Here is a 52,137-nt window from a genome sequence, read left to right as displayed (position 1 = left end):
GAAGATTCGCCGCGGCGAGATCACCGAGACCGATTTCGAAAAGCTCGTCGCCTGCTCGCAGACCATGCAGAAAATCCCGCTGTTCATCGACCAGACCGGCGGCATTTCGATCGCGCAGCTCGCAGCGCGCGCCCGCCGGCTGAAGCGCCAGCGCGGCCTCGACGTCATCGTCATCGACTATATCCAGCTCCTGCAGGGCTCTTCCGCCAAGGCCTCGCAGAACCGCGTGCAGGAAATCACCGAGATCACTACGGGCCTTAAAGCGCTGGGAAAAGAACTCGGCGTTCCCATAATCGCGCTGTCGCAGCTGTCGCGTCAGGTCGAAAGCCGCGACGACAAGCGCCCGCAGCTCTCCGACCTGCGCGAATCCGGCTCCATCGAGCAGGACGCCGACGTGGTGCTCTTCGTCTATCGCGAGGAATATTACCTCAAGAACAAGGAACCGAAGCCCGGCACGCTCGAATACACCCAGTGGGAAACCGACATGAACGAGGTGCGCGGCAAGGCCGAAGTCATCATCGCCAAGCAGCGTCACGGCCCGACCGGCACCGTATCCCTCGCCTTCACCGGCGAGTTCACCCGCTTCTCCAACCTGGCGGCAGAGCATCATCTGCCGGAACGGTATGAGTAGCGAGCTCATTAGACGGCTTCGAGCCGGCTGAACCGAACCGGGTGAGTTTCCGAGCCTTGAGTTGTCCTGCCGTATCCTTGTCGATGACAGTCAGCAACTGCGCGCGCTCCGGGAATGCAGGTGCATGCGGTTGACGTCGGCACCGTTGATTTGAAGGCGATTCGCAAGAGGCTGTTGCTTACACAGGACCAGATGGCGACCGTGCTCGGGACCAGTCCGTCCGGCTACAAAAAATGGGAGCAGGGGAAGAGGCAGCCCAGTGGCGCTGCACGCTCCTCCGCATCATGGAGCGCGAGCCGGAAGCTGTGCTGCGGGCCCTATCTGCGGAGAATGGCGAGAGCGGCGAAACGCGCCCTTCACCCCTTCACCTGCGGCGCCTCACTGAGTGAAACAGCATGGGCTCGGTCCTGACTGCGCGGGCAGGCTGTGGGCGGAGGAACATCTCGAATCGAGCCCGGCTTCGGCAACCCGGCGTTGAGGTGTCGCGCGGCGCCTTTTTCGGGGGGCGATATCAGTCACCGACCTCGATAGAATTGAGATCGCACCACATCCTCAACGCTCTTTCCTGCGCATTCGCTTCGAAATCGTACCATTGATCGAGCGCATCTCTTCGCTGCAACAGATCCTTGAATCTGGCGTAGGCGCCTCTCTTCCTGAAGATTTGCTCGACGTAACCGACGTCGTCTGGCAGGAATTCGCGGGCGAAGTTCAACGCTAGTGGCTTGCCCAGCTCGAGTTCCCTCTTGTCAGGTATTTGGATATATTTGTCACTGTCGTCGATGTCATCCGGCAACTCATCCAAATCATCCGCGAGTTCGGAATGCCAACAGAGCGTGCCTGACTGCTTGCACAGAAATGCCTGATGTTCTCCCGTGCTCGCAGCGCTGACGAATTCGAAAGCTAACTCTATGTCTTTGAAGCTGACAGGCATTGTCGCTCGTCGTCCCCTAAAGATTCGCGTGGAGCCAACGCACCAGAGGTCGGCCCCATGGGCTGTTCACAATCGTTCCCCGCCGCGTGCGCTCGGCGGTGGCGTAGCGGCGGTCATCGATGGTCCCCGGCAGGGTCGGCTTGCTCACCCAACCTGATTCGAAGAAACCACCGATGACCGACGACATGATGAACCGGCGCACGCTCGGGGTGAAGACCCCTGGCGCTGATCTTTTGTGCGAGATGATCGGCTTTGCCGCCGTACGGCTGAAGGCGATGGAGGTCGGCGCCGCAGCCGGCGGTCCGGTCTCTTAACGATGAGTCTTGCCGCCCTTCCGAGCGTCCGTTCCGCATCATTGTGATAGTTCGAGGCCTACTGCACGGAGCGGTGCTGCGAAGAAGATCGCCAAAGCGCCGCCGCCGAAGGACGACAAACACACGCCGAACGGCAAACGGAAGGCGTGAGCAATGCCAGACGAGAGACTTACCGAGAGGTAGGCCATGGAATTCAGGCTGTTAAGACCGAAATACCAGTCTATGGCGCCGGTTGGTGTTTCGGGTTTGTGCTTGCTCTGCGGCGTTGCCCAGGTCGCGTTTGATACGGCTCGACGAATTGAAGATTCGGTTGCGGAGATCAAGGGCATTGCGACAACCGCTGCGGCTGAAACCACCAAAACGAGCTCGGACACCGGCGAGGTAAAGCCGGTACCCCGCAGACGCCGGGCTATTCGCCTTCGCCTCAAGAGGAAACGCTGATCTCAAAACTGAATGAGGTTGCGGCTGAGTGGCAAATCCCACACCCCGTTTTCCCATGGAGCGTTGACCAGTTTCTCCCCTGATTTTGACATGGGAGAGCGCGATTGTCGGAATTCCGGTCTTCGATATAGTAAGCGGGAAATTCGCGGAAATTGGACCCTGGTTCGATCTCAACAGCGTCCGAGCGCATAGTTCGGATTTTGCCGCGAGGAGGTGCATGACCAACGTCGTCTTTCACGAGATTGCATGGCTGCTGCTCGGCGCCGCCGCTGTCGGACTGCTTGGCGCCGCCCTGCGCCAGCCCGTGATCGTGAGCTTCATCGCGGTTGGGATCGGAGCCGCTGCCTTCTGGGAAAGCAGTGTGGAGACGGCAAGCCAGGTCCGCTTTCTCGCCGAGCTCGGCGTCGCACTCCTCCTGTTTCTGGTCGGGCTCAAGCTCGACTGGCGCCTGGTCAGGACGCTCGGTCCGGTTGCGCTCGCCACGGGGCTCGGCCAGGTTTTCTTCACCGCCGGCATCGGATTCGTTATCGGCCTCGCGCTTGGGCTCGACTGGCTGACCAGCCTCTATGTCGCCGTCGCCCTGACCTTCTCCTCCACGATCATCGTCGTGAAGCTCTTAGGCGACAAGCGCGAGCTGGAGACGCTGCACGGCCGCATCGCAATCGGCTTTCTGATCGTCCAGGACATCGTCGTCGTGATCGCCATGGTCGTGCTGTCGACGATCGGGATCGGGGCCGAGGAAGGACAGGGCGGGCCGTCTGACCTCCTCACCATCCTCGCCTCGCTGCTCGGCGTCGTGGTGGCCCTCGTCCTGTTCGTCCGTTATCTCGCCGATCCGCTCATGGCACGACTCGCCCGCACCCCGGAACTGCTGGTCATCGCCGCCATCGGCTGGGCTGCGACCGCCGCCGCGATTGGCGACATGATCGGGCTCGGCAAGGAGCTCGGTGGCCTCGCCGCCGGCGTCTCGATCGGCTCCACTCCCTACCGCGACATGGTCTCGGCGCGCCTGGCCGCGCTGAGGGATTTCCTGCTGCTGTTCTTTTTCCTGTCGATCGGCGCCACGCTCGACCTGTCCACACTGGGCCAGGATTTTGTGCGTGCCATCGTCTTTTCCTTGTTTGTGCTGATCGGCAATCCGTTCATCGTCCTCCTCATCATGGCCTGGATGGGCTATCGCGCACGCACCGGATTCCTCGCCGGTCTCACGGTCGCGCAGATTTCCGAGTTCTCGCTCATCTTCATGGCCATGGGGCTCAGCCTCGGTCATGTCGGTCAGTCTGCCGTCGGGCTGGTCACCCTGGTCGGACTCGTGACGATCGCCTTGTCGGTCTACATGATCACATACTCCCAGCAGCTCTACGCCTGGTTCAGGCCGCTGCTGCGGCCGTTCGATTTTGGGTCGTGGCGGGAGGCGGCCGCCGACAACTACGAAGACAAGCCGACCGTCGACGTCATCATCTTCGGCCTCGGCCGCTTCGGCAGCCAGCTCCTGCGGCGCCTTGAGGACGCCGGCTACAACGTGCTCGGCGTCGACCTCGACCCGCAGACGATCAGACGCTTCTCACGCGAAGGGTACCAGGTCCGCTACGGCGACGTGAGCGAGCAGGAATTCTGGGCCGAGCTACCGCTGACTCAGGCGCGTTGGGTCGTGCTCTCGCTGCCGTACGGGACGATCCTCCTGACGGAGACCAACCCGCGCAGCGGACTGCTCGCCGCGATCCGGACTCACCGCTTTGGCGGGCGCATCGCTATCACCGCGCGCACCGACGAGGAAGCCCGCCGCCTTCAGGATGGCGGCGGCGTCGACCTCGTCCTGTATCCCTTCGACGACGCCGCAACGTCCGCAGCCAAGCAGATCACCGACTTGGACGGGGAAAGCGCCACCAAGGCCGCCAAAACGGCGCTCGCTCCTGCGGCGCTCGAAGGTCCGCCGCGGGTGATCATTGTCGGATGTGGCCGCGTCGGAGATCTGGTGCGCGAGATGCTTGCCCGGCATCATGTGTCCTATGTCGCCCTCGATAGCGATGCGGCGCTCGTCGCCCGCGAGCGGCAACTTGGCAAGCCGATCTTCTACGGCGATGCAACCAATCCCGAACTGCTCCGCCGCTGTGGCATTGCTTCCGCTCGCGCATTGGTCGTGACGATGGACAGCCCGGTTGCGGTCGAGTCGGTCGTGACAGCGGCGCGTGCCGAACGGCCCGACCTCATCATCGTGGCGCGCGCGCGTGACGCTGAGCATGCAGCCAAACTCTACGGCCTGAACGTCACGGACGCCGTGCCCGAGACGATCGAGGCGAGCTTGCAGCTGTCGGAAGCCCTGCTCGTCAATCTCGGCGTTCCCATGGGTTTGGTGATCGCCTCCATTCACGAGAAGCGCGACGAGTTTCGCCGCGCCCTGCAAGGGCCTGAGAAGGAGGGCCGGGTGCGCCGAGCGATCCGCACGTCAACTCGACCAAAGAGCAGCACCGGGGCCTAGCGAAAAAAACGGTGTCAGGGAATGCAAGCTGCCTGTCTGCGGGCGGGTGATGCAGACGCCGCCATCAGCGATCATGGGGCGAGCATCTTGGTGCCGTCGGCGCTGCTCTTCTCGGCGTTCACGCATGCGGGCCTGGTTGATCGCGGTTGTCCAGGATTGCCCAAGCCGACAGGGCAGCGGAGAGCACGCCTAAACCCAAGTGAGTCCAGAGCGCATTCGTATTGCCGCCAAAGTCGAGGACCCAGGGCGAGGCAAACAACCATAGGCCGAGCGCCAAGCTGGCCCATTCCTGCCATTCGGCGAACGCCAAGCGCAGGGCCACCGCCAAAGTGCCGAGCGCGATGCCGACGATCCAGGAATTCCATGCGGGCATCGTTTCATCCGCAAAGCCGAATAGCCAGGGAGAGACAAACAGGCATGCCGCCAAGATCAGGCTTACCAGGTCGTGGGTCTTTTTGCCTTCGATCACAGTTGCCACGACAATCCTCCACATGAAGATTGACCAATGCGCCACTTGCAGCGCGTGCACATGCGGCAAGAATTGACATAGGGCTGTGCAACGGCGAGGTCTACATTGGCGATGACCGCCCCGATAGCGAGCGATTGCTCCCCACTAAGGATGGCCGCGTCCGGCCAGCGTCGGGCCGTCAGCTTGCCACCGAACACACAGCCGGTGTCGATGCAGAAGGTGTTTTTCACCCACTCGGCTGACAAGACCGGCGTGTGTCCGTAGATCACCGCGGTCTTGCCGCGATGGGCCGCCGACTCGATGGCGGGCGTGGCTTTGGCCTGATCCTCTACCGGTTCGAAAAGGCCGCGATTTCCGCTGACAAGCAGATCACTTTAGCGAAGCACACCATATCGCGGTCACCGCCGCCAAAACACGGGCGTGAAGATGACCAGCACAGCGATGATCTCCAGGCGTCCGAGGAGCATCAGAAACGAGAGTATCCACTTCGCGGCCTCAGGCACGGCCGTAAAGTTGCCGGCTGGGCCAATGAAGTCGCCCAGACCCGGACCGACATTGGTGATTGCCGTAAGCGCTCCAGAAAGTGACGACAATAGGTCCATTCCGGTAGCGGCGAGGAGGATCGTCCCGATCACCCAGATCACGATGAAGGATGAGATGAACAGGACCACCGCGCTTTGCATAGCAGCGTCGACAGGCCGATCGCCATACCGAACGGTCAGGACGGTGTGTGGGTAGACAAGGCTACGCATACGGTTGGCGAACAGTTCGAACATAATCAGGAAACGGAAGGCCTTGATGCCGCCGGTGGTCGAGCCTGAGCACCCCCCAAGGAAGGTTGCGGCGAACGCGCAGGCGATGGCGAACGGCCCCCAGAGCGTATAGTCACTGGACGCATAACCGGTCGTGGTAATTATCGACACGAAATTGAAGGCTGAATGCGTGAAAGCCTCGGAGAGCGGCACGCCTGCGGAGACCCGAAGATAAGCGGTCACTGCAATGACGAAAACAACACAGTAGCCCGCAAAAACCCGGATTTGCGGGTCGCCCAGAGCGTCGAGCCGCCCGCGTATGGCAAACAGGATCAGAATTGAGAACGGCAAGGCGCCTATGAACATGAAGACTGTGCCGACCCAAAGAATGGCTGGCTTGTCTGCATAGAAGCCCATCGAGGCGTCATGTGTGGAAAAACCAGCGGTGGCGATGGTCGTCAGCGCATGATTGAGCGCATCGAAGCCGCTCATTCCCGCCAACCCGTAGGCGATGCCGCAGGCCAGCGTCAGGGCTGTGTAAATGGAAAGCAAGCTCAGCACGAAGGTCGAGAATCGTTCGAAGGGCCGTTCCGAAATATCGGAAGATTCGATGCTGAAGTATGACACACCGCCGATGTTGAGGAAGGGCAGGATGAAGAGCCCCAGGGCGATGACGCCGAGGCCGCCGATCCACTGCAGGATCGAGCGCCAGAGCAGCAGTCCCGGCCCCAAACCGTCGAGGCCGGTCAAGACAGTAGCTCCGGTGGCCGTTACGCCCGAGACGGATTCGAAAAACGCGTCAGCCACAGTCATCTGGAGTGACGAAGCTATGAATGGGACGGCACCCGCTATGCACATCGTGAACCACAGCAGGTTGACCACGAGCAGCGCCAGACGTGGCGAGATCACCGGCGGCGGGCCATGCGTGGCCAGTGCGATACCCATGCAAAGACCTCCCATGAAGAAGGCCGAAAATGCAAAGACCCGCCAGTCTGGATGTCCCACATAAAGATCAAACAGCGCCGGAACGAGCATGGCGATCGAAAGGTAAATACCAAAAACCGCTGCGACATGGATTGCGGCGCGAATGGCAGATCCTTGCACGGCTTTTAGCCCCCACGACCCATTTGGGCATTTGCCCAAAAGCCTGCCATGACAGCGGACTTGGTGCCCTCTTATGGGAAAGATGTTGGCTTTTCCAGAAAGGTCGATGCCTGACCTTACGATCTCCACAGCCGCTGGCGAGAGATGAGGTTTGAAACCCATGCACGGCATGTACTGGATACTGGCGCTGACGGCTCGTCGGTCATCCGACCAACAGTGTCTGGAAACCGTCGGTCGACCACACGACGTATGGAATCGTGTGACAAGTTGCTCCCCTTGGAGGCCGTCCGCAGGCAGAACGGTTCGCTTCGCGGCTTCGCGTTCATGGAAAAGGATTCAAATCCCATATCCGTAGGCGCAGGTGACACTTCGGTAGCTGGTGTCGGTCGCCTATGCATTGACGAGGGCCAACCCAAGCAACGAAACCTAGGCTGCCGTCAGTGGGCTGCCGAAAATCAGTATCAGCAGGTTACCAGTTACGACGCCAATCATGTGCACGATAAGACCTTCCAGCCAAGCGACTGACAATCTGCCGCAAGCAAATGTACCGTTGTAGTAGCTCCACAACAGCGCGACGACGTATGAGATGATGTTAAGCTGAAAATTAAAATTGGGGTCATCGGTCAGCAACAGAAACACCGCTCCGCCGAGGATCGCTCCACGCCTTATAATTGCGGCGTAACTCCACAATATCTGTTGCCGTCTATCCATCCGGGAGCGCAGTCCCTTCAGTCTTGCCATCATTAAAGCCTGAAGATTTGCGATCGGTATCGGACTGGTTGCAGAGCGACAAGGCGCGCCGAAGATCGCGGCGCGGCCGTTCAGAGAGATCGGAGGAAACGAGAAGGCGTTCCATGAAAATCCCTTGGTGTGGCGTCGATCGATCCTAACGTATAGCGCGGCGGCTTGGGAGAAACCAATCCGCAACCGGTTCATCTGGTTGCGCAGGACAAACGGTGGCTGCTCCGATCCGGAGGTATTCCTTGCGCGAGCGTAACGAACAAGCGGTGGTAGGCTCTCTGGTTGATGGCGATGAATGACCGGCCATAGACAGGTGCGCATCCGAACAAGCCGGCTGCCGCTCATAGGATCTGACAACGGCATAGCTTCATTGTACCTGAGCTAGGCGGGCCTGGAAAAGCCCGCAGCAGTGCATCACTTTGAGGACGTGAATCGTGCGCTTCAATTCGCAATGCAAGTGCTATAGTTAAATACCTAAGCGAGCAGTTTTCCGCTTGCGCGGCCAACGAAGGGCGAATGTGTATTTATTCCCAGTGTATGCAGAACCGCATCTGGTGAGATGAGACAGCACGGTCGAAGACAGGATAGCATAAGGCCCCGCGTTTTGCTCAGCGTCGGTGCTGGCCTGCGGCTGCTCGCTTCGTTCCTCGTCCTGATGTGGACCATTCCTGCGGCAACGGCCGTCCAGGCCGGACAGGATTTTGCCAAAGGGCAGATGACGCTTGCCGCGCCCAACCCCGTCGCACACCCGACCATCCTTGTCCGCGACATAGTGCGCCATGTCGCTGCCGAGACTTCCCGCTTCAAGACGGGCGCATACGCACCTGTCGTTGAGGGCGACGGCAAGTCATTTGCCATTCTTCCAAATTCGCTTCTGTCGCTCGAAGCCGCGTCAGGAGCACCCGTCGGTTTATGTCCTGAAGCCTGGCCGAAACTGCCGCTTACCCGCGCCTTCGATGCGCGTGCCCCGCCACTTCTCACGGCATGACCTTGGCCGCGCGACGCGGCTCTCGACTCCCAAAAACTTCACATCGCGTTCCGTTCGGGCTCTTGTCGAGTTCGCCGATCGGAACGCCAAGCACCTATCGGAGGCGGTTTTCCCGCCCGATATGGGCTGAGGGACAAGAATATGCTGCATTTTTCGCGCTGGAAGACGATTCTCATCTGGCTGACAGTCCTGGCTGGCGTCCTGTACGCAGCCCCGAACCTGGTTCCCGCCTCCACTCTGGCGTCGCTGCCGAATTGGCTGCCAAAGCAGCAGTTGACGCTGGGACTGGACCTGCAGGGCGGCTCGCACATCCTGCTTCAGATCGACCGGCAGGACCTCGCCAATGAGCGCCTGGAATCGGCGCGTGACGAGATCCGCACATCGCTGCGCGATGCCCAGATTGGTTATACTGGGCTTACCGGCGCCAGCAATTATGTCCAGGTTCGCATCCGCGACCAAGGTCAGATCGAAGCAGCGAAGAGCGCGCTCGAAAGCCTGACGCAGCCGATCTCGACAGGCCTCTTTACCGCTGGCTCCGTGATCGAGATGGAGATGGCCGAGCCGGAACCGGGCCTGCTGCGCATCACCCCGACCGAAGCGGGCCTCGACTATCGCGTCGCCGCAGCACTGACTCAATCGATCGAGGTGGTGGGTCGACGTGTCAACGAGCTCGGCACGACCGAGCCGGTCATCCAGCGCCAGGGATCGGACCGCATCCTGGTCCAGGTGCCAGGCCTTCAGGATCCGCAGCGACTGAAGGATATACTCGGCCAGACCGCCAAACTGACCTTCCAGATGGTCGACCAGTCGATGCCGGTCGAGGAGGCGATCTCCGGCCGCCCGCCGGCGGGCTCGACGGTGATGTATTCAACGGACGATCCTCCGGTTCCCTATTTGATCGAGAACCGCATCATCGTCTCCGGCGAGAATCTCGTCGACGCGCAGGCGACCTTCGACCAGCGCACGAACGAGCCTGTTGTCTCGTTCCGCTTCGACAACCGTGGGGCCACCCGCTTCGGTCAGGCCACGCAGACCAATGTCGGACGGCTGTTCGCCATCATCCTTGATGACGAGGTGATCTCCGCACCCCAGATCCGCGAGCCGATACTGGGCGGAACCGGGCAGATTTCCGGCAGTTTCACGGTGCAGAGCGCGAACGACCTCGCGGTCCTGCTGCGCGCTGGCGCTCTGCCTGCCGACCTCACCATCGTCGAGGAGCGCACCGTCGGTCCGAGCCTCGGTAGCGACTCGATCCAGGCGGGCCAGTTCGCGTCGATCATCGCCGGGTTCCTCGTCGTCGGCTTCATGCTGTTCGCCTATGGACGACTGGGGCTGATCGCGAATATCGCGCTCCTGGCCAACGTTGCACTGATCATCGCCGTCCTGTCCATTCTCGGCGCGACGCTGACGCTGCCTGGCATCGCCGGAATCGTGCTGACCATGGGTATGGCGGTCGATTCCAACGTGATCATCTTTGAGCGGGTTCGCGAAGAAAGCCGCCAAGGACGGTCTATCGTACAGTCGATGGATTCCGGGTTCAAACAGGCGCTGGCGACCGTCGTCGATGCAAATGTGACGACGCTGATTGCCGCTATCATCCTGTTCTTCCTCGGCTCGGGCCCGATCAAGGGTTTTGCTGTGACACTCGCCATCGGCATCGTCACCACTGTGTTCACAGCCTTCACGCTGACACGCTGGCTGGTCGCATTCTGGCTTCGCCGACAGCGCCCGAAAGCCATACCCAGCGGTGTCGTGCGCCTGGTGCCTGACGACACGCGCGTGCCATTCATGGCATTCCGAAAGTACGCCTTCACACTGTCCCTGCTGCTGTCGATCGCTTCGGCAGCGCTGTTCTTCACGGTCGACATGAACTACGGCATCGACTTCCGCGGCGGTTCGAGCATTGAAGTGCGGGCAAAGGGCGGGCAGGCCGACATCGGGGACATCCGCGACCGGCTAACCGCTCTCGAACTGGGCGAGGTACAGGTGCAGGAGTTCGGGTCGGCGCGGGAGGTGCTGATCCGCATCGGCTCTCAGGAGGGTGGCGACATTGCCGAGCAGTCCGCCGTCGAAAAGGTTAGGAGCGCGCTCGAGTCCGACTACGAGTTCCGCCGCATCGAGGTTGTCGGTCCCACGGTATCCTCGGAACTCGCGTTCAACGGCACAATGGGCGTGCTCGCCTCGTTGCTGGCTATGCTCGTCTACATCTGGATCAGGTTCGAGTGGCAGTTCGCACTCGGCGCCATCATCTCGACATTCCACGACGTGATCCTGATGATCGGCTTCTATGTCGTCGCGGGCATCGAATTCAACCTGACCTCGATAGCCGCGATCCTGACGATCGTCGGCTACTCCATCAACGATACGGTTGTCGTCTATGACCGCGTGCGTGAGAATTTGCGTCGATACAAAAGGATGGCGATCCCTGAGCTGCTCGACCTGTCGATGAACCAGACGCTGGCGCGTACGGTTCTGACCGGTGTGACAACACTGTTTGCACTTGCGGCGCTTTCCATCTGGGGCGGCGAGGTCATTCAGTCCTTCACGGTCGCGATGATCTTTGGCATCCTCGCCGGGACCTATTCATCCATCTTTGTCGCCGGGCCGCTCCTGATCCTGTTCAAACTCCGGCCGGGCGGTCTCAGCCGGGAGGAAACTGAAATGGCGGAAGGGACGCCGCCGCGGCAGGCCGAGACTTGACGCAACGATGGGCGCTGAATCGTTCTTGCAATTGGCCGGTTTACGCGCCGGGGCCGGCTTGAGATCATCGACGGGTATTCTGCCCGTCGATGCGGGTCGCCTGCCAGAACCTTGGCTTGGACAGCCGTCGGGGATATCTGCCCCAGCTGATCAGCCCCTGTCGCTTATCAGCATCATCAATCGGCAAATCGCCAACCGGCCGCAGGCCGGTTCTCCGTCGCCTTCTCGCTGGAGTGGTCCACGACCTGGCTACGGCGTTCGACTTGCCGACAATGACGACAGGCTGAGGTGGCCTGCATCATGAAACGGAGCGGCGGCCGTGGTCGGGGAGGGGAGTGCGAGGGGAGGCCTGCCAAGAAAATCAGTCCGGCTATTTGCGAAGGATGCTGCGCAATCGACGCTGCGCCGCCGTCTCTTTGATCACGCCAGCAATCTTGCGGACAAATGCGGGACTGAATGCGCCGATCGGCTTCGTCGTCACCAGATCATAGGCTTCATCGACCTGCACCCGGTTAAATTCGTCCAGGATCAGCCATGACGGATAGTCGAGGCCGCCGCGGCGGCATTCGATTTCGCTGATGGCGAGATGCGGGCGCGACCGGTCGGGTTTTTGCGAAGTCAGCGGAAAGAGAAACAAGGCTGCGGGCGTTGCTGGCGTCCGGACAACGATGCAAACCGGCCTCGCCTTGCGTCCGGATTCCTCGCCGGCGTCTGCTTCCCGCGCCCATAGGTAGCAATATCGGAGCAGATCGCCGGCTTTAAGCATCGGGCGTGTCGCCGGAAATTATTGCATCCAGTCCAGTCATGAGTTCCTTGCGGACTTCATCTGGTGCGTCCTCGAGCGTATAGGCGACCGAATGCGGCTGGCCGACGAGTTGGTGGTACTGAGCAGCCGACAGGATGACGAGCTTTTCCTTGCCGCGCTTGGTCAGGGCCACCGGCTCGATCAATGCCGTTTCGAGGATTTCGCCAGACACGCGATTCATGTCCGAGAATGTGAATTGCTTCATCGCCTACTTCCTTTTGAAGTACCTATAATAGGTAATTCACGTAAGAAGAGCAAGAAATGGTGGCGCGCGACCGCCCAGCCCCTAACCGAAACGTGGACTTCTGCGTATTGCGTCGGCTGAATCCCTGCGGTCGCAGTGGGTTCATTGGGTTTCTCTTGCTGGAAATCTGAACGAGCTGGAAGAAACTGGTTGCTGATTTCGCCGTCCTTTCCCGTCCTCAATCTCAGCAGGATCGACTATATCTGAAGCGCGCGAACCGGACGTAAATCGCTTCCACATCGTGGTGAGGGGCTGGGCACAACCGCCACCATTCTTATCAGGATCGATCCGCTCGAAAGAGCGGAGTTGTCCGTTCATTGCTGAGTGCGGTTCGGTTGGTCTGGAATGTGTATGCGAACGCACTGTTGGCCGTGGTGACGGAAGAGGCTACATCCCGTCGCATTGTCATGGAGTATCGCCCGCTCGATTATCAGGAGTCGATCGGCAAACTGGCCTGTTTCTCGAGCGTTTTTGATCGCTGCACAGGTCCGGCTCGAGGAAAGCGAAATGGCGATGGTGATGGAAGCGGCGGCGCCATAGTAAACAGCTCCTTTGCCGCATCACAACCCAATGGGCGCGAGACATCGCGCTGCGGCCATCACGTCAGCTTCATCTTGAAACCAACAGAGCCGGTTTGAGACGCGTGCGGAAGTGAGCGCGAGGCGACGGGAGTAGAAAGGATTCCCGAAAGCTGGGAGATTTAGGCATTGGTGGAGTATGGCTCGCCTAGTAGACGATGCGAGTGGCAACAACCCGGGCAAAGGCGTCCTTTGCAGTCCGACTTTGGAATGTGCCAATCGGGGTCAAATCTCCTCGTTTGACGTTTATTCGTGACCGTGCGCCGCGGAATATTGGGCGTGGACGAAGTGTAGTGGGCCCGAAACATCCGGCGAGACCTGCTTCTCGCTTCATGCGAGTGCTGGAGAGTACCGCTTGCAATTTAGCCCTCGAAATTGATGACCCATTCGCGTTCTCTTTCGCTTATCGGGCCGCATTACACTCAAACCGCGATGAGTTTATCTGCCAAATACAATCCAGCGGATCGGAAGTAGATTTCAGTAATTTGAAATCTATTTTGGAGGCTCTTTTGCCTGCAAAATCACAATAAGGGGTCATTTCCTGATGTTACAAAATATTACCAGAGAGACGCAATCCCGGTAAATCCTGCCTAAGGCGCGCCATATTTCCCACTGTAATCAATATCGGAGTTCAGGGGGATGTTAGCTGTTGGGATGCTTTGTCTGCTAAAGGGGCAGTTGATGAATTGTGCGTCAAATTTGCTGTTTTCGAGCTTTCAGGCCGGTCCGGCGGGTGTTTGATCGCGATGCCTAGCGCCGAAGGCGGCAAGTCGATGTTGCATGCGCGGGATCGCCAGCTCGACGCGCTGCGGGCGCTTGCGGTGTCGATGGTGCTGTATGCGCATTTTTTCGACTCGGACGGCTCGAACTGGGGCCACCTCGGCGTACGCCTGTTTTTCATCCTCAGCGGCTTCCTGATCACGCGTCTGCTGCTGGAGGCTCGATCGGCCGGGGAGTTCAAGCCCGCTACCGCGCTCAAGGCATTCTATTCGCGCCGTGCCCTGCGGATTTTTCCGCCTTATTTTGCAGTGTTGGCTTTCGTCTGGCTGGCCGGCCTTGAGCAGTCCCGCGTCGTACTGACCTGGCACGCCCTTTATCTGTCCAACTACTGGTATGCGCTGCGCGACGCCTGGGACCCGTGGGTTCTGTGCCATACCTGGAGCCTCAGCATCGAGGAGCAGTTCTACATCATCTGGCCGCTCGTCATCCTGTATGCGCCGCGCCAGTCGATCGAACGCATTTGCGTAGGCGTCATCGCCTTTTCCCTGGCCTACCGCTTCTACTGGCCGATCACGGGCACGCCCTCTGTCGCGCGCGACCTGCTCCCGCCTGCCTCCATGGACGCACTTGCAGCCGGCGCTCTGCTCGCCGCCTATCGAGCGAGAAGCGCGATCTGGCCACTTTGGATGAGGCTGGGCTGGATGCCGCTCGCCAGCGCGTTCCTGGCTGCTCACTGGCTTGCTCCCTCATCGGTTACGCCGCAGCAGGCGTGGGCGCTTTGGATCGCGTCGGAAGTTCTTCCGCTGCTGCCGCTGGTAATGCTGGTCGGCTGCTGTTCGTCCGGAATTGGCGGTTCCGTTGGCAGGCTGGCCGAATCCCCGCTGCTGACCGGGTTTGGACGCGTCAGCTACGGCGTCTACTTGTTCCATCCGATTGCCCTGTCGCTGGTGGTAAAGGCCCAGCCCTGGATTCCGGTCAATGTCTCCAGCCAGGGCGCGGGCAGGCTTCTGGTTGCCGGAACTGCCACGCTGATCGTTGCCTTGATTTCGTGGCTGTTCTTCGAGAGGCCCATCAACGGCCTGAAACGCTATTTCCCCTACGTCCTCTCACCCCAGAACAAAGCCGCCCCCATAGTTCCTGCCAGAGCGCCTCGCTCCGCTGGATGGCTTGCACAAGGCGCGAGCGCTGGAAAATCAACGTCCCTCCTCGAGCCGGCTGACAGCCGTCGAGAAGTTCGGGTTTCAAACATCCACTGAACTGGTCCGAGCCCGACAATGTCCCCTCATTTGGTCTCCGTATTGCTCCCGGTCTACAACGCCGAACGCTACCTCATCGCAGCCATCGAGAGCATTCTGCGCCAGGACTGCCCGCACCTGGAACTCATCGCCATCGATGACGGATCGACGGACAATTCGCTCGCAATCCTGGAGCGGTACCGCAAGACCGACGATCGTATCACCCTCGTCTCGCGTGAGAACCGCGGGCTCATCGCGACCCTGAATGAGGGGCTCGCAATGGCGCGCGGCGATCTCATTGCCAGGATGGACGCGGACGACATTGCCTATCCAACACGCCTTTCCCGGCAAGTGGCGTTATTCGACCAGCAGCCGCAGCTTGCCATTTGCAGCACGGGCGTCGACAGGCTTCTGGGCCGTCGCATTCTGAGCGGCGCCCCCGATCCGATCTATTGGCAATGCAGCCTGCGCATATTGTCGAATTTCTTCACGATCTTCATCCATCCCACAGTCGTCTATAACCGGCGGGTCATCCCACAGGACGTACTCTTCTACGATGCAAGCTACGTCCATGCGGAGGACTTTGATCTTTTCAGGCGAATTACCGAGCGGTTCGAGGCGGCAATGATCGCCGACAGCCTGCTTGCTTACCGCGTCCACGACGAGAGCGTCACCAACAAGCACAAGCGCCCGATGCGCCGGACGCACCTGAAAATTGTCGTCGAGAACCTGACCAGAGAAGCGCTGGTCGCCGACGCCGGCGTGCTGCTCGACATCGGCAAAGCCGTAACCATGGACACGGTTCGGAGCGCAGCCAGGACCATTCTCGCGCTTGGAGAGAGCATTTCCGCCCAACCGCCCGAAACGAGGCCAAGTTATGAGGAAGGCGCTCTCAATCTCTTCTATTTCCTTTACCAGATGATAGGAGACGAGCAGCAGCCGCAGCTCACGCATGAATTCCTGAACCGAACGGCCAAGTGGGGAAAGATCCGCCGGCGTGAACGCTACGGGCTGCGCGTCGGCGCTTTGGCGCCGCAGCTGAGCCGCCTTTCAATCGCGGCAAACAAGCGTTTCGACGCAATAGCGCGACATTGGCAATCGATCCCGGCGTCAGCCATTCTGCAACACCAACGGTCGACCTAGCATGTCCCGATCCAGCAACCCGACAGGCGGCTCGGTCCTGCAAATGACTGCCATTGCTGATCCCGCGGTCGCCGGGCAGGCGGCCCCACCTCGGGCAAGCTTCATCGTTTGCACACGCAACCGGGCGGCCGCGTTGGAGGCATGCATCAAATCCATCCAGATTGCCTGCCAATCCTATGCAGCCTGTCCAGCGGAACTCGTGGTGGTCGACAATGGCTCCACTGACGACAGCCTGCAGCGCCTTGCGCGCATCGCCGAAAGGTCGAACCTTGCGATAACGATCGTTTGTGAGCCAAGGCCTGGACTCTCGGCCGCACGCAATGCCGGACTTGAGCGAGCGCGGGGCCAGGTCTTGATATTCATCGACGACGATTGCGAAGTCCATCGCAACTATCTTCGCGACCTGGACCGGCACTACGCAACTGGCGAGCCCTGCATCAGGGGCGGCCGCGTCGAGCTTGGAAATTCGGAAGATCTGCCGTTCACGATAAAGCGTTCGCCAACACGCGCGCGACTTGAGCGGGCCATGCCTCCGGGTGGCTTTGTGCTTGGCTGCAACATGACGATGACACGCGAAGTAGCCATCAAGGTGGGCCGTTTCGACGAACGGTTCGGCGTTGGAGGACCTCTGCGCTCGGCGGAGGACACTGACTATCTGGTGCGCGCATTCCTGCTGGGGATTCCCGTCGAATACGTGCCCGACATGACGGTGTTCCACCATCACGGGCGTGGTCTTCGCCGGGAAGTCGATGGGCTCCACCGGAACTACAGCTTCGGCAATGGCGGGCTCTACCTGAAGCACATTCGACACGCGCCCTGGCTGCTGCGCCATTTCTATTGGGCGGTGAAATCGGCATGCCGGGAGCTTGTCGGCGGGCCGCCATTCGATCCCGAACTGCGTCTGTCTCACTGGCCGATCGTATTCATGAACCTGCTGGGAGCGGCTCAGTATACGCGCCTGTCGCTGACGAAGCCCGCGCCGCATGGCGAAGTGCGGCAGCCCCAACAAGCAACGACCTAGAAGGCGAGATACGTCATGCTACGGCCCAAATTGCCAGGACTGCCGACGCTCCGTAAAGCGCTGGGACCGCAACTGCGCCTGCTTCCGGTCGTGGTCATTCTCGGCCTTACCAGTGCCGCACTCGAAGGCGTCGGCATCGGCCTGATCATCCCCATGCTGAGCATCATCGCCGGCCAAGGGGATACCCCCGACATGGGCGGCATCTCCGCGGCATTCCAGCAGGTCGGTTCGGGTCTGGGCGAAGGGCAGAGGCTGCTGTTCATTTCCGCCATCATCCTCGCCCTGATCACATTGAAGAATGTCCTGGCGTTCTCAAACACAGTCCTCACCACCTTCATTTATGGCAAGGCGAGCCATTCCATACGAAGCGCGCTGTCGGAACAACTCCTGAAGGTTGGATTTCCGTTTTTCCTTCAGCAGAGCCCCGGACGGCTGCTGAACATCATCTCCAACGAGTCCTGGCGTGCGTCGGACGCAATCCAGACGGCCCTGGCCGCCATGGTCAATATGTCGGCCGCCGTCATTTTGCTGGCTTTCCTTGTCTTCCTGTCCTGGGAGATGACGTTGCTGGTGGCCCTCGGCTTGGCCTTGGTACAGTTGGCGCATGCAGCGCTCTCCGCGAGCTTGAAGGCGCCCAGCCGCAGCGTCACCTCGCGCAACAGCGAGCTTGCCTCGCGCATGCTTCACCTTGTGCACGCGGGACGGCTTATCCGCATTTTCGGGCAGGAAGCAAAGGAACAGGCTGTATTTGATGCCGCATCGGATGCCGTTCGAAGGGCGGGGCTCGTCCTGCAGGTGCGCCAGGGGGCATTGCCGCCGCTCACCGAGGTGCTCCATGCAGTTCTCTTCCTGGGCGCGGTTGTGGGGGCATGGCATGCCGGCGTCAGCTTTCCGGTCATCGTCGCCTTCGTGGTTCTGCTCTACAGATTGCAACCGCATATGCGTGCCCTGCAGATGTCCTGGAGCCAGCTTCAAGGATGGAGCGGGTCGCTCGAGGAGGTGCGATGGCTGCTGGATCCGTCCGACAAGCCGCAACCGCCCCAAGGCGCCGCAGCCTTTCACGGCCTTTCGCGGCAAATGAAATTTGACGACGTGACATTCAGGTATCCCGGTTCGGATTCCGGCGCGGCGGTATTGCGCTCGGCGAGCTTTGAAATCCGCGGCGGCCGCTCCACCGCAATCATCGGCCGATCGGGCGCAGGCAAGACCACAATCGTCAACCTTCTATGCCGGTTTGTGGAACCGGACGCAGGTGTGATCCTCGTCGATGACATGCCGCTGAACGAGATTGACCCAACCCAGTGGCGAAGCCGCATCGCGCTGGCCAGCCAGGATCTGGAGCTCGTCGATGGCACCATCTTGGACAACATCGCATACGGTTCTGACCTGGCGACGGTCATTGACGCGCAGCGCGCCGCAAAAATGGCCGAGGCCGACGAATTCATCATGAATCTGCCTCAGGGATACCAAACAATCGTCGGCTACCGAGGCGTCAACCTCTCGGCCGGACAACGGCAGCGGATCGCCCTCGCCAGGGCTCTGGCGCGCGATCCCGATATCCTCATCCTGGACGAGGCTACCAATGCCGTGGATGGACTCTCCGAAGCCGCGATCGTCGAAACACTCAAGTTGAGGGCGAACCGTCGCACGACGATCGTCATCAGCCATCATCGCAGCACGATTTCGTTCTGCGATGATGTCGTTGTCCTTGGCGGCGGCCGAATAAAGAGCGCGGCATCATTGGCCAAGCTGGCATCTTTGAGCATGGACGAGCTCTATGAGCACGAGACATCCGACAAAGGCTGATCCATCGGGAAAGAGGCAGAGTTTCCCTCGACGCCGCATCCGTGAAGAACCCACAAATCGTTAAAAACTGGCGCAAAAAGCGTTGACAGGGCAGGGAGCGGCTCACCGACCGGAAAGGGCTCGGTGAGCTTGCGCAGCGCGCATTTGGTCCAGCTGACCAGCCTTTGGACGTTCCTGTTCGACTTGGTTGCGTCGTCGGGTCTGCGCGCCCCCATAGTGCAAGAAATTTCACGTATCGAATTTTCATGCATTTCGCTTGACATGCTCCTCGCTCGCTGGCACATCAGCAGTATCGCGAGAAATTTCGCCAGGTGAAATTTCTTGCAGACCCCCCATGATGCTGCCGGCATTGCGGGAGACAACGCGGAGGAGACCATGAAGAAGAATTTTGGACTGGCCCGGCCTTTGGCCGCGGCGACGATGACCCTTGCCCTCGTCTCGGCGGGGGACGCATCCGCCCAGAGCAAATTCCAGTGCGAACCGGGCGAAACCTACATCATGAACGTCATGGTTTCGGCCCATCCCTACTGGGTGCCGGTGTACCAGGGCTTCAAGCAGGCGGCCGAGGCGATGGGCTGTGAGACGGCATTTTCGGGTACGCCCGACTACGACATCACGAAGCAGATCGCCTCGTTCGAACAGGATCTGGTCAAGAACCCGGCCGGCATCCTGCTTCATCCGATGCAATCGGATCCGTTCATCGAGCCGATCAACCGCGCTATCGAGAGCGGCGTCGACGTGGTGACGTTTGCGGCCGACTCGCCCAACTCCAAGCGCACCGCCTACATCACCTCGGACAATCTTGCCGAGGCCAAGTTCGCGGCCGAGGAGATCGTCAAGCAGGTCGGTGACAGCGCCGAATATGCCGTCCTGGAAAACCCCGGCCAGAGCAACCACGACCTCCGCGTCACGGCGCTCATCGCGTATATGGAGAAGAACTATCCGAACATGAAGCTGGTCGGCCGCCAGGCCACCAACCAGGACAGCAATGCCGCCAATCGGGCGACTGCCTCGATCCTGCAGGCCAACCCGAATTTGAAGGCGATGTGGATACCGGAGGCTGGTTCAGCCGAGGGCGCGGTCTCAGCGGTGCTCGAGGCGAAGGCCAAGGTTCTGATCATCCACGCCGACGTGACGCCGGCGACCCTGGAGCACATCAAGGCAGGCAATGTCCATATGTCGCTCAACCCCAACCAGGGGGTCCAGGGCTTCATGGGTTTCATTGCCGCTTTCCTGGCTGCACATCCGGATATGTTCGACCCGTTCAACGACTACAAAGTCTCGGGCTACAACCCGATGCAGGTGCCGTTCATCGACAACGGGTTCGCGGTCATCACCAAGGACAACGCCGATTCCTTCGACCTGAACAAATACATGGAAGGACGCGATCCGAGCTGAGCGCGGCGGACCGCTACGACGATGCCCGCGCCACGCCACCCGGCGCGGGCATCGTAAGCCACACATTCTTCATGGAACAGAATCGATGACGGCCGGCGCAGACGACCTGATCCTCGAGATCACCAAGCTATCCAAATCTTTCGGGCCGGTTCGTGCGCTGCGCGAAGTCGATTTCCAACTGCGCAGGGGCGAGATACACGCGCTCGCCGGCGAGAACGGCGCAGGGAAGTCGACGCTGATGAATATAATCGACGGCATCCTGCGCCCCGACAGCGGCGAGATCAGACTCGACGGCAATCCCGTCACCATCACCTCCCCAGCCAGGGCGCAGGCGCTCGGCATCGGCTTCGTGCACCAAGAGATCGCGCTTTGCCCGGACATAACGGTCGCGGAGAACATCTTCATGGCTGCGACCAATTCCAGCCGCGCGCTGCTGATGGACTTTCGCGGGCTGGAGCGACGCTCAGGCGAGATCCTGCGCCGCCTCGGCGACATCGATCCTGTCGTGCCGGTGCGCTCGCTCTCTATCTCGCAGCAGCAGTTGGTCGAGATCGCCAAAGCCCTCACGCTCGACTGCCGCGTGCTGATCCTCGACGAACCGACCGCCGCGCTGACAGAGCGCGAGGCGCAGATCCTCTTCGAGATCATGCATAAGCTGGCCGGTCAGGGCATCTCGATCATCTACATCTCCCACCGCATGGTGGAGATCTTCGACAATTGCGATCGTGTCACCGTTCTGCGCGATGGCCAGTTCATCACGACCATGAACGTCTCGGACACGACGCCTGGCGAGGTCGTCAGCGCGATGGTCGGGCGCGTGATAGACAGTCTCTACCCGCCTAAGCTGAGCGTCGGCGAACGTTCCGACGAGATCATCCTCGACGTGCACGACCTGACGGAGCGCAATCGTTTCCGCGAGGTTTCGTTTGAGCTCCGCAAGGGCGAAATCCTCGGCCTCGCCGGACTGATCGGGGCGGGCCGCAGCGAGATCGTCAAGGGCATCTGCAAGCTGGAGGGCGAGGTGACCGGCGAGGTGTCGCTGCACGGGCGCGCGCTGCGGCTAGCGCATTATGCCGACAGCATCGCGGAGGGCCTTGTCTACCTGTCTGAGGATCGCAAGGGCGACGGCCTGTTCCTCGACATGTCGATCGCCGCGAATGTGTCAGCGCTCTGCGTCGAGCAGATTGCCGCCGCCGGCGGGGGCCTCATCGACGACGGCCGGGAAAACGAGCAGGCAGAGCGGCTTGGCGCCCGCCTGAACCTGCGCTACGGCCATGTCGGGCAGCCGGTGTCGGCATTGTCTGGCGGCAACCAGCAGAAAGTCGCCATTGCAAAGATGCTCTCGGTCAGCCCGAAGGTGATCTTCCTCGACGAGCCGACGCGCGGCGTTGATGTCGGCGCCAAGGCCGAGATCCACCGCATCCTGCGCGATCTCGCCCGCAGCGGGGTCGGCATCGTCGTGATCTCCTCGGAACTCCCCGAACTGATCGGCGTGTGCGACCGTGTCCTTGTGGTGCGCGAAGGGCGCATCGCCGGCGAGGTGACGGACGACGAGATGACGGAGGACAGGATCATGTATCTCGCGTCGCTCGGCGAACAGCGGCCGGTGGCGTCATGAGGGCGGAGGGAACAATGTCCACCGTGACCACGCCTTCGGGGAAGCACCATGACGCCTCGGGCGGCGTCGTGGACATGCTGCGACGACTGCTGCGGATGCGCGAGACGGGTCTGGTTCTCATCATCCTGGCGCTGTTCATAGCGATGTCCTTTGCTTCGCCCTATTTCCTGACCTGGAACAACATGCGCGCCATGGCGATGGCCTTCGCGGTCGAGGGGGTGGTGGTCGTCGGCATGACTATTCTGCTGATCTCGGGCGGCATCGACCTCTCCGTCGGTTCGGTCACGGCGCTGGCGATGGTGATCGCTGGGCTGCTTTTTCTCAACGGAGTCGATCCCTGGGTGGCGTCGGCAATGGCTATCGCCGCTTGCACCGCCATCGGGGCGGCGATGGGCTTCTTCGTCACCCGCGTTGGCCTGCACCACTTCATCGTGTCGCTGGCGGTGATGGTGATAGCGCGCGGCCTGTGCCTGCTCGGTACCGGGGGCCGACCGATCGGCCTCTACACGCTGCCGCCGGAGTTCAAGTTCATAGGACAGGGCTCTATCGGCGTCATCCCTGTGGTCATCATCATCTTCGTCGTCGTGGTCGTCGTCTTCGACTTCCTGTTGCGGCGCACGACGATGTTTCGGAAAGTGTTCTACACCGGCAGCAACGAGAAGGCGGCGGCCTATTCGGGCATCCGTACGAAGAAGGTCGTGTTCCTGACGACCACGCTCTGCTCGGCGCTGTGCGGCGTGGCCGGCATCATCTACATGGCCCGCTTCGGCTCGGCCCAGCCAACCTTCGGCCTCGGCATGGAGCTCAACGTCATCGCGGCGGCCGTGATCGGCGGCGCCAGCCTGTCGGGCGGATCCGGCACGATCTTCGGCGCCATTTTGGGCACGATCCTGCTTTCCGTCGTGTCGAGCTCTCTCGCACTTCTCGACGTCTCGGTATACTGGCAGGACATCATCCGTGGATCGATCCTGCTCACCGCGGTGACGATCGACCACTATCTTAACAAGCGGCGCGACTGACGGGAAAGGCGCGAACGGACATTTTGATGGCTGAAAATAGAGAAGACTTCGAGGCGATTCGCCAAATCTACACGGTGTTGGTGTTGCACTTCGTCGACGGCATGAAGCAATCCGAAATCGCACTCGCCATGAACCTGTCGCCGTCCAAGGTGAACCGCCTCATCGTGCAGGGCCGCAAGCTCGGCATGGTCAAGGTTGCCATTGAGAGCCCGTTCCAGCCGCTGGTGGACCTGGAGACGCGTCTGATCGAGACCGGCGGGCTTTCGGCCAGCGTCGTCGCGCCGACAGTCCCGGGCAGCCCCGACACGACGCTGCAGCAGGTCGGCCGCGCGGCCGCCAACATGCTGCTGGAGACGCTGCGCGACGGTGACATCATCGCAATCACCGGCGGCAAGGCCGTGAGCGCGGTCGTCGAGAACATGATGCCCGAGCGCGCTTTCGACGTGACCGTGGTTCCGTTGACCGGCGGCGTACAGGGCAAGTTCTACACCGACGTCAATCATTTGGCCTCGCGGCTCGCCGAGCGGCTGGGCGGCCGGACCTTGCTGATGCATGCGCCGCTCTTCGCCGAGAGCCGCGAACAGCGCGACATGCTGATGGAGATGGCCTCGATCAGGGACGTCTTCGGCCTCGCACGCAAGGCCGCGATCGCGCTGGTCGGCATCGGCTCAATCGTGACGCCAGGCTCCAGCTACTACGATCTCAATCCGCTCACCAAGACCAGCCGCGAGCTTCTGATCGAGAGCGGCGTACGCGGCGAGTTCCTGGCGCATCTGATACGTGAGGACGGGACGGTGGCCGACCATCCGCTGAATTCGCGCCTGGTCGCGCTCGACCCGGCTGAACTGGCGCGATGCCCTCGCAGGATTGGCGTCGCGGCCGGTCCGGAAAAGGTGCTGCCGATCCGCGCCGCCCTCAACGGCCGCTTCCTCGATGCTCTCGTCATCGACGAGGAGACGGCTGGCGACGTGCTGGAAGCCATGGAGCCTTTGCACAATGTCGCATGAAATGCTGGTCCGGGAGATCGGTTCGTCCGGCGTCAAGGGGTCCGCCATCGGGCTCGGCACCTGGGCCATCGGTGGCTGGATGTGGGGCGGTACCGACGAGCAGCGGTCGATCGCGGCGATTCACGCCTCGCTCGACGAAGGCATCAGCCTCGTCGACACCGCCCCGGCCTACGGCATGGGGCTGGCCGAGGAAATCGTCGGCAAGGCGATCCGAGGTCGGCGCGACAAGGTGGTGCTGGCGACCAAGTGCGGCCTCGTCTGGCACACAAGCCAGGGCAACCATTTTTTCGACTACGACGGACAGCCGGTCCATCGTCATCTCGGGCGGGACTCGATCATCCACGAGCTCGACCAGAGCCTGAAGCGGCTCGGCACAGACTACATCGACCACTACATCACGCATTGGCAGGACCCGACCACGCCGATCGCGGAGACGATGGCGACGCTGGAAGACCTGAAGCGGCAGGGCAAGATCCGCTCGATGGGGGCGAGCAACCTGACGCTCGACGAGTTCGAAGCCTATGTGGCTGCCGGTTCGCTCGACGCCGTCCAGGAAGAATACTCGATGATCAGGCGCGGCATCGAAACCACGCTCTTGCCCGCCTGCGCCGCGCACGGCGTGTCGACGCTGAGCTATTCGTCCCTGGCGCTGGGGCTGCTCTCCGGCGGCATCGGTCCGGAGCGCGTGTTCGAGGGCGACGACCAGCGCAAGGGCAATCCGCGTTTCTCGATTGCCAACCGGGAGAAGGTGGCGCAGCTGATGCGCGGGATCGGCCCGATCGCGGAGGCGCACCGGGCGACTCCGGGCCAGATCGTCATCGCCTGGACCCTCCAGCAGCCCGGTATCACATTCTCTCTGTGCGGTGCGCGCAATCCGGACCAGGCTCGGGAAAACGCCAAGGCGGGGCGCATCCGCTTGTCAGCCGCCGACATCCACAAAATCAGCGAGGCAGCCACGCGCCATCTGACAGATCTCGACGCCTGACCGCCACCCGAAACGACCAAGGACCCGCGCCGCACCCGTGACGGCGAACGACATGCCATGCCCGAACAGAGAGACGCTAACCTCGATTTGATCCGCCACGACGCCTCGTTCGACGTCATCGTCGTTGGCGGCGGCATCAACGGCATCGGGGTCTATCGCGAACTGGCGCTGCAGGGCCTGCGGGTACTTCTCGTCGAGCGCAACGACTTCTGCTCAGGCTGCAGCGCCGCCCCCTCACGCATGATCCACGGCGGCCTACGCTACCTGGAGAACGGCGAGTTCGATCTCGTCTGGGAATCGCTGCGCGAGCGCGACGCGCTGCTGCTCAACGCACCTCACATGGTGCGCGCGCTGCCGACGACCATCCCGATCAACTCGGTCTTGTCTGGCCTGCTGAACGGGGCCGCGGGGTTTCTCGGAATAACCAACCGCCCGGCAAGCAGGGGCGCGTTGCCGATCAAGATCGGGCTCATGCTTTACGACTGGACAACACGCCATCGTCGCCTCCTGCCGAAACATCGCTTCCGCAGCGCGCGCGAGACACTCAGGCGCTGGCCATCGCTCTCGCCGCGACTGCGTTTCTCGGCCACCTATCACGATGCCTGGATCAGTTATCCCGAGCGTCTGGGCGTCGAGTTGATCCTCGACACGAAGCGGCTGGCGCCACAGGCCGTGGCGCTGAACCATGCCGAGATCGCGCGATCCGGCGCCGGGTTCGCCGTCACCGACGGCCCGACCGGAGAAGTCCTGCCTGTAACGGCGAAGGCCGTGGTCAACGCCACCGGCGCGTGGCTCGACGCAGCGCTGGCCAGCCTCTCCGAAGGCGGGGCAAGTGCTGAGCCCCTGATTTCCGGCACCAAGGGGTCGCACCTGATCCTCGACTGCCCTGCGCTGCTCGACGCAATGCAGGGCCACATGATCTTCTTCGAGAATGCCGATGGGAGGATCTGCATTGTCTTCCCCTATCTCGGCAAGGTTTTGGCCGGGTCGACCGACATCCGCGTCGCCCGGGCCGATAGGGTGCGCTGCGAGCCAGAGGAAAGGGACTACATCCTCGATGCCGTGCGTGGTGTGTTTCCCGCGATTGCGCTGTCAGTGGAGCACGTCGTCTACAGCTACAGTGGAATCCGTCCGCTGCCGAAAAGTGACCACGAATTTACCGGCCGCATCTCGCGCGGCCATTTCATCCGTCGCATCGAGGGCACGGTGCCGCAGTTCTGCATGGTGGGCGGCAAGTGGACGACCTTTCGCGCCTTTGCCGAGCAGGCCGCCGACATCGTGCTGGCCGAACTGGCGCGCGGTCGGCTGCGTGGCACGCTGGATCTCGCCATCGGAGGGGGCACTGGCTTTCCTAACGCCGCCGGTGGTTTCGCGGCGGCGCTTGTCGCGCGGCACCACATCAGTGCGGCGCGTGCGGCCTATCTGGCCGACCTCTACGGCACCCGAGCCGAGGACGTCTTGGCCTACTGCCTCGGTCGCGACGACGACGAACCCCTCGACGGGGTCTGCCTCACCACCGCGGCCGAAATCCTGTTCCTCGTGCATAACGAGTTCGTCGTGGGGTTGGAGGACGTGCTGGTGCGGCGAACGCCACTGTCGATCCGCGGCGAGGTGTCAGGTACCATCGTCGACCGCGTGGCCGCCATCATGGCCGGCGCGCTCGGCTGGAGCGAAGAGCAGAAGGACCGGGAGGTCGGCGCATTCACGAACGACCTGGCGGAATACCATGGCGTATCCCGCCACAGGCTCGAACAACGATCCAAGGACAGGAGTTCCCAATGCGCCTGAGCACCAAGGCACGGATGAACCGGCTCTTCACCCGCGGCGGCTGCCTCGACGTGGCGCTCGACCATGGCGTCTGTAACGAGCCTGGTTTTCTGGTCGGGCTGGAGGATATGGCAGGGGTCGTCGACACGCTGGTCCGTGCCCGGCCCGACGCGATCCAGATGGCCTACGGACAGGCCGACCTGCTGCAGGGCAGGCCCGAGAAGGATAAGCCGGCGCTGGTGATGCGCATCGACATGGGCAATCCCTACAATGCGCAGCGCCACAAGGTGATGTGGTCACTGCTGCAGAACCATGACGATCCGATCGTCGGCGCGTTGGAGATGGATGCGGCCTGCGTGGTGGTGAACCTGTTCATGTTGCCGGACGAGCCGGACCTGTTCCGCCAGTGCGTGGAGAACATCAGCAAGGTAAGGGCGGCCTGCCATCGCTATGGCATGCCGCTCATGATCGAACCGCTGGTCATGCTGCCCAACGAGGTGCGCGGCGGCTACCAGGTCGATGGCAATGCCGAGAAAATCGTCACGCTGGTTCGCCTCGCTTCCGAGATGGGCGCCGACATCATCAAGGCCGACCCGACCGACGATCCGGAGGAGTTCCATCGCGTCGTCGAGGCGGCGCGGGTGCCGGTTCTGGTGCGCGGCGGCGGCAAGGAGGATCTCAAGGCGGTGCTGGCGAAATCGGCCGCGTTGATGAAGCAGGGTGCCAGGGGCATGGTCTATGGCCGCAACATCTACCAGCATTCCAACCCGAAGGCCGTGGTCAACGCGCTGATGGCCATGATCCATCAAGGGGCCGGTGGCGAAGAAACCTGGGATATATACAACCGTGGCTGATGGCGGACCGTACCTGCTCGGACTCGATGCCGGCAACACCGTTATCAAGGCGGTTCTGTTCGACCTGGAGGGGCGGCAGCTTGCAGCGCATGCGGTGGACGGTGCCACACATAAGCCGGCCGCCGGCATGGTGGAGCGGTCGGTGCCGGAGCTTTGGGAGAACGCCAAGGCGGCCATCGCAGGCTGCATCGGCGCGGCCGACATCGACTCCGGCGCCATCGCCGCAATAGGCACGGCAGGACATGGCAATGGCCTATACCTTCTTGACCGGGACGGCGCGGCTCTGATCGGAATACAATCGCTCGACACGCGCGCTGCCGCGCTTGCTGTGGAGCTCGACACCGCGGTCGGCTCTGACATGCACGCGATCGCCTTGCAAAGGCCATGGCCGTCTCAGACGCCCACCCTGCTCGCCTGGCTCAAGCGGCACCGGCCGGAACTTTACGAGCGGGCCGGGACGCTGCTGTTCGCCAAGGACATCCTGACGTACAGCTTGACCGGAATGCCAGCCAGCGAGATTTCCGACATGTCGGGCGCAGGCCTGCTGCGGCTGCCGGACGCCGTCTACGACACCGGCCTCCTCGCGCTCTACGGGCTGGAGGACGCCACGACGCGGTTGCCGCCATTGCTCCAGCCATCCAGCATAGTCGGCGTCGTGACGGCCGACGCAGCCGCCGCGACCGGGCTGGCGAAGGGCACGCCCGTGGTCGCCGGCTATTTCGATGTCGTCGCATCAGCCCTCGGCTCGGGGGCGGTTGGCGCCGGCGCGGCATCGGTGGTCGTGGGCAGCTGGTCCATCAATCAGGTCTTCTCAGACGCACCGGTACGCGACGATCGCGTCTTCATGGTCGCCGCCTACGGGCCCGGCCTTTTCGTCAACATGGAGAACAGCGCGACATCGGCCGCCAACCTCGAATGGTACGTGCGTGCGCTGGTAGAACGCGGGAGCCACCACAACGATCCGTTCGGCTTCGTCAATGAAATGGTCGCCGACGTTGCCCCGGCGCATGACGATCCCTTGTTCCATCCCTTCCTCTACGGCGGACGGCTGGGCTCGCATCAACGCGGCGGCTTCTTCGGGGTTGCCGGCTGGCACGGCGAGGGCCACCTGCTGCGCGCGATCTTCGAAGGCGTGATGTTCGAGCATCGCCGCCACGTCGGAGTCCTGGCCGAGGCAGGCGTGACCTTCTCGACCGCGGCGCTCTCGGGAGGTGGCTCGCGCTCTGTCCACTGGGCGCAGATGTTTGCCGACGGCCTGGGGGTTCCGGTAACCGTGGCTGAGGCACGTGAGACGGGCGCTCTCGGCGCGGCGATGGCAGCGGCGATCGGGGTGGGGCTCTATCCGGCAGAGGCCGAGGCGGTCGCCGCCATGGCGAGGCCAGCACGGGCATACAGCTCCGATCCGGCGATGCGCGCGCACTATGACCGGCGTTACGCGATCTGGAGGCGGCTGACCGAGGCTGTCGACCCGCTGTGGAGGGAACTGGCATCGCCGGGGCCGGTTGCGTCATGATCGACGGACGCTACGACTACATCATCGTCGGCGCCGGCACGGCCGGCTGCGTGCTGGCCAACCGCCTGACGCAGAATCCCGCCACGCGCGTCCTGCTGCTCGAGGCCGGCGGCTCGGACAACTATCACTGGGTGCATATCCCGGTCGGCTATCTCTACTGCATCGGCAATCCGCGTACCGACTGGATGATGAAGACGGCGCCGGAGCCGGGTCTGAATGGACGCTCGCTGGTTTATCCGCGCGGCAAGGTGCTGGGCGGCTGCTCCTCGGTCAACGGCATGATTTACATGCGCGGCCAGGCCGCCGACTACGACGGCTGGCGTCAGATGGGCAATGTCGGCTGGGGCTGGGACGACGTGTTGCCCTATTTCCTGAGGTCGGAAGACCATCATGGCGGCAAGACCGATCTCCACGGCAGCGGCGGCGAGTGGAAAGTGGCAAAGCAGCGCCTGACTTGGGACATCCTGCGCGCGGTGCAGGAAGGCGCCAAGGAGTTCGGCATCAATCCGCGCGCCGACTTCAACGACGGAAACAACGAGGGCTCCGGCTTCTTCGAGGTCAACCAGCAGCGCGGCTTCCGCTGGAACGCCGCCAAGGGCTTCCTGCGACCGGCACTGAAGCGGCCCAACCTGCGCCTGATAACCAATGCGATGACGCAGAGCCTCGTATTCGAAGGCCGCCGCGTGACGGGAGTGCGCTTCCTCCGAGACGGGAGGCAATACGAGGCGCCCACCGATCGCGAAGTCCTGCTCGCTGCCGGCTCGATTAACTCGCCGCGGCTGCTTGAACTCTCCGGCGTCGGTCGACCCGACGTGCTGCACGACCTCGGCATCGACGTCGTCCATGCGAGCCAGGGCGTCGGCGAGAACCTGCAGGACCATCTGCAGATCCGCACCGTCTACAAGGTTTCAGGCGCCACAACGCTCAACAGCATGGTCAACAGCCGCCTCGGCAAGGCGCGCATCGCGCTGCAGTATGCGCTGATGCAATCGGGGCCCATGTCGATGGCGCCGAGCCAGTTCGGCATGTTCACGAAGTCGGACTCCTCACGCGCGACGCCCGACCTCGAATACCACGTGCAGCCGCTGTCGACGGACAGGCTGGGCGACCCGCTGCACCCGTTCCCGGCCATCACGGTCTCGGTCTGCAACCTGCGGCCCGAAAGCGTCGGCAGCGTGCATGCGGTTTCGACCGTGCCCGACCGGCAGCCGGAGATCAGGTTGAACTACCTCTCGGCGCCGAACGATCGGCATGTCGCGCTCCTGGCCGTACGCCAGGTGCGGCGGATCATGACGGCGAGGGCGCTCGCCCGCTACCGGCCGGAGGAAATCCTGCCCGGCCCAGCGCACCAGTCGCACGAGAGCCTGACGCACCAGATCGGCAACATCGCGACGACGATCTTCCACCCGGTCGGCACCTGCAAGATGGGACAGGACGATCGGGCGGTGGTCGGCAGCGACCTCAAGGTTCACGGGCTCGACGGGGTGCGCGTCGTCGATGCCTCGATCATGCCGAGGATCGTCTCGGGCAACACGGCATCGCCCGTCGTGATGATCGCGGAGAAAGCCGCGGACATGATCCGCTGAGAGAACTGAGCTACCACGAAGCTGCCCGCTCGAACAATCTCGCGATCGACGCGGCCACGGTTGGCGCAATCGGCCATCGCTTGGCAAGAAGGCGATGCCCGGCACGGATCGACCCAGCCACTGTCAGATGGGTCAATTGCTGGCCGTCGGGTTTCGAGCGTGCCCGTGGAGGCGGGCCGCCACGCCGCCAGGATCTTCATCAGCGCCGACCTATCGCAATGTGAAACTAAAATCCCTTTCGGTCATTTGCGAAGGCTTTGACACGAGAAAGCTGAGGGTCCCCCCCAAATGATGGAAGCTGTCCCTTAGCTCCGAGCCCCGCCATACACGATCGCTGCCGGCGCCGTGAAAACCGGCCGCGATGCGCAGCGGGCCCTCGGACCATGACTCAGCCTTGCCGCCCTGACGGTCGTGTTGCTGCTGATCAGGTTGCGGTAGTCGGGGATGTGGTTGGAGAAGAGCGTTCCCGAACCCTCGATCTCGTAGCGGCAATCGCGATGGAGTACGGCTTTAAAGCCGATTAAAAGTCTAGGATCGCGCCGTCGACGACCTCTTTCATTACGAAGAACGTGCGTGTTTGGCGCACCCCTGGAAGGGCGATGAGCTGGCTGCCGTGCAATCGGTTGAAATCAGCCATGTCGCGCACGCGGATCTTCAGAAAGTAGTCGAAATCGCCGGCTACCAGATGGCAATCAAGGATGAAAGGAAGTTTTCGAATCGCCGTCTCGAAGGCAGCAAAACTCTCCGGCGTCGAGCGATCCAGGACGACGCCGACCATCACCAGAGCACCCCGCTCGATGCACTTTGGGTCAATGTCGGCATGAACGCCGCGAACATATCCCTCCCGGAACAGACGCTCGGTTCGGCGATGGCAGGTTGCCGGACTGACACCGACCAGTTTCGCCAGATCCGAATTGCTCAGCCTGCCGTCACGCTGCAACTGGCGGAGAATTTTGCTGTCAATCCGATCCAGCTGCGTACCTTCGGAAGATTCTTTCATTAGAGAGGCCATTTGGTGAGAGAAACAAAAGCAAAACAGTGATCTTTACGCATATATTTATAGGGAATCCGCCCCCTTAGAAAGCACCTTCCAGGCGAGATGGGTTAACTTCTCTTTCTCAACCCTGCTCCTGAAAGGCTGCACATGCTGCAAAAATTCCCCCGTTATCCGCTCACCTTCGGCCCCACCCACATTGAAAAGCTGGAGCGCCTGTCGGCGCATCTGGGAGGCAAGGTGGAACTCTACGCCAAGCGTGAAGACTGCAACTCGGGTCTTGCCTTCGGCGGCAACAAGCTGCGAAAGCTGGAGTATATCGTCCCTGACGCCATCGCCTCGGGGGCCGATACGCTGGTCTCGATCGGCGGCGTGCAGTCGAACCACACGCGCATGGTGGCAGCGACGGCCGCCAAAATCGGTTTCAAATGTCGGCTGATACAGGAAAGCTGGGTGCCGCATGAGGATGCCGTCTATGATCGCGTCGGCAACATTCTGCTCAGCCGCGTAATGGGCGCGGATGTGGAACTGGTCGACGAAGGCTTTGACATCGGCATCCGGCAAAGCTGGGAAAACGCGCTGAAGGATGTGGAGGCGAAGGGCGGCAGGCCCTATCCCATCCCCGCGGGGGCATCGGTGCACAAATATGGCGGGCTCGGCTATGTCGGCTTCGCCGAGGAGGTTCGCGCCCAGGAAGCCGAGCTCGACTTCAAGTTCGACTACATCGTGGTTTGCACCGTGACGGGCTCTACCCATGCCGGCATGGTGGTCGGTTTCGCCAAGGATGGACGGCAGCGCAATGTGATAGGCATCGACGCCTCCGCCACGCCCAAGCAGACCAAGGCACAGGTGCTCGACATCGCGCAGAAGACGGCGGACCTGGTCGAGCTTGGCGCCGCGATTTCCGTGGACGACGTAGTGCTGATGGAGGACTACGCCTATCCGCTCTACGGCGTCCCCTCCGAGGAGACGAAGGAGGCGATTCGGATCTGCGCCCGGCTCGAAGGCATGATGACGGACCCGGTCTATGAGGGGAAATCCATGCAGGGCATGATCGATCTGGTGAAGAAAGGGTTCTTCCCGGAGGGATCGAAGGTGCTCTATGCCCATCTCGGCGGGGTGCCGGCGATCAACGGCTACAGCTACACATTCCGCAACGGGTGACGCTGGTGGCACGAACGTCGCGGAGCTACCCCCGTTTTGCCAGATGAATGGAATTCGCGACCTCGATGATGTGCGGCGCGATTTCCGTTCGCACTCTGTCAATGCTCCATCTCAGGCTGGATACAGAGCACTGCACGGTCGCCATTGGGCGCCCGTCGGCAGCAAGGATAGGGGCGGCAATGCCGATCTCGTTCAGAATGTTTTCGTTCTGCGTCAGCCCATAGCCGCACGCTGCCGCATCTTCGATTGCGGCGGCAATCTTCGTTCGGTCGAGCGTCGTCTTCGGCGTCAAGGCAACAATCGGCCATGTTTCCACCGCCTCCTTGCGCTCGCTTTCGTCAAGACAGGCGATCATGGCGCGGCCGCTGGAGGTCGTGAGTGCGGGCAGGCGTCGGCCCGCGATCATGGCGCCAAAGCTCGTCAGCTGTGTCGGAATGCGGATGATATAAACGATCTCATGTCCGTCGAGCCGCGCTACGTTAACGCGCTCACCCAGCTTGCGGCCAAGCTCGATCAGCTTTGGCATGGCCAACTGCACGAGGGGATCAGACCAAAGATAGGCGTTGCCAAGTTCCAGGCACCTCAACGACGGGCGGTAACGCCGGGATTCGGGATCCTTGTTGAGATAGCCGATCTTGTGCAGCGTGTTGGTCAGCCGCTGCACGGCGCTTTTGTCGAGCCGTGTCAATGCAGCAATTTCCGTCAGCCCCAATGCACTGTGCCGCTCGTCGAAAGCGCTCAGGATGCGCATGCCTTTTTCGAGCGATCCGACGAACAAAGTGTCCTGTTTTTCCTTGCTCAATCCCGTGTCTCTTTTTTTCGCTACCCAGATGCCATGCGCGGTGTCGGCTCTTGAGCGCTTCTTGACAAGCCTTAACCCGATTAATACGCTGAACCGTATTACAGTTGTCTGTATCGTAATATAATACGAAGTCAGTAGCCAGAGGGGCCGGTTCGCCGGTTTGAAAGCAGATGGATCCACGTCTTTTGATGAGTTCAGTCGCAATGGCCGTCATGATGACCGGTGGCGAGGCCATGGCCGATAAGGCGAGCGACACGCTCAAGGCCGCTTTCACGAAGGAGCTGGAATCGGTCGACAGCTATTTCAATTCAGCCCGCGAGGGCGTCATCCTCCAGCGGACCATCTGGGATGGGCTGATCTATCTCAACCAGGCGACCGGCAAATATGAGGGCAACCTCGCGACGTCCTGGAAATGGGTCGACGACACCACGCTGGAATTTAAGCTGCGCGAGGGAGTGACCTTCCACAATGGCGAGGAATTCGACGCCGACGACGTCGTCTTTACGGTCAACTTCGTGGCGGATCCGGCAAACGGCGTCGTCACGCAGCGCAACGTGAATTGGATGAAGGAGGCCACCAAAGTCGACAAATATACCGTCCGCATCGTCACCAAGGGCCCGTTCCCGGCCGCGCTCGAATATCTCGCCGGGCCCGTATCAATCTATCCGAACGAATATTACGCCGAGGTCGGACCGAAAGGCATGGGGCTGAAGCCGGTCGGCACGGGGCCCTATCAGGTCGAAAGCGTTGAACCCGGCAAGCACTTCGTTTTGAAGAAATTCGATGGCTACCATGACGGGCCGAAAGGCAAGGCGACGATCGGCACGGTCGACATCCGCACCATTCCGGATGTCAACACGCAACTTGCCGAGCTGTTCAGCGGCGGCCTTGATTTCATCTGGGGCGTGCCTTCCGACCAGGCAGAGAAACTTGCCGCCACAGGGCGCTTCAACGTCGTCAACGAAAGCACGATGCGCGTTGGTTATCTAGAGCTGGATGCGGCGGGCCGCAGCGGCACCGATAATCCTGTGACCAAGCTGGCCGTCCGCCAGGCGATCAATCATGCCATTGACCGACAGGCCATCGTCGACAACCTGCTCAAGGGCAAGTCCAAGATAGTGAACGCCGCCTGCTTTTCCTCGCAGTTCGGCTGCGAACAGGATGTGGCCGCTTATGACTACGACCCGGAGAAGGCCAAGGCCCTGCTGGCCGAGGCCGGCTATCCGGATGGTTTCGCCATCGACCTTTATGCCTATCGCGACCGCGCATATGCCGAAGCCATGCTCGCCTACCTTGCCGAGGTGGGCATCACCGCAAATCTCAAATATCTTCAATATTCCGCCTTGCGCGACCTGCGTCGCAACGGCGAGACCAGCATGAGCTTCCAAAGCTGGGGCTCTTATTCGGTGAATGATGTTTCGGCCATCACCAGCGAGTTCTTCAAGCACGGTGCGGAGGATTTCGCCCGTGACGATGAGGTCAAGGCATGGCTGGACACTGCGGACACCTCGATTGATCCCGCCGTGCGCGAGGAGAACTATTCGAAAGCGTTGAGGAAGATCGCAGATCAGGCCTATTGGGTTCCGCTGTTCTCCTACAATTCCAACTACGTCTTCTCCAAGGAACTGGAATACACGCCGACATCGGACGAGGTCGTGCGCTTTTTCCATGCACGCTGGAACTAGCTTCGCGTCGGCGCACCGGGTTGGGAATCTCGCCCGTGTGCCGACCAGCTTTTGCTTTTCGGGGTCGTAGATGCTCGTTTTTGCGCTGAAACGCCTTGGGCTCGTGGTGCTGGTGACGCTGACCGTGTCGCTCCTCAGCTTCAGCCTGCTCTTCATGTCCGGCGATCCGGCCTCGGCCATCGCGGGAGAAAATGCCAGCGCGTCCGACATCGAGGCTATTCGCACGCTTTACGGCTTCGACCGGCCATTCCTCGTGCAGTATGGCGACTGGCTATCCGGCGCCCTTCGCGGCGATTTTGGACAGAGCTATTATTTCAAGCTGCCGGTCTCGACGCTCATCGCAGACCGTCTGTCGGTCACGATGCTGCTTGGTGTGTGTGGCATTTCCTTTGCACTCCTAACCGCCGTGCCGCTCGGCGTGGTGGCGGCCATGCGGCCCAATTCCTTTATCGACCGTGCAGCGCTGTTTTTGTCCGTGATGGGGCAAGCCATGCCGAGCTTCTGGTTCGGGCTGGTGCTGATTGTCATCTTCTCCATCCAGCTCAATTGGCTGCCGCCTTCCGGTTCATCCGGTTGGCAGAACTTCATCATGCCGACAGTGGTGCTCGGCTACTACGCGATGCCCGCGATCATGCGGCTCACCCGGGCGGGCATGCTGGAGGTGCTCGGCGCCGACTATATCCGCACCGCCCGCGCCAAAGGGGCCAGCGAAATGCGTGTCATGTTCAAACATGCGTTGCGCAACGCGATCGTGCCGGTTGTCAGCCTTGCTGCCGTGCAGATGGGCTTCATGCTGGGCGGCTCCATCGTGGTGGAATCGATCTTCGCGCTTCACGGCGCGGGCTATCTCGCCTGGGAATCCATCGCCCGCAACGATCTGCCGACAGTGCAGGCGCTGATCCTGATCTTCTCCTGCTTCTACATCATCTTCACCTTCCTGTCGGACTTGGCCAACGCCTGGCTCGACCCCCGGATCAGGGTGGGCTGACGCGATGGGCACTGTGTCCCCAGCGGCCGAGGAAATCCGCGCGCCGAGCCCGGCCGCTCTGCTGCGCCGGCGCATCTTCGGCCATTACGGGCTGGTGTTCGGTATCACGGTCCTCTTCATCATCATTCTGATCGCGCTTTTCGCGCCTCTCCTCGCCGGACATGATCCCTATTCGCAGGATCTGCTGGCGCGCATGAAGCCGCCCTTCTGGATGAACGGCAGCGATCCGGACCATATTCTCGGCACCGACCATCTCGGCCGCGACTATCTGGCAAGGCTCCTCTATGGCGCGCGCATTTCGCTCGCGATCGGCTTTATCGCGGCGCTTATCTCGGGCCTGATCGGTACCGCCATGGGGGTTGCTGCCGGCTACTTCGGCGGCCGCGTGGACCTTGTCGTCACCTTTCTCATCAATGTGCGGCTGGCGATGCCCGTAGTGCTGGTGGCGCTTGCCGTCGTCGCGATCCTCGGCGGGTCGTTGCATGTGGTGGTGACGGTGCTCGGCCTGCTCCTGTGGGACCGCTTCGCCGTCGTCATGCGCTCCTCGGTTCTGCAGGTGCGCGACCTCGAATATGTCAATGCGGCCAAGGCCATCGGCTGCTCGACCCGACGTATCATCCTGTCCGAGATCATGCCCAACATCGTCAACAACCTCATCGTCGTGGCGACACTGGAGATGGCGCATGCTATTCTTCTTGAAGCCGCGCTCTCCTTCCTCGGTCTCGGCGTGCAGCCGCCGACGCCCTCATGGGGCCTGATGATATCGGAGGGCAAACAGATGATGCTGTTCGAGCCGTGGCTGATCGCCATTCCCGGCATAGCGCTTTTCATCCTCGTCCTGGCCATCAATCTTCTGGGCGATGGTCTGCGAGACGTCACCGCGCCGGAAAACAGGGGATGAGACGATCATGAGCGACCCCATCCTGAGCGTCCGGAACCTCACGATCGACATTCCGATGTCGCAAAACACGATGCATGCCGTGCGCGGTATCAGCTTCGATCTGAAGCGTGGCGAAACCCTGTGCATTGTCGGCGAGTCCGGCAGCGGCAAGTCGCTGACCTCGCTCGCGATCATGGGCCTTCTGTCCAAGAAGCTTCAACGTGCCGCCACCCGGCTGGATTTCGCCGGCATCGACCTGATGAGCCAGAAACTGCGGCAGATGCGCGATTTGCGCGGAAACCGCATGGCGATGATCTTCCAGGAGCCGATGACATCGCTCAACCCCGCCTACACGATTGGCGACCAACTGGCCGAGGCCTATCTGCTGCACCGCAAGGCAACCCGGGTGCAAGCCCGCATGCGCGCCATCGAACTCCTTGGAAAAGTCGGCATTACCGCCGCCGAGAACCGCCTCTCGCAATATCCGCACCAGCTTTCCGGCGGTCTGCGTCAGCGCGTCATGATCGCCATGGCGCTCATGTGCGAGCCCGAACTCATCATCGCGGACGAACCCACCACGGCGCTCGACGTCACCATCCAGGCGCAGATACTCAGGCTGCTCGCCGATCTGCAGCGCGAGATGAACATGGCGATGATCCTTGTCACCCATGATCTGGGTGTCGTGGCGCGCGTCGCCGACAAAGTTGCCGTTATGTATGCCGGCGAGGTGGTGGAGCAGGGCACCGCCAAAGAGATATTCGGGCACCCCCGCCATCCCTATACGCGAGGGCTCCTGCGCTGCATTCCGGTGCCGGGCAGGTCGAAGCCGGGCGAGCATCTGGGCTCCATTCCAGGCATGGTGCCCTCGCTTGTGGGCAGGGTGAAAGGTTGCGCCTTCCGCGCCCGCTGTGACGTCGCCGAAGAAGCCTGCACCGCCGCCATTCCCGAACGACGTATGGAAAGCGGGCACGCCTGGCGCTGCATTCATCAGGCTGCTGAAAGGTTGTCGCCATGACCCGGACAACCACGCGACCCCTCCTGGAACTGGCCGCCATAACCAAGACCTACCAGGTCAAGCAGGGCCTGTTCGCCAAGGCGAAGCCGCTCAATGCGCTGGGTGGTGTGAGCCTGTGCCTGCACAAGAAGGATGTGCTCGGCCTTGTCGGCGAATCCGGCTGCGGCAAGTCCACGCTCGCGAAAATCCTGCTCGGCCTCGAAGCGCCCACTGCCGGCAAGGTGCTGGTGGACGGCAAAGAAATCGACCCACGCGAGCGCCGGCATCTGGCACGGCGTCTCCAACCCATCTTCCAGGATCCTTATTCCTCACTCAATCCGCGCAAAAGCATCGAGGACATCATCGCCCTGCCGCTGGTGGTCCACGACATCGGCGACAGCGCGTCCCGGTCGCAGGCGGTGGCGCGCATGCTCGATCTGGTGGGGCTTCCCGCGCGCGTGCGCCGGGGCTACCCCAATCAACTTTCCGGCGGCCAGCGCCAACGCGTGGCCATTGCGCGCGCGCTCATCATGAAACCGGAAATCGTCGTCTGCGACGAACCGACCTCCGCGCTCGACGTATCCGTGCAGGCGCAGATTCTCAACCTGCTTGGCGATCTGCGGGAGGAGTTGGGGCTCACCTATTTCTTCATCAGCCACAATCTGGCGGTAGTGGAGCACCTGGCGACACGGGTGGCGGTCATGTATCTCGGCCAGATCGTGGAAGAAGCGGCGGCGGCGGCGCTTTTTGCCAATCCACGCCACCCCTACACGAAGGCGCTTCTGGAATCGGTCCTCACCCCTGATCCTTGCCTCTCCGTGCCCGACACGCATCTCGGCGCATCCTACCCGAATCCGATTTCGCCACCCTCCGGCTGCCGGTTTCACCCGCGTTGCGCGCAAGTCCGCGACATCTGCAAGACCACCCCGCCGCCGCGTATCGGCAACGAAGGCGGGCACGTGGACTGTCATCTCTACAGCGGCGCAGCAGCGCACTAGCCTGGATCAGAAAATGAGTAACCTCTCGCGCTCGCAGATCGTGCGCAAACATGTCGCCACGACCAGAAACGGCGTCGTCGCCGCGCAGCATAAAGTGGCCGCCGAAATCGGTGCGGCGGTGCTGGAAGCCGGCGGCGATGCGGTGGACGCTGCCGTGGCAACCTCGTTTGCCATCGGCGTCGTCGAACCGTGGATGAGCGGCCCAGCCGGCGGCGGGGCGATGACGATCTGGCGGGAGTACCAACAGCAGGCGCAGACGATCCAATTCGGCATGCGCTCGCCTTCAGCCCTTGATCCGGCCAATTATCCGCTGTCGGGAGAAGGACGGGCCGGGGATCTTTTCCCGTGGGCCGCGGTGGTGGACGACCTGAATGTTCAGGGTGCAACCGCGATCGCCGTGCCCGGCACCGTGGCGGGGATGGCACTCGCCCACCAGAAGTACGGTGCGCTTGACTGGAAAGAGCTTTTGATGCCGGCGGTCGGTCTGGCCAGGAAGGGCCTGCTGGTCGATTGGTATGCTTCGCTTCTGATCGCCTCCACGGCGCGCGAACTGGCGAAGGACGCGGATGCGGCCGCTCTCTTTCTCGATGGCGGACAATGGCCGAAAATCGCCGGCTGGACGGCGCTTTCTTCCACACGGCTCGACCAGAGCCGCATGGCGGAAACGCTGCTGCGACTGGCCGAGGCAGGACCTCGCGACTTCTACGAAGGTGACATCGCGGCCGCCCTCGCGGCCGACGTAGAGGCAAAGGGCGGCTGTATTTCCCGCGACGACCTCGCCTCCTATCGCGCAAGGCTGACACCAACGATCGACGTATCCTATCGCGGCGGTATCGTGCGCGCCGCCGAAGGCATGACCGCCGGTCCCAATCTGGTCGAATGCCTGGCAACGATGGACGCTGCTTTTGTGCCCGGCGGGCGGCCGGATGCAGTGAGCTTTGCTCAAACCGCTCGCGCCCTTTCCGGGACCTATAAACGGCGCCTTTTGGAAATGGGCGATGTCGAGCCGCCTCACGCCCCGTCCTGCACCACGCATTTCAGCGTCGTCGACAAAAACGGCAATATGTGCGCGGTCACGCAGACGCTTTTGAGCATATTCGGCTCGCGCGTCGTCTCGCCGTCGACCGGCCTTCTCATGAACAACGGCATCATGTGGTTCGATCCCGAGCCCGGCAAACCCAATTCGCTCGCACCCGACAAGGCCTGCCTGATGAACATCTGCCCCACCATCGGCGAGAAGGGTGGAAGGCGCTTCGCCATCGGCGCGTCGGGCGGGCGGAAAATCCTGCCCGCGGTGCTCAACCTCACATCCTTCCTGATGGATTTCGACATGTCGCTAGAGGACGCTTTCCACCATCCGCGCATCGACAACAGTGGCGGCGGCACGATCATCGCCGACGAGACCCTGCCGCCGGATGTCATCAAGGCGCTGGGGGACGTCCACCCGGTGGTGACATCGAAACGGACGGTTTTTCCCTATGCCTTTGCCTGCCCCGCGGGCGTCCTGCGGGAGAACGGCATGAATATGGGCTGCACGGAAATCATGTCGCCATGGGGCGATGCCGTGCACGAGAAGGAAGGAGCTTGACGTGACTACCCGCGACGGCGCGATGGCGCGCATCAACAATTATCTTGCCTCTGGCGCCTTCGAAGAAGAGCTTGGCCGCATGATCGCCTTCGAGACGGAGAGCCAGGAGCCCGCAAAGCGGCGGGAACTCAGGCGGTATCTGGTCGATGAAATCGCCCCAAAGCTCGATGCGCTCGGTTTCACGTCTCAAATACTGCAAAATCCGGTCGATCCCGGCGTGCCGTTCCTCCTCGCCGAGCGGATCGAGGACCCCGCCCTTGAAACGATCCTCGTCTACGGTCATGGCGACGTCATCCGTGCCCAGACCGAGCAGTGGCGGGAAGGACTGCATCCCTTCAGACTTGTTAGGGAAGGGGACCGCCTTTACGGACGCGGCACCGCCGACAACAAGGGCCAGCACTGCATTAACATCGCAGCGCTGCGGGCAGTCATCGCCGAAAAGGGGCGGCTCGATTTCAACTGCAAGATCATCATCGAAATGGGTGAGGAATGTGGATCGCCCGGTCTGGCGGAATTGTTCCGGCAAAACCGTGACCTCTTTGCCGCCGATGTCCTGATCGCCTCAGACGGTCCCAGGCTGCATCCCGAGCGTCCAACCCTTTTCATGGGATCGCGCGGCGCCATCAATTTTGATCTTGTCGTCGATCTGCGCGAAGGCGCACATCATTCGGGCAACTGGGGCGGCCTGCTCCGCGATCCGGCGATTGTGCTTGCCCACGCACTTGCAAGCATCGTCGACCGGCGCGGCCAGATCCAGATTCCCGAATGGCGCCCAACGAGCCTCACGCCTGCCGTGCGCGAGGTCCTGAAGGATTGCCCGGTCGGCGGCTATGACGGCCCCAAGATCGATCCCGATTGGGGTGAGGAGAGCCTGACGCCTTCGGAGCGCGTTTTCGGCTGGAACAGCTTTGCCGTTCTGGCACAGTCAAGCGGCGTGCCCGAAGCGCCCGTAAACGCCATTTCCGCCCGCGCCAAGGCCCATTGCCAGTTGCGCTATGTGGTGGGTACGCAGCCGGACGACATCCTGCCGGCGTTGCGCCGCCATCTCGACAGGCACGGTTTTACCGATGTCGAGATCGTTCCGGCCGATCGGGGTTTTTTCCGCGCCACGCGACTGGACCCGAATCATCCCTGGGTGACGCGGGTGAAGGAGTCCATCGCCAGGACCACGGGCAAGAAACCAGCCGTCCTGCCCAACCTTGCCGGATCGCTGCCCAACGAGACCTTTGCAGAAATCCTCGGCCTCGCCACGGTCTGGGTGCCCCACTCTTATCCCGGCTGCTCGCAGCACGCTCCCAACGAGCATGCGCTCGTCTCGATGACGGAAGAAGCGCTGACGATGATGACAGGACTTTTCTGGGACATCGGAGAAAGGAGGTCATCGACATTTTCATGACGTTGTCGCTACGGCCGGTCATAGAGGCCTCGGTCGATCCGGCGCAGCGCCCCGGCGGGTGGCGGCGCGCGCGCCCAGATCGGCGAAGTCGCCGGGGGGTCCAGACCTCGACGGGTTTGGATTCAATGCGGGCAAGCAGGCGCGAGCGAAGATCGGTATCGGGCTCAACTATAGGCATGTCCGAAGTATGCTACAATTTTCGGACATTCCGTGGTGCCCCAAACTCCAAAATGGAACTCGCATTTTTCGCATTGAAGGATATGGCCCGAGCATCGAATGCCTCCTTCCGCAGGGGCACGATATCATCCCGGTTGACTCTTGATGGGTACGAGAACAAATGTAGAACAAATTCAGGCTTTCGCGTTTCAAGGGTCAGATGAGTGTATCGGCGCCCCCTGCTGCCATTTCCGGGCTTCGAGAACGCATCGCGCGCCTCGAAGGCTCAAATGCGCGCATCCGCACGGTTTTGCCGTTCGGAGTGGCCGCGATCGACAGGGTTCTGCCGGGAGGGGGATTGGCTTTTGGCGGCCTGCAGGAGATCGCGGGCGGTGGAAACAGCGCCGTCGATGGCGCAGCCGCGGCACTCTTCGCTGCCGGTATTGCCGCGCGCATGGTGGGCAAGGTGCTGTGGTGCGTTACCCGGCCCGATCTTTTCGCGCCGGCCATCGAACAGGCCGGCCTTCCTCCGGGACGGGTGATCTATGTCGAGGCCGGTGACGAAAAATCCGTCCTCGCCTGTTTGACGAGGGCCTTCGTGGCGGCTTTGGCGCTGTCGTTGCCGAGGTTACCCGGCTCTCGATGACGGCCTCGCGGCGCCTGCAGCTCGCCGCGGAGAGTTCCGGTGCAATCGGCATTGCCATTCGCCGCTGGCGCCGCCAGACCGAAGCGACCGACTTTGGCCAGCCGACCGCCGCCGAGACCCGCTGGCGGGTGTCGGTCCTGCCGTCGACCCCATTGCCGGTTCCGGGGATTGGACGGGCCCGCTGGCATCTCGAGCTGATCCGATGCCGGGCCGGAGAGAGTGCAGATTTTATTGTGGAGGCTTGCGATGCCAAGGGTCGTATCGCTCTTCCTTCCGATGTGGCCGACGGACCGCTTCAGAAGGAACTCGGGCGACGCCGCGCCTCCGCCTGAGACGCCGCTCGTTTTGATCGGCCGTGATGGTCGCCGCCGTGTTGTGCTTGCCGCCGACGCGGCAGCGCACGCAGCCGGCCTGCGCATCGGCATGCCGGCGAGCAAGGCGCAGGCACTCGTTCCGGGCCTCATCGTTCATGACGCAGAACCGGAAGCAGATCTCGACGCGCTCGAGCGGTTGGCGCTGTGGGCGTTGCGCCGCTACGCGCCGATCGTCGCTGCCGATCCGCCGGACGGCCTCGTTATGGATACGACCGGCGCCGATCATCTGCATGGTGGCGAGGCGGCAATGCTTACCGAGATGGTGGCGCGGCTTGGCGCATCCCACATCGCGGCGCGCGCCGCGGTTGCCGACACATGGGGCGCAGCCCACGCGCTAGCCCGCTTCGGCACGCGGCAGATCCTTGTGGTTCCATCCGGCGAGACGGCGCAGGCAGTCCTGCCCTTGCCGGTTGCAGCGCTTTCGCTTGGCCGCCGGCACGGTTGACAGTCTAAGGCAACTCGGCTTCGAGACAATTGCGGATCTTGCCGTCACACCGCGCGCGGCACTGGCGCTGCGTTTTGGACCGGAACCCGGCCGACGCCTCGACCAGGCGTTCGCCCGAGTGAGCGAACCGATCGAGCTGACCCGGCCGCAGGAGATCGTCGAAGTCTGCCGCAATTTTGCGGAGCCCATCGGCGCGGCCGAGACGATCGCCCGCTATACGGGCAAGCTGGTGGCAAAGCTCTGCGCCGAACTTGAGGCGCGAGGGCAGGGCGCGCGCCGGCTCGATCTTTTGTTCTTCCGTGTCGATAACCACGTCGAGGCGATCCGTGTCGGCACAGCAATGCCGGTGCGCGATGTGAAGCGTCTGACCCGGCTGCTCACCGACAAGATAGAAACCATCGATCCAGGGTTCGGCGTCGAGCTGATGCGGCTTGCCGCGACCGTTGCCGAGCCGCTGCGGTCCAAGCAGATGATTTCCTCGCTTGCCGAGGCGCCCGAACCCGACGTCTCGGATGTGATCGACATCCTCGCCAACCGTGTCGGCGAGGACCGGCTCTATCGCTTCGCCCCGGTGCAGAGCGACGTTCCCGAACGGTCGGTCCAGCGCATTGCGCCGATGGCGCCTGATACCGGCGAGGGCTGGCCTGGCCATTGGCCGCGCCGTCGAGGTTGCTGCCACGGCCCGAACCTATCGAGACGGTCGCCCTTCTTCCCGACCATCCGCCGGTGACCTTCACCTGGCCCGGCGTGCGCCGGCGCGTGAAGCGGGCGGACGGCCCCGGCACGGGTTTTCGGGGAATGGTGGAAGCGCGACGCCGAGTTGGCGGCCGTGAGGCATTATTTCCAGGTCGAGGACGAGAACGGCGAGCGCTATGGTTTATGCACGGGATCTTCGGATGACCGGCGCAAATCGATATGCCGAGCTGCAGGTCACCACCTACCAGGCACTCGGCATCGCGATAAAGCGGAAATGCATTTGACGCTGAGGATATGCGCCTTGGCCGGCGGTAGGAGATTCGGCTGCAATGGCGAACGCCCGGGACCCGCGCGGCAGTAACGCCATCGGCAATGCCATGGGCCCGGTCGGCTTTGTCCGACCGACCTTTTTGAAGCATTTTTGGGCTGCGTCCTTATCGGCGGCCAAAGTCACAAAGGGATCGGCAAATGGATCGGCAATTCATATCGGCAATTGTGCAGACTTGTGGGCTAAAATGCGTTACACTGTAAGCCGTTGAGACGCGATAGAGATCGGCAAAGAATGCTTGAGACCCCTGCCCGTATCGAGCCGCTGTTTTTTGACGACGCGGTGCCGACCGTCCTGGCCGATCTGGCGATCGAGCTGCAGAAGGCCGCCGATGAACTCGGCCGAGGCCTGCATCCGGAATCGGCTGCCGAACTGGCCGATCTCGTGCGCGTCATGAATTCTTACTATTCGAATTTAATCGAAGGCCACAACACCCGACCTCGAGATATTGAAAGAGCATTGGCCGGAGCCGCGATTGATCCGGAACGCCGTCCTCTCGCCTTAGAGGCCAAGGCCCATGTCGAAGTTCAGAGGACGATTGACGGCCTCGGGTTGCGTGGGGAGTTGCCAATCCCGACCTCGATCGATTTCATCCGTTGGGTTCATCGTGTCTTCTACAACGAGATGCCTGAGGAATTCCGGTTCATCGACAAACCTGGCGGCATGACAGCCGAGATCGTGCCCGGCGAGTTCCGGTTGTCCGCCGATCATGACGTCGTTGTCGGCCGCCATCAGCCGCCATCGCCTGGCAGGGTGGTGGCATTTATGGGGTATTTCCAGAAACGATATGCGATGGCCGAAAAGCAGGCGAGCCTGCGAATCATCGCGATTGCGTCTGCTCATCATCGCCTCAATTACATACACCCGTTTCCAGACGGCAACGGCCGCGTCAGTCGCCTGATGTCTCACGCCATGGCGCTCAAGGCCGGTATTGGAGGCAATGGCCTGTGGTCGATATCTCGAGGCCTCGCCCGTGGCCTGAAAGATCGTGGCGAATACAAGCGCATGATGGATCACGCGGACAGTCCCAGACAAGGCGATCGTGATCGCCGAGGAAATCTTTCGGAATCGGCACTCAAGGATTTCGTCGAATGGTTCCTTACAGTTGCGCTCGACCAGGTGCGGTTCTCGACCGCAATGTTCGACCTCGGACGGCTTGAGACTCGCTACCGTGCCCTGGTGAAAGATATTGTCGACGACAAACGAGCGCCTGATCTGGTGTCAGCAGTATTGCGGTACGGGAGCCTGCCGCGCGGCGAGGCCAATTTCGTGCTGAAGACCTCCGAGCGCACGGCAAGGAACACGCTATCTGATCTCGTCGATCGAGGCTTCCTGAAATCAGACACCCCGAAGGCACCGGTGCGGATCGCGTTTCCTCTCGATTTCAGGGAACGGTTGTTTCCGAATCTGTTCACCGACGCCGAAATCAATGCTCCGGAACCGCGTTCCCTTTCTTTCAGGTGACACGGCTCACATCGTTTGCGTGCTTCATGGCGCTCGGATGGGACGGCGAGATTGGGTTACGCGGTGCGTGCTGATAGAACGGAACGCCGATAGCCGGCGATCGGCCGGATCGAATACCGACGCCTAACCACATGCCTGACCTTCCGCATACCAAACTGCTTGCCCGCAAGATCTCCGACTTCTGCCGCCTCCGATGGCCGACAGGGGTGAGTAGGCCGCTTTCCGGCGGGAGGCGGGGATAGCTGCGGTCCCGAAAACGAGGGTATTTCGGGAAAATACCGCTGCCTTATCGTTGTATCTATCGCTGCGTGGGAAGCTCGACAGTCTGGCCCACAACATCGATCGCCACCTTACCTCGAAGCCCACGGGAGCTTCCGCCTTCGAGCAATTCATGCGCATCGCCGACCCGAGCCAGAGGCAGCACCGCGCCGATCACAGGCTTGATCAGACCGCGTTCGACAAGGTTTGTCAGCGCGTCGAGCTTGCCGCGGTTCTGCCGGGTGAACACGAAATGATAAGCGGCATTCTTGCCCCACGCCTCGATCAGGTTTTGCGGCTGTGCGATGTCGACGATGCTGACCACCCGTCCGGCATCTGCGAGGGCGAGCGGGCTTTTCGTCAGGGTGTCGCCGCCGATGGTGTCGAACACGACGTTCACCCCCTTGCCATGCGTCAGGTCCGCCACGGTTGAGACATAGTCATCGGAGGTGTAGTCGATTACCTCGTCCGCTCCGAGCGAACGTACGAATTCATGGTTGCTGGAGCGCGCCGTCGTGATGACCCGCGCACCCATCGCCTTGGCAAGCTGGATCGCCACCGTGCCCACACCGCCGGCGCCACCGTGGATCAAAATCGTTTCATGGACAGCAAGCTGGGCGCGGGTCACCAAAGCTTCCCAGATCGTACCGCCAACCAGCGTCAGGCTGGCAGCCTCCAGATGGCTGATATTGTGCGGCTTGCGAGCGACCAGATCGACGTCGACAACGTGCTGCTCCGCATATGAGCCGGGGCCGCCGAAGATTTTGGGCGTGTAGTAAACCTCGTCACCTATCTCGAACTCGCTCACGTCCGCCCCCTTCTCTTCCACGACGCCGGAAACGTCGTGACCGATGATGGCGGGGAGCGGCACGTAATCGACATAGTCGCCGCGGCGGATCTGATAGTCCAGGGGATTGATGGCAGTGGCGTGAACGCGCACCCGGACCTGTCGCGGTCCGACAGCCGGTACGCAAACATCGCGCAGCTCGAACGCGTCGTAGCCACCGAACTTTTCGAGGACCATTGCCTTCATGGTGTCGGTCATGATCTTGCCTTTCCTCAAACCCAATTGATGGTAGGAGCCTCGTTAGCAGGTACACATCATTGCTCTCATTCTAATTCCGGCGACTTTCTCGGGAGCAGCGGGCCGGCCGATCAAGGTGGCGCCGACCAACGCCATGATCCGCCGCCGCCCTCGCTTCAGCGCCGCAGCACGTCCTGCCATTCCGGGTGGCGGCCGATCTGCGCCTTCGCGAAGGGGCAGAGCGGCATGATGGCGACACCGTCGCGGCGGGCGTCCTCGATCGCCTGGCGTACCAGACGCTCGCCGACCTTGCGGCCGCGCAGGGCCGCAGGCACTTCCGTGTGGTCGATGATGATCAGGCCTTCGCCAGCCCGGCTGTACGTCATCTCGGCCTCCACGCCGTCGACGACGAGGCGGTAGCGTCCCTTCGACGCGCCATCCTCCCGCTCGACCGTCTCGTTGCCGGTCGAGGCCGCGGGCCCGACCGTTTCGGCGTCGGGCCGGCGGACCTGCCGCGGCGCTCCATGCGCGCATTCGAGGAGATCGCGGTCCCATTCGCCCAGATCGGCCGCCGGCTCGTAGGTCGAGACGAGGAAGGCCATCAGGGCTTCGTCGGGATCGGCGGCCGACCGCACGGCATCGTAGGGGAGGACGAATTCGGACAGGCCGTCGTGCCAGAAAGCGGCATCGGGCCGAACCGCTGCTGCGCGGTAGCCGGCCGGCGCCGGATAGGCGTAGGCGTAGAAGGCCGGATAGTCGATGCCGTTGCCGCCCGGCCAGAAGCCCGCCGAGGACACCTCGCGGTCATAGGCCTCCTGCGCCACGTCGTCCGGCAAGGCGGGGATGCCCGCCGGATGGAGCGGGGCGCGCCTGCCCGAAAAGCGGGTGATCGCCAGGTCGAGCGCGCCCCAGAAGAGATGAACGGGACTGGCCTTGCCGAGAAACGACGTGCGGAACCGATTGAAGACCTTGTCGACCGCCATCAAGGCCTGGTGGAAGCGCTGGACCGCGTCGCGGTCGTACGGCCGGTCGCGATCGTCCTCGGCGAAGGGTATCGGGTTCGGCACCTCGTTCGGCTGCCCATTGAACGTCGGCGTGCCGCCCAGATCCGAAATCAGTTGCACGAAACTGGCGTGGAATCTGGCGACCGTCATCGGCCCGAGATCGAACGATTTTCTGCGACCGTTTCCGCAGGTGCCCACGACCTTGTGCTCGCGCAGATCGAACAGGATCTCGATGCCCGGTCCATCCGGAATCGGCGAGGACACCAGACCGATCGGCGTGACGTAGAAGGTCGCGTTCCACGAATGGTTCAGCCACGGTGTGTGCGCCAGCCGGTATTTGCCGGCGACCTGGAGATAGAGATGCAGAGCCGAACACGTCTCGCGCCAGCTGAGGTAATCGAGGTCGGGCCATTTGGTCATTTCGGTTCCTCCAGGCTGGTTTCGGTCATTCCGGAAGGGGAATGTGCTCGTTGCGGTCGTCGACGGGCAGATCGAAGCGCCCCTTGCCCCAGTTCGCGGCGCGCCATTCGGCCTTGGCGCGTTCGATGCGTTCCTGCGACGAGGCGACGAAGTTCCACCAGATGTAGCGCGGTCCGTTGAAGGTCGCGCCGCCGAGGATCATCAGTCGCGCGCCGCGGTCCCCGGCGCCAACCGAGATGCGGTCCCCCGGCCGGAACACCATCATTTGCCCTGCCTCGAAGTTCTGGCCCGCGACCGAGATCGAGCCTTCGACGATGTAGATGCCGCGGTCTTCGTGGTTGTCCGGCATCGGCAGCCGGCTTCCCGGCTCGAGCCTCACGTCGGCGTAGAACGTCTCGGAGAGCATCGTCGCCGGTGCGATCTTGCCATAGGCGTTTCCGAGAATGAGCCGAACCGAGACGCCACTGTCTTCGATGACGGGCAGCATCTCCTTGCCGTGATGCTCAAAGCTGGGCGCCACGTCCTCGTGGCTGTCCGGCAAGGCCAGCCAGGTCTGGATGCCGAACAGGCTGTTCGGGCCGCTCCGCGCCGTCGCGGAGGTACGCTCCGAATGCGTGACGCCGCGCCCGGCGACCATCCAGTTCAGCGCGCCGGGACGGATGATCTGGTCGGCGCCGGTGCTGTCACGGTGATGGAAGTCGCCCTTGAACAGGTAGGTGACCGTGCCGAGGCCGATATGCGGATGCGGACGGACGTCGACGCCCTGCCCGGTCAGCAGCTCGGCCGGCCCGGCCTGGTCGAAGAAGATGAATGGCCCGACCATCTGCCGCTTCGGTGCGGGCAGGGCGCGCCGGACCTCGAAACCGCCGAGGTCGCGGGAGCGCGGGACGATCAGGGTCTCGATCGCATCGATGCCGACCTCGTCCGGGCAGCCCGGTTCAAGTGCTGGGTTCCAACTCATGTGCATCATCCCTTTGTCTTCGGATCGCCTGATCCTGCCGAGCGATCCTCGTAGCCGGCGGCCGAAACGCCCCCGGCATCGGCAACTTCCACGAACGTCCGCAAGTCTGCGATGTCCATTCGGCGTTCCCCGTTTCGCGACACAGCGTGGCAGGAGCAGGATCGCCGATGGAGATGTCGCTTGCTGCGCTCGCCGCACGGTCTGGCACTCACGCATTCCCGCCGGCAGATCCGTCGAAGTTCGGTCGCACCCTTTCCGAGAAGCCGAACGAACTCAAGCCTCCGCGTCGCGACGAGCCGGAAAGGGAGCAAGAACGGCACCAGAGCGGCATGTCCTGCACCGCAAAGCGCGAACGTATTCGTTAGTTACCAGCAGCAGATGAGCGCTTCCCTCGAGACCCAGGAGATTGGAATGACTTTTCGCAACGGCCTTGCCTCGCTTCTTCGCCCCGAGGATTCCGTACTCGTCCTGATAGACCATCAGCCCTACCAGCTGGCGAACCTGAACAGCCACGATCCGCAGGCGGTGGTCAACAACACGACCGCGCTCGCTAAAGTGGCCAAGGTGTTTGGCGTTCCCACGATTCTGACCAGCGTAATTGCCGCCCGCGGCGGCGTCATCTTCCCGCACGTCACCGAGGTGTTCCCCGACCAGGAGGTCATCGACCGGACGTTCATCAATACCTGGGAGGATCCAAAGGTCGTCGATGCGGTCAAGGCGACGGGCCGCAAGCAGTTGATTATCGCCGGCCTGTGGACCGAGATCTGCGTCGCGATGCCGGCGATCCAAGCGGCGGGAGAAGGTTGGGACGTGACCGTGATCACCGATGCGTCGGGCGGCACGTCGCTCGAGGCCCACGAGGTCGCGATTCAGCGCATGATCGCAGCCGGCATCAACATGATGACTTGGCTGGCCCTGGCTTCCGAATGGCAACGCGATTGGGCCCGGGCCGAGACCGCGACCGAATTGAACGACGCCCTCAAGTACCACATCGGCGGCAGCGCTATCGCCTATCTCTGGGAGCAGCAACTGCTAAACACGCCGGTGCCGAGCACTTCGGGCTGATCTGAGTTCGGATGACGAGGCGAGCCCGAGGCATGCCCGGAATGGCTCCGGCCTCGTCATCCACAGTTCTATCCGAAGCTACCATAAGGGAGTCAGCGATGGATTTCGCGACAATCATGCAGGCCAACCTCGATCTGGCGTTCGGCGACGCGACTCCACTCAGCGCATCTCGGCGTTCCGAAACATCCGCGATGAAAACGCGGAGCTTTCACGACCCCGAGCGTTCGGCGCGTGGTCACGAAGCGATCTCGCAGGCCGTAACGGACGTTAGCGTTTGACATCTTCCGGGTCGAGGACGGCAAGCTGGCCGAGCATTGGGACGTGTTGCAGAACGAGGTGACCGCGACCGTCGCCCCTGGCCGGATCTCGATGTTCGACCCCGGGGAAGAGCACATCGTGCTTCGCCGAACCGGCGTAGCACGCGCCACCCACCATCACGATCGATAGTGATTTGCGAGAACCCATCATGGAAATAGGCATCGACAGTTTCGCGGCCATCCTCCCCGACCCGGCGACCGGACGACTTCCCTCGGCGACCGATCGCATGGCCGACCTCCTTGATGAGGTTGAAACCGCTGACCGCGTCGGGCTCGACGTCTTCGGCATCGGCGAGCACCATCGCGCCGAATTTCTTGACTCCGCGCCAGCGGTCATTCTTGCCGCCGCAGCTGCCCGTACAAGCAACATCCGGTTGACGAGCGCGGTAACGGTGCTGAGCGCTGCCGATCCCGTCCGGGTTTTTCAGGAATTCGCGACGCTCGACCTGATTTCCAGGGGACGCGCCGAGATCGTCGTCGGGCGAGGCTCGTTCGGAGAGGCCATTCCGCTGTTCGGCCTTGACACGCGAGCCTATGACGACCTTTTCGCCGAAAAGCTCGACCTGTTCCTGAAACTCGGCGAGGAGACCAACATCTCCTGGTCTGGGCGTTTTCGTCCGGCCCTCCACGGAGAGGGCGTC

General features: G+C 62.1%; 45 protein-coding genes and 2 pseudogenes. 33 read left to right on the top strand and 14 right to left on the bottom strand.

Annotated elements, in window-relative coordinates; genetic code table 11:
• Both MAXJ12_RS30620 and MAXJ12_RS36095 read left to right on the top strand, forming a co-directional pair.
• Positions 1–631 (top strand): DnaB-like helicase C-terminal domain-containing protein (locus MAXJ12_RS30620; RefSeq protein ID WP_008840055.1); only part of this gene is annotated, 631 nt, incomplete at its 5' end.
• A 114-nt stretch (positions 632–745) separates the two neighbouring features.
• Positions 746–1,042: a helix-turn-helix domain-containing protein gene (locus tag MAXJ12_RS36095; protein ID WP_341872556.1), complete on the top strand. Its 297-nt coding sequence runs from the start codon at positions 746–748 to the stop codon at positions 1,040–1,042.
• A gap of 100 nt (positions 1,043–1,142) precedes the next feature.
• Here MAXJ12_RS36095 and MAXJ12_RS30615 read toward each other — a convergent pair whose 3' ends face one another.
• Positions 1,143–1,562, bottom strand: a complete 420-nt coding sequence (locus MAXJ12_RS30615; RefSeq protein WP_008840054.1) for a hypothetical protein — start codon at positions 1,560–1,562, stop codon at positions 1,143–1,145.
• Positions 1,563–1,735: 173 nt separating this feature from the next.
• Here MAXJ12_RS30615 and MAXJ12_RS37295 point away from each other — a divergent pair, with 173 nt between their 5' ends.
• Positions 1,736–1,876: a hypothetical protein gene (locus tag MAXJ12_RS37295; protein ID WP_008840052.1), complete on the top strand. Its 141-nt coding sequence runs from the start codon at positions 1,736–1,738 to the stop codon at positions 1,874–1,876.
• A 38-nt stretch (positions 1,877–1,914) separates the two neighbouring features.
• Here MAXJ12_RS37295 and MAXJ12_RS37290 read toward each other — a convergent pair whose 3' ends face one another.
• Positions 1,915–2,205: a hypothetical protein gene (locus tag MAXJ12_RS37290; protein WP_139044134.1), complete on the bottom strand. Its 291-nt coding sequence runs from the start codon at positions 2,203–2,205 to the stop codon at positions 1,915–1,917.
• 329 nt (positions 2,206–2,534) lie between these two features.
• On the opposite strand from MAXJ12_RS37290, the gene MAXJ12_RS30605 reads away from it, so the two are divergent.
• A complete protein-coding gene (locus MAXJ12_RS30605; RefSeq protein WP_008840051.1) occupies positions 2,535–4,796 on the top strand; it encodes a cation:proton antiporter family protein in 2,262 nt (753 codons plus the stop codon).
• A gap of 118 nt (positions 4,797–4,914) precedes the next feature.
• Here the strand turns inward: MAXJ12_RS30605 and MAXJ12_RS30600 are convergent, their stop codons facing one another.
• The 4 genes from MAXJ12_RS30600 to MAXJ12_RS30590 all read right to left on the bottom strand — a co-directional run bounded on the left by MAXJ12_RS30600 (position 4,915) and on the right by MAXJ12_RS30590 (position 8,207).
• Positions 4,915–5,289 (bottom strand): SPW repeat protein, encoded by a 375-nt coding sequence (locus tag MAXJ12_RS30600; RefSeq protein WP_040588956.1) that lies wholly within the window; start codon positions 5,287–5,289, stop codon positions 4,915–4,917.
• On the bottom strand, positions 5,262–5,534 hold the full coding sequence (locus MAXJ12_RS38365; protein WP_085984135.1) for a hypothetical protein: 273 nt from the start codon (positions 5,532–5,534) through the stop codon (positions 5,262–5,264). The genes MAXJ12_RS30600 and MAXJ12_RS38365 overlap by 28 nt, the downstream gene beginning before the upstream one ends.
• A gap of 129 nt (positions 5,535–5,663) precedes the next feature.
• Positions 5,664–7,121 (bottom strand): TrkH family potassium uptake protein, encoded by a 1,458-nt coding sequence (locus tag MAXJ12_RS30595; RefSeq protein WP_008840048.1) that lies wholly within the window; start codon positions 7,119–7,121, stop codon positions 5,664–5,666.
• Positions 7,122–7,547: 426 nt separating this feature from the next.
• Complete coding sequence (locus MAXJ12_RS30590; RefSeq protein WP_139044133.1) at positions 7,548–8,207, bottom strand: hypothetical protein; 660 nt, start codon at positions 8,205–8,207, stop codon at positions 7,548–7,550.
• Positions 8,208–8,466: 259 nt separating this feature from the next.
• Here MAXJ12_RS30590 and MAXJ12_RS30585 point away from each other — a divergent pair, with 259 nt between their 5' ends.
• On the top strand, positions 8,467–8,850 hold the full coding sequence (locus MAXJ12_RS30585; protein ID WP_008840046.1) for a hypothetical protein: 384 nt from the start codon (positions 8,467–8,469) through the stop codon (positions 8,848–8,850).
• 141 nt (positions 8,851–8,991) lie between these two features.
• Positions 8,992–11,550 (top strand): protein translocase subunit SecDF, encoded by a 2,559-nt coding sequence (gene secDF / locus MAXJ12_RS30580; RefSeq protein WP_008840045.1) that lies wholly within the window; start codon positions 8,992–8,994, stop codon positions 11,548–11,550.
• 370 nt (positions 11,551–11,920) lie between these two features.
• Here the strand turns inward: secDF and MAXJ12_RS30575 are convergent, their stop codons facing one another.
• Both MAXJ12_RS30575 and MAXJ12_RS30570 read right to left on the bottom strand, forming a co-directional pair.
• Complete coding sequence (locus MAXJ12_RS30575; RefSeq protein ID WP_008840044.1) at positions 11,921–12,316, bottom strand: hypothetical protein; 396 nt, start codon at positions 12,314–12,316, stop codon at positions 11,921–11,923.
• Positions 12,309–12,560, bottom strand: a complete 252-nt coding sequence (locus MAXJ12_RS30570) for a type II toxin-antitoxin system Phd/YefM family antitoxin (protein ID WP_008840043.1) — start codon at positions 12,558–12,560, stop codon at positions 12,309–12,311. The genes MAXJ12_RS30575 and MAXJ12_RS30570 overlap by 8 nt, the downstream gene beginning before the upstream one ends.
• Before the next feature lie 356 nt (positions 12,561–12,916).
• Here MAXJ12_RS30570 and MAXJ12_RS37285 point away from each other — a divergent pair, with 356 nt between their 5' ends.
• The 14 genes from MAXJ12_RS37285 (at position 12,917) to MAXJ12_RS30500 (ending at position 30,849) form a co-directional block, all read left to right on the top strand.
• A complete protein-coding gene (locus MAXJ12_RS37285; RefSeq protein WP_139044132.1) occupies positions 12,917–13,237 on the top strand; it encodes a hypothetical protein in 321 nt (106 codons plus the stop codon).
• 713 nt (positions 13,238–13,950) lie between these two features.
• The gene (locus MAXJ12_RS30565; protein ID WP_040588963.1) at positions 13,951–15,153 is read left to right on the top strand and encodes an acyltransferase family protein; all 1,203 of its coding nucleotides are present in this window, start codon (positions 13,951–13,953) and stop codon (positions 15,151–15,153) included.
• Positions 15,154–15,171: 18 nt separating this feature from the next.
• Positions 15,172–16,275 (top strand): glycosyltransferase family 2 protein, encoded by a 1,104-nt coding sequence (locus MAXJ12_RS30560; RefSeq protein ID WP_040588952.1) that lies wholly within the window; start codon positions 15,172–15,174, stop codon positions 16,273–16,275.
• Positions 16,276–16,318: 43 nt separating this feature from the next.
• A complete protein-coding gene (locus tag MAXJ12_RS30555) occupies positions 16,319–17,296 on the top strand; it encodes a glycosyltransferase family 2 protein (protein ID WP_040588961.1) in 978 nt (325 codons plus the stop codon).
• Between the two features lie 15 nt (positions 17,297–17,311).
• Positions 17,312–19,102 (top strand): ABC transporter ATP-binding protein, encoded by a 1,791-nt coding sequence (locus MAXJ12_RS30550; RefSeq protein ID WP_008840039.1) that lies wholly within the window; start codon positions 17,312–17,314, stop codon positions 19,100–19,102.
• A 420-nt stretch (positions 19,103–19,522) separates the two neighbouring features.
• Positions 19,523–20,500 (top strand): substrate-binding domain-containing protein, encoded by a 978-nt coding sequence (locus MAXJ12_RS30540; RefSeq protein ID WP_050898947.1) that lies wholly within the window; start codon positions 19,523–19,525, stop codon positions 20,498–20,500.
• Positions 20,501–20,585: 85 nt separating this feature from the next.
• Positions 20,586–22,118: a sugar ABC transporter ATP-binding protein gene (locus MAXJ12_RS30535; RefSeq protein ID WP_008840036.1), complete on the top strand. Its 1,533-nt coding sequence runs from the start codon at positions 20,586–20,588 to the stop codon at positions 22,116–22,118.
• 74 nt (positions 22,119–22,192) lie between these two features.
• On the top strand, positions 22,193–23,137 hold the full coding sequence (locus MAXJ12_RS30530; protein WP_050898945.1) for an ABC transporter permease: 945 nt from the start codon (positions 22,193–22,195) through the stop codon (positions 23,135–23,137).
• A gap of 26 nt (positions 23,138–23,163) precedes the next feature.
• Positions 23,164–24,144, top strand: coding sequence for a sugar-binding transcriptional regulator (locus tag MAXJ12_RS30525; protein WP_008840034.1), 981 nt, complete (start codon positions 23,164–23,166; stop codon positions 24,142–24,144).
• Positions 24,134–25,129 carry an aldo/keto reductase gene (locus tag MAXJ12_RS30520; protein ID WP_008840033.1) on the top strand — a complete coding sequence of 332 codons (996 nt, stop codon included), beginning with the start codon at positions 24,134–24,136 and terminating at the stop codon, positions 25,127–25,129. Before MAXJ12_RS30525 ends, MAXJ12_RS30520 begins: the two co-directional genes overlap by 11 nt.
• A 57-nt stretch (positions 25,130–25,186) precedes the next feature.
• Positions 25,187–26,917, top strand: a complete 1,731-nt coding sequence (locus tag MAXJ12_RS30515) for a glycerol-3-phosphate dehydrogenase/oxidase (protein WP_008840032.1) — start codon at positions 25,187–25,189, stop codon at positions 26,915–26,917.
• Complete coding sequence (locus MAXJ12_RS30510; protein WP_008840031.1) at positions 26,908–27,750, top strand: class I fructose-bisphosphate aldolase; 843 nt, start codon at positions 26,908–26,910, stop codon at positions 27,748–27,750. The genes MAXJ12_RS30515 and MAXJ12_RS30510 overlap by 10 nt, the downstream gene beginning before the upstream one ends.
• Positions 27,743–29,263: an FGGY-family carbohydrate kinase gene (locus tag MAXJ12_RS30505; protein WP_008840030.1), complete on the top strand. Its 1,521-nt coding sequence runs from the start codon at positions 27,743–27,745 to the stop codon at positions 29,261–29,263. The genes MAXJ12_RS30510 and MAXJ12_RS30505 overlap by 8 nt, the downstream gene beginning before the upstream one ends.
• Positions 29,260–30,849: a GMC family oxidoreductase gene (locus tag MAXJ12_RS30500; RefSeq protein ID WP_008840029.1), complete on the top strand. Its 1,590-nt coding sequence runs from the start codon at positions 29,260–29,262 to the stop codon at positions 30,847–30,849. The genes MAXJ12_RS30505 and MAXJ12_RS30500 overlap by 4 nt, the downstream gene beginning before the upstream one ends.
• Positions 30,850–31,369: 520 nt before the next feature.
• Here MAXJ12_RS30500 and MAXJ12_RS30495 read toward each other — a convergent pair.
• Complete coding sequence (locus MAXJ12_RS30495; RefSeq protein ID WP_008840028.1) at positions 31,370–31,849, bottom strand: Lrp/AsnC family transcriptional regulator; 480 nt, start codon at positions 31,847–31,849, stop codon at positions 31,370–31,372.
• A gap of 144 nt (positions 31,850–31,993) precedes the next feature.
• Here MAXJ12_RS30495 and MAXJ12_RS30490 point away from each other — a divergent pair, with 144 nt between their 5' ends.
• The gene (locus MAXJ12_RS30490) at positions 31,994–33,007 is read left to right on the top strand and encodes a 1-aminocyclopropane-1-carboxylate deaminase (RefSeq protein ID WP_008840027.1); all 1,014 of its coding nucleotides are present in this window, start codon (positions 31,994–31,996) and stop codon (positions 33,005–33,007) included.
• A 25-nt stretch (positions 33,008–33,032) separates the two neighbouring features.
• Here the strand turns inward: MAXJ12_RS30490 and MAXJ12_RS30485 are convergent, their stop codons facing one another.
• Complete coding sequence (locus MAXJ12_RS30485; protein WP_008840026.1) at positions 33,033–33,809, bottom strand: IclR family transcriptional regulator; 777 nt, start codon at positions 33,807–33,809, stop codon at positions 33,033–33,035.
• Between the two features lie 188 nt (positions 33,810–33,997).
• Between MAXJ12_RS30485 and MAXJ12_RS30480 the strand changes: the two genes are divergently transcribed.
• The 10 genes and pseudogenes from MAXJ12_RS30480 (at position 33,998) to MAXJ12_RS30435 (ending at position 46,447) form a co-directional block, all read left to right on the top strand.
• Positions 33,998–35,494 carry an ABC transporter substrate-binding protein gene (locus MAXJ12_RS30480; protein ID WP_244421661.1) on the top strand — a complete coding sequence of 499 codons (1,497 nt, stop codon included), beginning with the start codon at positions 33,998–34,000 and terminating at the stop codon, positions 35,492–35,494.
• A gap of 70 nt (positions 35,495–35,564) precedes the next feature.
• Entirely contained in the window at positions 35,565–36,482 is a 918-nt protein-coding gene (locus tag MAXJ12_RS30475) for an ABC transporter permease (protein WP_008840024.1), read from the top strand.
• Between the two features lie 4 nt (positions 36,483–36,486).
• Positions 36,487–37,383, top strand: coding sequence for an ABC transporter permease (locus MAXJ12_RS30470; RefSeq protein ID WP_008840023.1), 897 nt, complete (start codon positions 36,487–36,489; stop codon positions 37,381–37,383).
• A gap of 7 nt (positions 37,384–37,390) precedes the next feature.
• Positions 37,391–38,377: an ABC transporter ATP-binding protein gene (locus MAXJ12_RS30465; protein WP_008840022.1), complete on the top strand. Its 987-nt coding sequence runs from the start codon at positions 37,391–37,393 to the stop codon at positions 38,375–38,377.
• The gene (locus MAXJ12_RS30460; protein ID WP_008840021.1) at positions 38,374–39,354 is read left to right on the top strand and encodes an ABC transporter ATP-binding protein; all 981 of its coding nucleotides are present in this window, start codon (positions 38,374–38,376) and stop codon (positions 39,352–39,354) included. The genes MAXJ12_RS30465 and MAXJ12_RS30460 overlap by 4 nt, the downstream gene beginning before the upstream one ends.
• A 13-nt stretch (positions 39,355–39,367) precedes the next feature.
• Positions 39,368–40,942: a gamma-glutamyltransferase gene (locus MAXJ12_RS30455; protein ID WP_008840020.1), complete on the top strand. Its 1,575-nt coding sequence runs from the start codon at positions 39,368–39,370 to the stop codon at positions 40,940–40,942.
• Positions 40,914–42,338 (top strand): M20 family metallopeptidase, encoded by a 1,425-nt coding sequence (locus tag MAXJ12_RS30450; RefSeq protein ID WP_008840019.1) that lies wholly within the window; start codon positions 40,914–40,916, stop codon positions 42,336–42,338. The genes MAXJ12_RS30455 and MAXJ12_RS30450 overlap by 29 nt, the downstream gene beginning before the upstream one ends.
• 376 nt (positions 42,339–42,714) lie before the next feature.
• Positions 42,715–43,472: pseudogene (locus MAXJ12_RS30445) on the top strand (ImuA family protein).
• Positions 43,387–44,833: pseudogene (locus MAXJ12_RS30440) on the top strand (Y-family DNA polymerase); the annotation flags it as partial. The pseudogenes MAXJ12_RS30445 and MAXJ12_RS30440, both read left to right, overlap by 86 nt.
• Positions 44,834–45,265: 432 nt before the next feature.
• A complete protein-coding gene (locus MAXJ12_RS30435; protein ID WP_244421659.1) occupies positions 45,266–46,447 on the top strand; it encodes a Fic family protein in 1,182 nt (393 codons plus the stop codon).
• Positions 46,448–46,745: 298 nt separating this feature from the next.
• Here MAXJ12_RS30435 and MAXJ12_RS30430 read toward each other — a convergent pair whose 3' ends face one another.
• From MAXJ12_RS30430 to MAXJ12_RS38090, 4 genes are all read right to left on the bottom strand, one after another.
• Complete coding sequence (locus tag MAXJ12_RS30430; RefSeq protein ID WP_008840016.1) at positions 46,746–47,750, bottom strand: zinc-dependent alcohol dehydrogenase family protein; 1,005 nt, start codon at positions 47,748–47,750, stop codon at positions 46,746–46,748.
• Between the two features lie 155 nt (positions 47,751–47,905).
• Positions 47,906–49,153: a DUF5996 family protein gene (locus tag MAXJ12_RS30425; RefSeq protein ID WP_008840015.1), complete on the bottom strand. Its 1,248-nt coding sequence runs from the start codon at positions 49,151–49,153 to the stop codon at positions 47,906–47,908.
• 25 nt (positions 49,154–49,178) lie between these two features.
• Positions 49,179–50,114, bottom strand: a complete 936-nt coding sequence (locus tag MAXJ12_RS30420) for a pirin family protein (RefSeq protein WP_008840014.1) — start codon at positions 50,112–50,114, stop codon at positions 49,179–49,181.
• 5 nt (positions 50,115–50,119) lie between these two features.
• Positions 50,120–50,233, bottom strand: coding sequence for a LysR family transcriptional regulator (locus tag MAXJ12_RS38090; protein WP_008840013.1), 114 nt, complete (start codon positions 50,231–50,233; stop codon positions 50,120–50,122).
• Positions 50,234–50,525: 292 nt separating this feature from the next.
• On the opposite strand from MAXJ12_RS38090, the gene MAXJ12_RS30410 reads away from it, so the two are divergent.
• Entirely contained in the window at positions 50,526–51,179 is a 654-nt protein-coding gene (locus MAXJ12_RS30410) for a hydrolase (protein WP_008840011.1), read from the top strand.
• A gap of 466 nt (positions 51,180–51,645) precedes the next feature.
• A partial coding sequence (locus tag MAXJ12_RS30395) for an LLM class flavin-dependent oxidoreductase (RefSeq protein ID WP_008840008.1) occupies positions 51,646–52,137 on the top strand: 492 nt, incomplete at its 3' end.

The sequence above is a fragment of the Mesorhizobium alhagi CCNWXJ12-2 genome, assembly GCF_000236565.1.
Taxonomy (GTDB): Bacteria; Pseudomonadota; Alphaproteobacteria; order Rhizobiales; family Rhizobiaceae; genus Allomesorhizobium; species Allomesorhizobium alhagi.
The sequence above is the reverse complement of the archived record's forward strand: the minus strand, read 5'-3'. Positions and strand labels throughout refer to the sequence as shown.

Bases quoted from the DNA above. Each gene is read 5' to 3' on its own strand.
- MAXJ12_RS36095 (WP_341872556.1), top strand. From the start codon at position 746: ATGCAGGTGCATGCGGTTGACGTCGGCACCGTTGATTTGAAGGCGATT.
- MAXJ12_RS30615 (WP_008840054.1), bottom strand. From the start codon at position 1,562: ATGCCTGTCAGCTTCAAAGACATAGAGTTAGCTTTCGAATTCGTCAGC.
- MAXJ12_RS37295 (WP_008840052.1), top strand. From the start codon at position 1,736: ATGACCGACGACATGATGAACCGGCGCACGCTCGGGGTGAAGACCCCT.
- MAXJ12_RS37290 (WP_139044134.1), bottom strand. From the start codon at position 2,205: ATGCCCTTGATCTCCGCAACCGAATCTTCAATTCGTCGAGCCGTATCA.
- MAXJ12_RS30605 (WP_008840051.1), top strand. From the start codon at position 2,535: ATGACCAACGTCGTCTTTCACGAGATTGCATGGCTGCTGCTCGGCGCC.
- MAXJ12_RS30600 (WP_040588956.1), bottom strand. From the start codon at position 5,289: ATGTGGAGGATTGTCGTGGCAACTGTGATCGAAGGCAAAAAGACCCAC.
- MAXJ12_RS30590 (WP_139044133.1), bottom strand. From the start codon at position 8,207: ATGAGCGGCAGCCGGCTTGTTCGGATGCGCACCTGTCTATGGCCGGTC.
- secDF (WP_008840045.1), top strand. From the start codon at position 8,992: ATGCTGCATTTTTCGCGCTGGAAGACGATTCTCATCTGGCTGACAGTC.
- MAXJ12_RS30575 (WP_008840044.1), bottom strand. From the start codon at position 12,316: ATGCTTAAAGCCGGCGATCTGCTCCGATATTGCTACCTATGGGCGCGG.
- MAXJ12_RS30570 (WP_008840043.1), bottom strand. From the start codon at position 12,560: ATGAAGCAATTCACATTCTCGGACATGAATCGCGTGTCTGGCGAAATC.
- MAXJ12_RS30565 (WP_040588963.1), top strand. From the start codon at position 13,951: ATGTTGCATGCGCGGGATCGCCAGCTCGACGCGCTGCGGGCGCTTGCG.
- MAXJ12_RS30560 (WP_040588952.1), top strand. From the start codon at position 15,172: ATGTCCCCTCATTTGGTCTCCGTATTGCTCCCGGTCTACAACGCCGAA.
- MAXJ12_RS30555 (WP_040588961.1), top strand. From the start codon at position 16,319: ATGACTGCCATTGCTGATCCCGCGGTCGCCGGGCAGGCGGCCCCACCT.
- MAXJ12_RS30550 (WP_008840039.1), top strand. From the start codon at position 17,312: ATGCTACGGCCCAAATTGCCAGGACTGCCGACGCTCCGTAAAGCGCTG.
- MAXJ12_RS30540 (WP_050898947.1), top strand. From the start codon at position 19,523: ATGACCCTTGCCCTCGTCTCGGCGGGGGACGCATCCGCCCAGAGCAAA.
- MAXJ12_RS30535 (WP_008840036.1), top strand. From the start codon at position 20,586: ATGACGGCCGGCGCAGACGACCTGATCCTCGAGATCACCAAGCTATCC.
- MAXJ12_RS30530 (WP_050898945.1), top strand. From the start codon at position 22,193: ATGCTGCGACGACTGCTGCGGATGCGCGAGACGGGTCTGGTTCTCATC.
- MAXJ12_RS30525 (WP_008840034.1), top strand. From the start codon at position 23,164: ATGGCTGAAAATAGAGAAGACTTCGAGGCGATTCGCCAAATCTACACG.
- MAXJ12_RS30520 (WP_008840033.1), top strand. From the start codon at position 24,134: ATGTCGCATGAAATGCTGGTCCGGGAGATCGGTTCGTCCGGCGTCAAG.
- MAXJ12_RS30515 (WP_008840032.1), top strand. From the start codon at position 25,187: ATGCCCGAACAGAGAGACGCTAACCTCGATTTGATCCGCCACGACGCC.
- MAXJ12_RS30510 (WP_008840031.1), top strand. From the start codon at position 26,908: ATGCGCCTGAGCACCAAGGCACGGATGAACCGGCTCTTCACCCGCGGC.
- MAXJ12_RS30500 (WP_008840029.1), top strand. From the start codon at position 29,260: ATGATCGACGGACGCTACGACTACATCATCGTCGGCGCCGGCACGGCC.
- MAXJ12_RS30495 (WP_008840028.1), bottom strand. From the start codon at position 31,849: ATGAAAGAATCTTCCGAAGGTACGCAGCTGGATCGGATTGACAGCAAA.
- MAXJ12_RS30490 (WP_008840027.1), top strand. From the start codon at position 31,994: ATGCTGCAAAAATTCCCCCGTTATCCGCTCACCTTCGGCCCCACCCAC.
- MAXJ12_RS30480 (WP_244421661.1), top strand. From the start codon at position 33,998: ATGAGTTCAGTCGCAATGGCCGTCATGATGACCGGTGGCGAGGCCATG.
- MAXJ12_RS30475 (WP_008840024.1), top strand. From the start codon at position 35,565: ATGCTCGTTTTTGCGCTGAAACGCCTTGGGCTCGTGGTGCTGGTGACG.
- MAXJ12_RS30470 (WP_008840023.1), top strand. From the start codon at position 36,487: ATGGGCACTGTGTCCCCAGCGGCCGAGGAAATCCGCGCGCCGAGCCCG.
- MAXJ12_RS30465 (WP_008840022.1), top strand. From the start codon at position 37,391: ATGAGCGACCCCATCCTGAGCGTCCGGAACCTCACGATCGACATTCCG.
- MAXJ12_RS30460 (WP_008840021.1), top strand. From the start codon at position 38,374: ATGACCCGGACAACCACGCGACCCCTCCTGGAACTGGCCGCCATAACC.
- MAXJ12_RS30455 (WP_008840020.1), top strand. From the start codon at position 39,368: ATGAGTAACCTCTCGCGCTCGCAGATCGTGCGCAAACATGTCGCCACG.
- MAXJ12_RS30450 (WP_008840019.1), top strand. From the start codon at position 40,914: ATGCCGTGCACGAGAAGGAAGGAGCTTGACGTGACTACCCGCGACGGC.
- MAXJ12_RS30430 (WP_008840016.1), bottom strand. From the start codon at position 47,750: ATGACCGACACCATGAAGGCAATGGTCCTCGAAAAGTTCGGTGGCTAC.
- MAXJ12_RS30425 (WP_008840015.1), bottom strand. From the start codon at position 49,153: ATGACCAAATGGCCCGACCTCGATTACCTCAGCTGGCGCGAGACGTGT.
- MAXJ12_RS30420 (WP_008840014.1), bottom strand. From the start codon at position 50,114: ATGAGTTGGAACCCAGCACTTGAACCGGGCTGCCCGGACGAGGTCGGC.
- MAXJ12_RS38090 (WP_008840013.1), bottom strand. From the start codon at position 50,233: ATGGACATCGCAGACTTGCGGACGTTCGTGGAAGTTGCCGATGCCGGG.
- MAXJ12_RS30410 (WP_008840011.1), top strand. From the start codon at position 50,526: ATGACTTTTCGCAACGGCCTTGCCTCGCTTCTTCGCCCCGAGGATTCC.